This is a genomic window from Streptomyces sp. NPDC026377 (assembly GCF_055567715.1).
Genome location: NZ_JBVHPV010000026.1, coordinates 1 through 54395 on the forward strand (window position 1 = coordinate 1; position 54395 = coordinate 54395).

Sequence of the window (54395 nt, forward strand, 5' to 3'; positions counted from 1 at the left end):
GCGACCGCCACTGGGAGCAACGTCCGAAACCGTAGCATGAGGTCGTTGACCTGCAAAGACGCCTGCTTCGAGGCATCGGTGTCAGTGCCTTGAGGCAGGGTGATCAGCATGGACAGCATCGAAGAGTTCCTGCGGACCAAAGGGGCCCTTCCTCGCGGGCGGGCCCGTCATCGAAGTCGTGCTGCGGAAGCACGCGGAGGCCAACGAGCGGGGTGACACGGCTGCCACGGTGGTCCTGGAGGACCTTATGGCCGACATCGGGCGACGCCTGGGCGATCTGGGCGACCCGGACTGGAAGCAGGAGTGGGAGCAGCGTTAGTTCGTTCATGAGCAACAAGAGTCGGGGCCCCTTGGAGGGCCCCTTCTTTTGTACCTAGCTCTGTATCACGGTTAGTTCGTTCATTCTTGCCTCAATGCAGACACCGCCGCCCTCTCTGGGGGCGGCCGAAGACACCTGCACCTGGCCTGCGAGGCCAGACCTGGTCAGAGCGTTCGGGGTATATAACCCCCTCACTATTAATGTCGGTGTCACCTGAGTCTCTAGGGGACGAAACACCCTCCAAGAGTGACCCGGATCACCTTCAGAGGGGCGCTGGGACCCCTAAAGGGCTTGAAGGAGGGTCCAGGGGATTAGCAGAGGCCGGCAGGTGCCCACGACCGACGCCGCGGGTCAGTTAGTTCATACCCGTACATGATCGAAGGAAGGCACCCCTGGTGGGTCCTTTGAATGAATGCAGAGGTATTACCCCCGTCTATGTATCACGCATTGTATTAGGGATAGTTCATTCATGATGCGCGCATGCATTGACCTAGGTATCCGTAACGGCATTGCGACTAGCGCTGAATACCTTCCCTGAATGTATGAACTAACTGTATTCCGTGCGTAATGGCGAGTATGCATTGCGTGACGCCATGACATCCCATGCCTTCGCCTTTGCGGGTGGTAGTCGCTCGCTTGAAGTTGGGATGTGACATCAGTCTCATCCGGGACTCATGGTTGGTCGAGTGGAGCGCACTAAAGGTGTGACATGGGGCACAGAAGAGGCTTCAAGGGGCGTAGGAATGCGTGACTAGCGCCACATTCTTTATGTCTCATTGGTCTTGCCTCTCGTGAGCGAGTGTGCATCGTTGCGCCAAACCCTAAGTTGAGATGTGACACATGCAATCCTGATGGGTATTGACTGGGCGTGCGCCTTATGTAATCGCGCGCGCCTCCTTTGAAATAAAGGGTTTGCGTCATGTCGGGATGCTGACTTTGACGTGTCCATGTAGTTGCAAAGCAAGTTGGGATGTGACACCTTTAGGTCATCGCAAGGAACGCCCCACAGGGAAGCGCCCCGAGTACCACTCACTAAGTGAGGATGCGGAAAGGGAGATCAGTAACCGGGGATGCGTACAGCGAACGGAAAGGCCCCTCTGGGGGCCAATCCCAAACCAACCTAGGAACTAGTGCTAGGTCTCTGTGTAAGAGCCCCTACAGGGCTTACAGGGATACCAGCTAGGGACATCACATAGGCCACACAGGGCGAAGCGAATAACCCTGGAGTGAGCGCGTACCGGAGCGGGGTGAATCCTGCGATGAGCGGCGCGTTACGTGAGCTGATAGCGGGACATTGACCGGCCCGAGATGGATAGGTCGACACTCAAGCTAGCGGGGAAGCTACCCCCGCAACCATCTGAGATTGACTCTCACACACCCAATCAACACGACGTGTCCAGCACGCAGCTACTAAGCCATGAGCAACGCAGCTAGGCGTGTCTCTAAGCGTCTGAGAGTGGATGTGTGGGGGTGAGTATCAGATAGGTCTGATACCAGAGAGAAAGGCTCCTCATGGAAGCTGATGCGGTTCGCATCAAGGGGTGGAGAAGATGACGCGTGGAACGTGGCTGCGCTTGGTGAACTCCAATGACCACTGGAGATTATGGCAGTGGCAGGCTTGCGAGCACCACGGGTGAACCATCTAAGTGAGCGGTAGCGCGCTTTACTCATGCCCACAAGTTGGGATGTGACACTGACTTGGGGTGTGGGTATGGCGCTCTAGCAATAGGCGAGAGTGACTGGGAAGGGCACATCATGAGGTTGATCGTTGACGTGAAGTTCAACGACTTCGCGCGAAGGTACGCCGACAGTTCGCGATACGGGCCGGATCTTCACGAGATGGCTGAACTTGCCTTCGACTTTGGTTGGCGCGGGTTCGGAATGGTGGATGACGGCACTGGTGAACCCCTGGCTGAGTGGGATACCCACAACTACTACAACTGCGACTGCTCCGAGATTCCGACAAGGGTCAACTATGAAAGCGCGCTCGCAGCGTTCAAGGCCGCAGGTGTGGACACCCGTAGCCACAACGGGTGGATTGTGTGGGACGCGGCCAGCCGTGCCGGGCACGAGATAGCGAGGAAGATCAGCGCAACGCTGGCCGACTATCCCATCTTGGATGATGAGCGACTGTCTGAACTCGCATGGGACAACGCCGTACGGATGATTGAGGACCTGTACCGGCTCCCCGATGACGTGACAGGTGACGACGTAGTCCGGGAAATGCCGGAAGTCCCGTACTGCTCTAACTGCTCATCCTGTGACGTTGAAGAAGCTATGGCCTCGCTGGGATACAGCCAGTGCATGGACTGTTCCGCCTGGCTAAAGACAGGCGAATATCCGAGCGAGCGCGTCTGTTACGACTGCGCGGAGCATGAGCGAGAAGGCGACTGCGAGTGCATTCCGAACTACGTTCACGGCCTCCGGCACATGGGACTGTATCCGACTGCATCTGATCTGCGAGAGATTCAGCGCGGTTGTGAGACCTGCTACCCGGTTCGGTGGCCGCATGGCGGCGCAAAGCTGGGGATCTGATATGGACCACATGGCACATCACGCGATCCGGGACATCATCGTCAACCACAACACATACCGGTCCGGATACGGGTATTCGGATGATGAAGTGAGCCAGATGATCGCAGCGGTTAGGGCCGTGGACAACCCTGACTCCTCGTACGTGATCACGGTGAATACGCGGGACTCTGAAGGGGTCTTCCACGTGCAGGAATACGGGATGACCTACTGGACCTTTGAGGCAGCCAGGAGGGCCGCGCAGTGGCGCGTCAATCGCTCTCCGTGGGCGCTGTGCGGGAATGTGCGGCTCGTGGCACCTAGCGGCGAGTCGTTCAAAGTCGGGACGGTTTGGCCGTCCGAGGAAGAGAGGAACTGACCATGGGGAAGCAGACGAATAGGGGCGGGGTCCAGCATGCGGGGGCGATGCCGGATGGCGGTATCGGCTGCCGAAAGCTGGGCTGCATGAATGTGGCAACACGCTGGATCGATATGGAGCGGTACGGCGACCGCCGTTGGCTCTCCACGTCCTATTGCGACGACCACGGGGATTGGGAGCTGAAGGACCCCCACCACACGATGCGGGTACGTCGAATCGAGCGCTGAGCGGCTTTAGGCAGGTTCACAAGTTGGGATGTGAGCCTGTCTATGGACTCTCAGGACCGAAGAGAGTGAAAACGAAGGGCGAAAGTGATGACGACACGGCACATGACAGACCTTGACCTGACTGGCTTCCCGGTAGGGAAGCGCGTTCGGGTACAGCTCCCTGCCTGCCCCTACACCCGGCGCGAGGCCGGTACCTACCGAGGTTCCATCGAATACATCAAGGGCGACCACGTAGGAATTTGGGTGCCCTCCAAGGGGCATGGCGAGGCCGATGGGTTCCTTACCGGCGCCGCTCGAATCGACCACAACGGCGTGTGGATTGAGGGCCGCTGAACATGAAGACCTATGAGATCTCGGTTTACCAGACGGCTACCTACCGATTTGAGATCCAGGCGGAGAACGAGGAGGAGGCCAGGGATGAAGCTTACGACTTCTGGCAGGTCATCGACCTTGAGGAAGAACACAAGTACCTGAGCAGCGTCGAAGACTCATTGGTGGATGACGTAACTCTGAAGGATGGCAAGTGATGGCAGGCGCTGATTACGGCAAGGTCGTCGGTCCGGAGCCGGTCAACGAATCGGTTGCTTCCAAGGTGCTCCGGGACGCCATCGAGCGGATCAAGTGGCACGAGTGCCAATGGCGCTTCAAGGGCGAAGGCCCGGACCACCAAGAGCTACTGCGGGCACTGCTGGTGGAGTTCCAGGACCAGACTCAGGCCGGCCGTGGGGGTGACCGGCCTTACACGGTCGTCATGGACTGGGAAGGGGACTGGTGCGAGCCCAAGGCCGACGATGTACGTCACTTTGGCCAAGACGAACCAGTGACCTTTTATGTCTGGGCCCCGAATGCTTCAGACGCTAGCGACGTAGCACGGGACAAGGCAGAAGCCGTCTTCAAGGACGCGGCCGATTATCTCAGGCACATTGCCATTCTTCACGGGCACGCGCCCCTCGTTCAGAACGGAGAGTAACCACAATGACGACGGCTCAAGAGATTGCCCGAGTTTCCCCGTCAGGCATAGTGATGCCGGGAGAAACCACAGCGGTATTGACCGGAAGCGTCTACGAACCGGTCTACGTGTGGACCCGTGAGGACGTCTCCAACGCGGTGAATAACGGCGTTGACCTGGTTCTCGATGAACTCGGGAGCGAGCGGGATACAGATCTGATGAACATGGTCGTGAATGCGGTCATGACCCTTCTGGAGAACCCGCACTACACCTTGGATGAAGTGATTGAGGAGTGCTACGACGAAGACCCTGAAGAGGTCCGGTCGTGGTGGTCGGGATGGTAAGCCGAGCAACTCTCCGCATCGGCATGTGGGTTGAGTACAGGACTCGCTATGTACGCCGCTGGTCACGCGGAAAGGTCATCGGGGTCGTCTACGGCGAACCCAAGATGAAGCGCGACAACATCACACACCTAGTCATTCAGGACTGGTACTCGGCTGACAGGGGGCAGCAGCCGCACGAGATCACAGGCCCCGACATCATCCCGATTGCCGACGCTCGAAAGCCCCGGAGCTAACCCCATGCAGATCTATGCCGCGTGCCTCTCGTCCTACAACAACGGCATCCTCCATGGCGAATGGATAGATGCCACGCAGGACCCGGACTCAATCCACCATGAGATTCAGCTCATGCTGGAAGCCTCCCCGATGCCTGACGCGGAAGAGTTCGCGATCCACGATTACGACGACTTCGGCGGTATCCGTCTCGGAGAGCACGAGTCGATTGATGATCTCCACTTGATCGCGCTCGCGCTCGACGACTTCCCGGCTGCGGTGGTCAGTCACTTCCACGGAGAGGTTCCTATCGAGGATCTTTACGAGACCTGTCAGGACCGGTTCATCGGAACTGTCACTGAAGAGCTGAATTCGGAAGAGGGTGCGTACGCAGCGTTCATCCAGCAGCAGGAAGAAGAATACTTCGATGACCTGCCGGAAAAGTACCGAAGCCACATGCTGGCTATCGCCGTCAGCGAGGCTCAAGACCGGCTGCTCAATGGTGAGGTCGCGCTCTACGCGGGTCAGGGGACGTGGCACTTCCTTCACGCGGCCTGCTAACGCCTAGCGGTTGAACATCAGGGGCTCAAGTTGGGATGTGAGCCCCTGGTGTCGAGCTTCTAGGAACCACCTGGGCCCGACTGAAAGGACATGCGAGATGACACACCAAGGCTTGATCCCCTTCAGGCTTGATGACGGATCACGAGAAAGCCTCTACAGCGCGGTTGCAGCCGCACGCCGGAACGCTTCCACACAGGACGCGATCGACGGCCTCTGGTGGGCGTGGAAGGCCCTGGAAGCCGCAGATGCCGAGGGGGGATTCGTTCTCACCGGCCCCGAACTGTATTGGGTCGGCAAGGCGAGCCGGGTCGAGTACTGGCGGGACGCCGAGACGATGCAGGAAGTGATGGCCCAGATACAGCAGCAGTTCAACGAGTGGAGCATGGGGGCCAGCAAGTGAGCCGCATGAAGGACTACATGGAGCTTGAGGACTCTGTATTGGACGCGGCGGAGACCGCCGCCTACCACGACACCGTGAAGACCCGGATGCGGGCGATCTCGCACCTGTTCGACGCGATCGGGGAGCACGTCAGCCGATCACGCTTCCATGACAAGCCGACCGTGGCGGCCGTCCTCGTACGTCGAGCTGCGGAGCGGTACGTCGAAACCAGGCACGAGGTCAACGCGTATGTCGGGGCGGTGGCGTGATGTTCGAGCCGAAGATGTGCGACACCTGTTGCACGCCGCTCGCCCCGTTCATGTCGTTCGCGACAGGCGTCGTCACCTACGACCACCCGGCCTGGGTCGGCAAGGAGTGGGGCCACGATCCCGTGCCGGTACCTCCGGACCCTGGCCGGCTCCGGGGGGTCTGTGACTTCTGCTCCGCGGACCACCCCTCGACCGCCTTCGAGACGGTCAAGGCGATCGTCATGCAGGACGGTCCCTTCACCCGCGTGTTCGCGGAGCCCTGGTCCGCGTGCGAGCGATGCGCTGTGCACATCCGGAACCGCTCGCCGCATCTTCTGATCGACCGGGCGGTCCTGGTGCTGCCTGGCACCCTCAACCGCCCGGAGCGGAAGGCGCGTCGCAAGGAGATCAAGACAGTGCACATGGCGTTCTTCCAGGCCCAGCCCAAGGAGGTGGGGTTGTGAACGCCACCTACGCGAAGGGCGCTTACGTCTTCATCAAGCGGGGCGACGGGTCAGTACTGGCGGCCGGACGCGTCCAACGGCGCCGCCCGGATGGCCGCTACAAGGTGCGCAAGGCCGGATCGAACCAGGTGGTCACCGTGCCCTCTGGCCGCCTGGAGCAGCACCCGCAGAACGAATGGGGACAGGGAGCAGGGGGACAGCAGTGAACGAGGAGATCACGCGGTGGCGTGTCGAGTTTCAACTGAAGGGCGAGGAGCGGGCAGTCACCCGCCCCTGCATCTTGGAAGGCGGTCGGAACCCGTTTGAAGACTTCCCCCGGATGATCGCGGTTGCCTACATGGGCACGGAAAGCCGGGCGGACGAGGTGCAGATCATCGCCATGCGAAGGCAGCACTCAGCCGGTTAACCGTTTGAGTTTCGTTAGTGAGGGCCGGGATGAGTCCCGGCCTTTGTTGTATCCACGGAAGGAACACTGAAGGTGTTTGACCAGTTCTGGAAGATGATCGACATGCAGCTCAAGGAGTTGCGGACCGCCAAGAGCGCGGATGACGTGATCCGAATCCTCGGCCCGAGCGAATCCGGATGTGGTGACGCGTTCTTCGCCGGGTCCGGTGGCGACGAGACCGTCTGTGACTCCCTGCTCGCGGCCGGTTGGTCCTTCCTGTGGGTAGAGGCGGACTACTACTACGCCATGAAGGCGCCGGACGGGTCGGTGATCACCTACGTAGAGGGTGACATCTACCGAGGGAACCACCGCTGAGCGCAGATGCCCTCACCAGCCCGTAGGGCTTTGGTTAGGCCCCGACTTCGGTCGGGGCCTTTTCCATGGCCGATCGGTCGCACCAACCCACCCACTACGAAGGGCAATTAATCATGGCTACCAAGGTTCTCGTTGTTCACGTTGACGACCTCGACGGTACGGAGAGCGCCGAGCCCGGCGTCATCCAGACGATCACGTTCGGCCTCGACGGGGCCACGTACGAGATCGACCTGACCGGAGATAACGAGGCACAGCTTCGCTCGATCCTGGCCCCCTATCTGGCGGCGGGCAGGAAGCCCCAGGGCGAGGCCGGCCGACCTGCCCCGCGGGCCTCGGCCAGGACCAAGAACACCCTGGACACCCAGGCCGTACGAGCCTGGGCCAGGGAGCACGGATTCGAGGTCAACGACCGGGGCCGCATCCCGGCCGCCATCCAGGAGGCGTACCGCTCGGCCGCCGAAGCCGAGCCTCCGGCCGTCACTGCTGCCCCGCCTGCCTCAACTTTGCAGTCTGACGCAATCGAGAGTGAAGAAGAGGCAGCCAAGCACTACCAGCCGCTTCCGGTGCCCCAGGGTCGCGAGAAGAACTGGCACAAGCGCGAGGGGTACGGCTGTGAGCGCACCGCGCGCATCGAGGACATGACCCTTCTGGAGCGGGTCAACGCACTCCAGGACAGCAACCTCAAGATCCTCGGGCAGCTCGTTGGCGACCTCCCGCGAGGCAAGGGCGGGAAGGTGACGGGCTTCGCGGTGTCCGCCAAGCGGCTCCTGAACTTCGAGTTCATCGATGAGAGCGGCGAAATCACTCCGTTCGGTCGCTACGCCTACCAGGTGCACAAGCAGAAGTAGCCAGGCGCGAGGCGCTTTAGTCGGGGGCCGGTGATCCGGCCCCTTGGCTATGGCCTCTCGGAATGGAGGAGAAGGAAATGGCGCGACGAGTTATCGAAGAGATCGTCTGCGACGGATGCCGCGCAAAGGGCAAGGAGCGCAAGGGAGTTACCACTCTGGCCGTGGGCTCGGATAGCTACGACCTGTGCCAAGAGCACGCCGACCGCTTCGCCGCGTACTTCGCGGACCTGTTCACCCCCGCCACTGCTGCCGCCCTCGCGGCCTAGCCTGAAGGAAGGACAACCACCATGAGCACCGAGCAGTTCGAGCAGTTCCGCAAGATGGAGTACGGCCCCCTGGGGAAGGCTGTGGCAGCGGCCATGCCGCACAGCGAGGCGGACCCGATCGGCGTGTACGCAGCCACCCTGTCCCTGTGGTCCTCGGCTGTGGCTGGCAAGGTTTTCCAGCCCAGCGGTCGGCCGACTGTCTTCTGGTCCGCCCTGGTAGGGGTGACGAGGGCCGGGCGCAAGGGGTTCGCCTTGAAGACTGCGCGGGCCATTCTGGAGCCGTCCATCGGCGGCTTCTTGGCCACGCGAATGCGCAAGGGCATCAGTAGCGGCCCGGCGCTGGTGACTGCCCTGTTCGAGGTCGAGCAGGAGTCCCTGACCTCGGAGGGCGGCCGGGACGGTCGCGTCATGATCGCGGAAGGGGAGTGGGCGTCGATCCTCAAGCGTGCCAACCGGGATGCGACGTACCACGATCAGCTCATCAACGCGTGGGATGGTGAGGCCGTGGTGAACACGACCAAGGGCAAGGGTGGCAAGAGGGAGGAACAGCGGGTCGACGTGCCTCTCCTCGGCTATCACGTACACATTCAGCCGGGCCGGTGGGCGCCCCTCGTCAAGCCGGAGTTCGCGTTGGGTGGTGCGTTCAACCGCATCCCGCACTTCCTGGTGAAGCAGTCTCAAAGCCTCCCCGACGACATCAAGAAGCCGCTGGACGCGGTGAAGGAGACCCCGGCCCTCACTCGCGCTTACCGGTGGGCGCGGGAGAAGGTCCGGGAGATGGAGTTGTCTCCGGAGGCGGCAAAGCTGCATGGCGCGTACCGCCGTGAGTTCGATGACCGCATTGCGTCGATGCCCGAAGATGCCGCGTGCTTCATCGTGCGTGGCGACGAGAACCTTCTTCGGATCGCCTGTCTCCTGGTGGCCGCGGAACGGAAGACGGTGATCTCCGTGAAGGCGTGGAAGGCCGCCCACGCGATGATCGAGTACTCGATGAACTGCACTGAACAGCTCATCAACGAGGCCCGACAGGGCTCGGGGCGACAAATGAAGACGGTCGAGCAGATCGTCAGGGAAGCGCTGCACCGCTACGGCGGCGAGGCCACCCGTACTCTGATCCTCCGCTCACTCGGTACCCGAGGCAACGCCGACGCGCTCAACGCGGCCGTCGAGAAGATGCCCGACGTGGTGATGGAGACAGGACAGGGCTCCGCCAAGGGCGGGCCCAAGCCCGTGATCCTGCGCTTTGTCGATGCCAAGCGGGAGGGCGAGGACGAGCACCAGGAGCAGCCCGAGGAGCGCCCGAAGCTCGCCGTCGTCCCCGCACAGACGGAGCGGCCGGCACCCCGCAAGCGGGCGGCCAGCACCGGCCCCAAGCAGCCCGCCGCGAAGAAGGCCCCCGCCAAAAAGACGGTCAGGAAGAAGAGTGGGGGGACGTTGAAGACGGCCTCCACCGGTCAGACTGCGGGCGCACCCAAGAACCCGATGGCTGACCTACTGTGAGCCCGAGCCAGATGCCGCAGAGGCGGCCCAACCGCGTGGTGCAGGGTCGGTACGCAGACCTGGCCCGTCGTTGGTCGGCGGGACACTGGATCTACATGGACAAGGCGGAGCTGGGCGAGACGGAACCCGTCGAGTAGCCCCAGCTCCTACGTGAGGGCCCCTCCTTCGGAGGGGCCCTTTCGTTGTCTCACGGACGGGCCTGCACCGGGTGACGGTACTTTCGCATATGTCGATAGATTGACCATATGCACATAAGAAAGACCGTCCTCGTTGTCACCTTGGCCTTCGGGCTGACGACCGCCCTCTCCGCCTGCGGCAGCACTGGCAACGACGACAAGGCGAGCGAACCGACCGACCCCGCGCCGTCCCTCGTGGCTCAGGCCGTGAAGGACAACGGCGGCTGGATCAGCGAGGGCAAGGTTCGGAGCCTGTCCGCCAAGAAGATGTGCTCCGCCTCCAAGGACGAGGCCACCGCAGTGGCAGAGGTCAGCGCCGACCTGATCACCATCAGCGTCCTAGCCGTCGACAACGGCGTGACCAACGCCAGGGCCGACAAGGCCGCGGAGGACGCCTACCGGGCCGTCTACAAGAAGCACTGCCCGAGCAAGCTCCCGATCCTGGACAAGGCCGTCAAGCAGTACGAGGAGTAGCAGATGCACGAAAGGCCGGGGCCCCACATGGGGCCCCGGCTCTTTTTTTGTACCCATTTTGTACCAACCATTGTGCTGCGGTTAGTTCATTCATTCATGGGCGTTCTCTCATCTACTCTCCCAAGGTCCCACCCTTCGAAGCGTGTTCCATCTCCAGGAGCGCGAGACGGAGGTGGGCCGCGGCTGCGGCCTCGTCAGGGGAGGGCTCGGAGAGGGCGGTACCGGTCTTCTGGTCCTCGACCCGCTGTGCGACCTCAGCACCACCCAAGAGGGCCAAGGAGAATGGGATCAGGGCTTCCCAGGGGATGTCTGGGAACTGTGCGACCAGCCAGGGAGTGAGCGCGGCCAGGGCGCCGAGTAGGCGCACGATGTGCTTACGGAGCATAGGTGACCTCCGGGGTCGGGATGACGAGCTGGGGGACGACGGGAACCTGCGTCGGCTTCGAGACCTCGGGCTGGACCGGCACGACAGGCTTCACCGGCACGGGCTTGCTGACCTGGTCTGGCTTCTGCTCCTGGACCGGCTTCCGGTCGGGCTTCGGGGTCAGCTTGTCGAGCTTTCCGGAGACCTCATCGAGCTTCCCCTTGACCTCTCGCAGCTCCTTTTCGATGCGGGCCAGACGGTCATCCTGGGAGGGCTTCTGAACCACAGGCGCAACAGGCTTCGAGGGACGGGACTGCTCACGGGGCTCCTGCTCCTTCGGGACGGTCGGCGTTGGGGTGGCCGCATGCTTGCCGCCGCGGACCTTCACCTTCTGGCCGACGAAGATCAGGTGGGGATTGGCGGCCAGGCCCGGATTCCAGCTCACGAGCTGGCTCAGGCCCACCCCGAATCGGTTGGCGATAGAGGAGAGCGAGTCCCCCGAGGCGACCGTGTACGTCCCCCCGCTCGTCGGGGGCGTCGTCGGCTTAGGCTTCGGCTTCTCGGTCGGAGGCTTCGGCTTCTCCGGCTTGGCCGGAGGCTTGGGCTTGGCAGGGACGTTGATCTCCTGCCCCGGTTGGACCACGTCCGGGTTCTTGATTCCGGGATTGGCGGCCAGGAGCGCGGCCAGGGAGACGCCGAGCAGGGCCGCGATACCGCCGAGGGTCTGCCCCTTCTTGACCTTGTACTTGCGCGTGCTCGTCGAGCCGCCCGAGCTGCCGGTCGATCCGGATGCCTTCGCCGCGTAGGCGTAGCCGGCCTGGCCCTTCTTGGAGGGGTCCGCGGTGACGATCCCTTCAGCGAAGTTCGGCAGGCCGTAACCGTGCACGTAGGAGTCTCGGCGGCGGCGCTGCCTTCGCATCACGCCGTTGCCGTTGGCGTCGTTGGTGAGGCTCGTGTTGCCTTCAACCGTGTAGATCCAAGTCTCGTCGTAGCCGACACAGAGACCGGTGTGCGTGCTGCCGCTCGCTCCGTAGATCACCTGCGCTCCGATGGCGGGGTACTCGCTCCACCTCGACCGCTGCTTGAACCACTGCATCGCGGTCCACACGCTTGCGGTGCGCGGGTAGAGACTGGCGACCCCAGCCTTCATGGCGACCCACGAGACCCAAGTGGCGCACCACGGCTGGAAGTTGGACCACTCCAGGCCGGGAACCTGCGGGCTGTACTTCTGGTGGCCGGACGGGCGCTCGCCCGGAGCGCGCTCGGCGCGGTAGCCCACCTCACCATTCGCGACGGCCAGAACCTTGGAAACTTGACTCATGTTGCCCCCTTTCGGGCATGACAAAGGGGCCGCCCGCTTGGACGGCCCCTGCGTGAACTAACCGCTAACGGTTAGTTAGTTCATTCACTGGCGGCGGAGCAGTAGCAGCCGCTCGGGATCGATAGTGGTGAGAATCTGAACGAGACGCTTGTTCTCCTCCTCGATCCGCTGAAGTCGGTCCTTGATCTCGGTCAAGTCGTCCTGGAGTCGGTCACCGCGCGCCTTCTGCGCTTCGGCCTCCGCCTTCCATACCTCGGCTGTCTTGGCTTCCTTCGCTGCCCGTACAACCACAAAGCCACCGACGATGGTGGCCACAATGCCCACGAGCCCGAAGATATCGAGTATCAGAGTTGTGTTACTCATAGGCGGCCCTCACAACTGCCCGGCGTCTGGGTAGAGGAGAACCGCAGACAGATACGAAAGTGACGTGGCAGGGTTGCCGGTATCGGCCTTTCGCCAAGCTCCACCGACACCTTGAACGGAGGCCCAGATGCTGTAACCCTGCTTGAGGAACATAAGCCCCGAAGTCGAAGTGCTGTGGTACCCCTTGTTGATTTTCGAACCCACCATGCCCTTGATGTAGTTCACGTAACCGCTCTGCCCGTCAACGCCGTTGTACGCCCAACCTGCGATGAGACCCAGGCCGGCCGTGCTGTACCCGGTCATGGTGGAAGGCGTGTGCATGGTGGCGGTACAGGCAACCCAATAGACACCCTCGACGGGGACAACGAATTCCTTCATGCCTTTGTTGGTGAAGCCGCCGCTTGTGTCCAAGGTGTCCCACTTGAGTACCGTCGAATCGGACACGTCGGTGATCGTGGATATACCGGCAGCCCGCATGTAGGGCGGGTCCACCAAGGTCTTGTAGTTGGCGGTCACGCTATTCAGTTCGGCGGCGCCAACCTTTTGGCGGGGCTCCCACTTCGGGTAGTTAAGTGCCATAGGTCCCCCGTCCCAGGTGAGTGAATGCCATAGTCCACCAGCGGCCGTCGGAGCGTCCGGACTCCCACCTGCTAGTGGAGGTGTATCCGAAGAATCGGATGTTCACCTTGTCGCCCTTGGAGAAGCGCGCGACATCGCTGATGAGCAGCCCAGATTCGTGAGCCTTTCGAGCATTACCGCTCTGCAACAGAATGTACGGCTGGTCGTTGAGGTTCCTGTAAATGCCGACCTGGAAAGCGAACTGAGAGTTCTCCGCGGGCGGCGTCATCATCTTGGCGTTACCGATCACAGACACCAGGTAGATACCGTCATACGGAATCGTGAATCCCGTGTTGGAGCCCCATCCGGGGCCGATGCTGATTTTGTCGAACTGATCGTTGGCGTACATGTACTGCCATGAGATCGCGTTCTTGTCGCTCGGGTTGCCCTGCATGTTGAAGGTGGTGTTGCGACAGGTGATCCGGGGCGGATTCCACTTCGCCTTGAGCTGGCCGACGGTCTGTTCGTTCATCGTCTGCGCGGAGACGTACTGGTCGTCCGCCCACCGGGCCAGAGCCGCGGCCGGCCCTGGTGAGCGTTCGAGCCAGCCCGCAGTGTTCGGGGAGACCATGAAGGCGTAGAAGCCGGTGTCCACGTCGCCGTCAGCCACGCACCAATCTCCGGTCGCTCCACTGTCGAGGTAGACGGTCGGCTGAATCCTCTGGCCCATGGTGAAGAACTCTGTGACGCTCACCTGAACCGTCTGATACCAGCCCGAGCGAACATACTGCTGAGTGACTGCGGCGATATTGCCGTTAGCCCCGTTGCCCGAGATGTTGATGTAAGCATTGATGTTGTCGCCAATGCTGCGGGCGCTCTTGCCCCACACGCTAGCCTGGAAATGAACGTGGTAGATCCCGTCCTCGGGGATGACGAAGCTCTTGTAATTCGAGCTGGTGAAACCGAAAAGGCGTGCCCGGTCGGCATCGAACTGAACCTCCAGGGTTGAGCCAGGAGTCAGACGCTGCCCAGGTCGGCCGCCCGCCATATTCGCGGTCACGCCACGGCACGAGAGATAAGGCATCTTCGCGAAATACTTCTGTGGCCCTGTCACCCGCTCCTCCATGAGGGCCGGTGTGGGGATCTCTCGTACTGACCAATCAGTCAGCGTTGGCTTAGCCATAGGTCACCTCACTGAAGATAGGTCGTGGTTCCGAGAACAGAGGCAGTACGGTCACCAAGAATCCAGACCGGCTTACCGTCGTCCGCACCAGGAATCTTGATCGTGATGACCGCGGCTGCGGGAACGGTCGTGTCGAAGAGAACCTTGCCGAAGGCTTCGGAGCCTGATCCGGGGGTGTCGCCGGCATGGAAGAGGATCTGGTGTTCCCCGAATGCTCCGTCGATCTTCTTACGGGAGATCACGCCTTCAGGGAACTTGATGTTAGTGAGATTCTTGGCCTCGGTCACCACGACGAAAAGCGAAGTGTTACCCGCAGGGGAGTTCAAGGGAACCTCGTAAGCGTCCTTGTATTCCTTGATCTCGTGGAAGGGAGTGATTGGTATGTGCAAGGCATCCGCGCTTCGGTACACGTAGTTCGCTACCGTGGAGTCACCACCCCCAGGAACTTTCCACCTGACGGCATTTCCGTTGCGAAGCCCCCACTCGCCGTCGTACCTCCACATGACGCAAGAGACCCACGAGCCCGAAGCAAGCTGTTTGGCGGCCGTCAAATTCCCGGCAGGGTTCAGGAGTTCCGGCATGGCGCTGCGGGCCGCACAGATGGAAACGACGAAGTCCCCGAGCCGGGTGTCAGCTGGCAGCTTGTACGTGCGGTATTCCTCGGCGAGGGCTCCGCCATTACCGGTTGCGTAGGTCGGGTACATCACCGGGTCGGGGTACTTAGTCATCCATTCCGCGCCGTCCCAGACCCGAAATCGGGGCTTAGCGGTCCACTGCTGCCCATCCCACATCTTCTTCGGCAGCTCAGTCCATCGCGTGCCATTCCATAGGACGACCTTGTTGTAACTAGCTGCCATACTGAACCCAAATGTCGCCAGGCTTAAGGGCCACGCCCTGAGAGGCGGGATCGACGGTCCCGGAGAACACTCGGGCCGTCCCGATGTTTCCAGCGAGGACGGAACCCGAAACGGTCACGTCTCCGCCGACGGTCACGCTGCCCGCGGCCTCGATGTCGCCGCTCTTGAACATGCGGAGGTTGGTAGACCCGCCGTCGCTCACGCTCACGACCGGCGTGGCAGCGGAGAGGGGATCACCAGTGATGGCCAGAGCAGTGGTGTCTGCGAAGGGCCGCAGGTTGAGGGCACCGGACGACTTGAGCTGCGTGCCTGCGCCTCCGTCACGGCTCATGCGGATCACGTCGTTGGTGCCTGCTGGAGCGTCCACAGCAAGCAGGACCTCGGTCGAGGTCTGCATGTCGGAACGGCCCCGCTTGGCCACGTAGTCCTTCACGGCCTCGGCGGTGTACGCCTTGGCGCCGTGGGGGTCGGGCTCCGCGAGATGGGCCGCCAGGCGCGGCCCGATGTCGTTCGGTGTCAGCATGACCCGGCCGCTGTTGAAGTCCACCCACAGCTGCTCGACCCCATCCGGGCCCTGGAAGGCCGGGATCATGCCTCGCTCGTCGGTGAGGAGGCCGTCCCGCAACGGGTTGCCGGACGCATCGAGGAGATCGGTCACCACGTCGGGTGACTCCTCCGAGGCGTAGACCCGACCCTTCAGGTTCGGGAGCCGGCCACCGGATTCATTCTCGGCCGCGTCCGCGGCCGTGCCGCCGAAGAAGTTGCGCGCCATCGTGCCTCCCGATTACTTGAGCCCCTGCGTCTCGTAGACGCCAGAGAAGAGGATGTAAGACTTGCGAGGGAAGACACGGAGGTAATCGAAGCCCTCGTGCAGGTACTTCGGGTTCTGGTGAAGCATCCGCACGTAATCGCCCTTGTGGCCGCCCCAGGTGTAGCCCCTGAGATCAACGAAGTTGGGCATTCCGGCGTCGTAGCCGCCGTTCACCATGAGCCCAGAGAAGACCTGGCCGGTGGTGCCGTTCAGCTTGGCGTCTTCTGGCAGCGTGAACGACATGCAGTTGTCCTTCGTGTCATTCCAGTAGTCGTTGTTGGTCGGGTTGTTGATGTCGATCGAGTACCAGACGAGGTTCGGGGCGATGCGGCGGTACCGGCCGCGCGCGACCAGTCCCGGAGGGTTCGTCACGCGGGTGTAGAGAATCCGCGGTGTGTAGGTCTTGGTCGCCCCGAGGTCTCGGGTGATGGTGAAGCCGTCAGCACCGTTGAAAGCCTCGTACTGGCCCCCAGGAGACAGGCATCGGAGGAAGGTCCCCTCGGGCTGGTGGTAGGCCACCGACTGAGCGGGCGCCACCGAAGCCACGTCGTCCGGGGCCGCGTAGGGGTGGACCGCATCCGGCACGGGCCGACCGGAGTTCTTGGGGACCGTGATGACGTACAGCGGGAGTTCCCACATGCCGCCCGGCTGCCTGGCAGGGCGTGGGACCTGCGGGTTGGAGGTCTCGACCCCACGGGAGACCCCCAACTTGGCGTACCCCTTGGCGAGATCAGCCCGGATCACAAGCAGGTCCTTGCGGTCGTACCGGGCGTTCAGGTTGGTGTCGACCCGGACGCTCGTGGGTGCGTCGAGCTTGTAGTAGAAGCCGCCGACGTAGGCTTCGCCCTTGCCGACCGTGATGGTGTTTACGTCGGTCACGCGGGCGTGGAAAGGCATGGTCTCAGTGACCATGTTGCCCTTGGTGATCACGTGGTTGATTCGGTCGCCGGACCACATGGTTGCCATGTTCTGCCAGTCGTTCTGAGTAACCGCAGTTCGGCCACCGCCGTCTTCCGGCTTGGAGGAGATGTCGGTGTCCTTCTCGAACGGGTAACTGATCTCAGCCATTTACATCCTCGATTCCAGCTTCCGCAGTTTCTCCCGCATTTCGAAGACCTGCTTGTACAAGTTCAATGGCTCGCCAGTTCCCTGGTCGCCAACCTTCGGAGTGACCGTGTTGACTCGGCCCCCGTCTTCTACGGTGATAGTTACTTCCTTCACGGCATCCGTGATCGTCTGACCGTCGGCCGTGACGCTCACGACATCACCCACGTAGTAGTCACGTCCGAACTGGCACTGGGGAGTGTCAATCGGATGGACCTGGAAGTGACCGTTCTTCTCGCCCTCCTTGAGGGCGGTCTTCGCGGCGTCCTGGACGGCCTTCAGGTAGTGCTCGACGGCGATCGGCTTGGCTTCTACGATCGCCCTCTTCACCTCGGACTGGGCCGTAACCAGTGAGACCTTCGCGCTCGCGAGACGGCTGCTAGCGGCCTTCTTCTCGTCATCCGTCTTAGCGTCCGCCACGGCCTTCTCCGCGGCCGACACCTCGAACTCGGCGGCGGTCAGCAGAACCTTCTTCTTGACGATGTCGAACGACCACTCCCCGCCCTGGGGGTTGAGGCCGATGTCCTCGAAGCCGGTGGAGGAGTCGGTCTTGGTGACCAGCTCGGGGTTGCCTTTGACGGTCTTCAGGGGGATGTCGCGGCGGTCTATGAACTGCTCGACAATCACGCCCCATTGCTTCTCGCCGGCCTCGTCGATGGCCTGGTAGATGTAGCGGTCCTTGCCCTCGCCCTGGCAGGCCACGATGGCTCGGGTGACGGTCGGGGCTTTGAGCTGCCACGTGTACTGCTTGATGTTGCCCAGCTCAGGCGCGAATCGGATCAGCTTCCCGAGGTCCCGGCAGGCGTAGACCTTCAGCTCAATCTTCTGCGTTGAGGGGTTGTAGAGGAGCCGGTAACCGAACTGCTTCTCCTTGAGCCATTCCGTGATCTTGGTGCCCAAGTTGTCGTACCGGAGGGTGTCACTGATCTCGGGCCCGATGGCCGGGTTGGGGCCTACGGCGACGCCCGGCATCCTCCGGTCGGGCAAGGCCCGCGCCCCGAAGGCCAGATCGCATTCGACCCAGAGGGCCTGACCGACGGGGCCGCCGACGGGCCTGCGGTCGATGCCTTCCCACTGGTTCGAGATCGGCCTGACCTTCATGGCGTCCGTGCCCTCACCCGTCACGCTGGGGAAAGCGAGGAAGTTGAACGGGAGCTGGTTGTCGCACTTCCCGCCCACGTAGACCGAGCCCTCGCCCGTGTGCTGCTCGACCGTCCAGTACTTCTCGAAAGCATCTATGGGGCCGCTGAAAATTGGGGAGGGGACGCCATCCTGATAGATGACGATCCCTCGGCCTTCCTTTAGAAGACGCTCGTGGGGGGTGCCTACCTTCACAAGCAACTGCCAAGCTCCGGGCGCGTTGAACCGCACCGTGAAGTCGAGCTTGATCCAGGTATCGATCTCGCCCAGGATGGGCATGGTGCCGTCCTGTCCGGGGCGGTCCCGGACAAAAACCCTGTAACCCATGGCGGCTCCTAATAGGTCTCGTACCGTGGAGACAACTTCAGGCGGAGGACCGCGGAAGAGGCGCCCGGATTCATCTGCACGTTGACCTTGGATTCCCCGGCAGGTATGGGGAACATGGACGGATTCACATCCAGCTTGGGCCAGAAGTTCTCGCCGTTGTCCTTCCGGATCGTCTTGTATCCGGGACGTGTGTCGATCGTCAGCGTCTCGCCGGAAGCGAGCAGATCACCAGAAGAGTCCTTCGAGTTGATGCCAAACTTCTGCCCGGCCTCATTGGAGATCGTGAAGGACCGCACAGGGCCCTCGATCTCCCAGATCGGCCAGGCTTCAATGTCGCCAGGGTTGAAGACGGGAACCCCTCGGGAAGAGATAGTCCCCTTACTGACATCGAGAGGAAGGAACGGACTGCCGGCCCCCTTGAGGAACACCTTTCCGACGCCCGTCTTCCACTCGGCTACGACGTCTCGGTCTCCGTAGAACCAGGGATCGAAAGCCACGAGCTGTATGCCGTATCGGCACCAGGTGAACCCGGCGCTATCGGCGCCCTCGTTGCCTTCCATGCCGCCCTTGTAGTAGGCGGTGATGTGGCGGGAGGTGCCGTCGCCCTCGGTGAACTTGAGAAGGCAGTAGCCGTTCTTCGGGTTCAAGGCGCGGGAGAGCTGACGCTTGAGATTGAGGATGGTGCGGCGGTCCACGCCGTACAGGTACAGCGGCAGCATGATGGGGCGCTCGCTCGCGCTGGTGGAACGGAAGAAGCCGCCGTCCAGGTTGGGGCTGGTGTCCGAGAAGACTTCCATCGGGGGCATGTCCAGGCCCGAGGCGCCGTCCTGGAGGAAGATGGCGGGCCAGGCCCGGCCAGAGAAGTCGGTGAGAGGGATCTCCTCACCGCGGCCGTTGCCTCCGGTGATCGTGACCCGCGTATGCCCCCAGTGGTCCGGGGAAGGCGGAATCCCGACGATGGGGGAGTTGTCTTCCCAAGCGGGCAACCTATATCCCGGAACAGGCATAGAACACCTCGTCTGATTCAGGCAGCACAAAGGCCCCGACCGATCCGGTCGGGGCCTTCGCTGCTACCGCTTACATGCCGTACATGGTCTCCACGTACTTGAGGCCGCGAATCACCGCCTGAGTGGTGTCTTCGCTCTTGGCCTCATGGATGTGGATCTCGTAACGGGAACCGAGAAGGTCTCGGGTTTCCCCGTGGTTGTAGACCCGCTCACCGCCACGGAAATTGATCAACTCCGGCCCCTTCTCGCCCACGAGGGCAAGACCAGGCGACGCGAAGTTCGTCCCGGTCCAATAGCCCTTCGGCGGCTTGCTGGGGTCGGCCTGCTGGACATTCGAGATGTCCTTGTAGCGGGACTTGATGTAGTTGATCGCGGCAGCGATGTTCGCAACCGGGTCAAAGATGTTCCACGACGTACCCGACTGGTGATACGCCTTGAACGTCGAAGGGACCACCTGCATCAACCCTGAAGAAGCGTTGCCTGCCTTCGCGTTTGAGTCCCAGTTGTTGACGGCCCTCGCGTTGCCTCCGGACTCGCGGCGAATGATCGTCGCGATGCCATCGGCCCACTTGGAACCGCTCACGCCAGTGAGGCTCATGGCCTTCGCGATGGCCTGAGCGATATCGCTATCTACTCCGCCACCGAGCGTGCCCGAGAACTTCGGAATCGAGCCTGGCCACGCGTTCAGGACAGGACCGTCACCCGAGGTGTTTCCACCAGTCGGCCGGAGAGCCGCGGTTGCATTCCGCCAGTAACCTCGGGCCCGCTTCAGCGAGTTGGACTCGTTGCCGCCGACGGTGTCGTCCGAGCCGGTCTTGATGTTGATGTGACCGTTGCCCCGGTACGTCAGAAGGTCACCGGGCTGTGACTCGGAGACCGGAACGTGACGCATGGCCGCGTTCCAGGTCGCGACAGCCGGCCAGCGGTTCTGCGGTGCCCCCTTCGGGGAGTTCCCGTAGGACGCATTGGCCCCGGCCTTGTCGACGACGTACGAGACGAAGTCAGCGCACCAGCTCTCCCCGTTGCCGAGGTTGTACTTGGCGCCGCCCACCATCGGGGCCTCGGTGCGGAATTCCTCCAGAGCGACCTTGACGACCTGGCCGCCGCCAGAGGTGTGGTCATCAACCCACCTGGTCCACTTCTCGGCCCACGGCTGGGCCTTCTCGAACCCCCGCTGGTCGAGGTCACCGGAGACGCCGAAGGAGCGGGAAACCGTGTCGAGCATCGGCTTGACGACGGCCTTCCACCCCGCCTTGAAAGCGGCGGTGTAGCCCTCGTAGTCGTCGTCCTTGTGCTTGGTGACCCAGTCCCCACCGGTCTGTCCCGGCCAGTTCCTCTGACCGACGACACCGCCGTTGGCGTAGACGTGGCCGCCCTTACGGGCCTGGTCGTTCCAGCGCAGGATCGTTTCTGCACCGAGCGCGCGAACAACTTCCGGACGAAGAACACCTTCGCCCTTAGAGAGCATCGCCGGGACCGTATCGACGCCGGGCTGGTACCCCGGCACGATGCCACCGGTCGCGAAGTGCACCGGAGCCAGTGGGGAGCTGGTACCAGCGAGCTTCGCCATGGCGGACATCATCGAGACGGCGCCCCGGTTGTAGGGGCCGTTCACCGTGCTCCTGGTCGAGCTGTCCACGTAGGACATCGCGGAGCGCCACACTTCCCGAATTCGGCCCGAGGCCGACTCGAAGAACTGCTTGGTGCTGTCCAGGTTCGACCGCAGCCGGGTCAGGGAGCTGGACACGTGGGAGACCGACGAGCCGACCTGGGACTGAACGTCCGACCACACGGCGCGGTTGGTGCCCTGTAGAGCCCGTTCGGCCTGGCCCAGAGGCCCCTGCATGTGCTGAATCCAGCGCTGCTGAGCGGGCTTGATCCCGCTGTCCACGGCCGTGCGGACCTTGGCAGCCACCTGGTCCCAGTCGGCCGTGGCCGACGCGCGGTGAGCCCGTACGGCCTTGCTCAGGGAATCGAGCGCTGCCCGGATCTTCGCTGCCGCCGCCTCGTACGCTTCCGCGTCAGGGACAGGAGTGTCATATCCCAACTTTGGGGCCGCAGAAAGAGAGCCCTTCTTCGCGCCAGAGTTGAGCTGTCGGACCATCGAGTGACCCAGGAACCGGGCCGCCTCCGGACGCAGGACCGCTTCGCCAGGCGACAGCATCGCGTGGACGCGGTCGTTGCCCGGCGAGTAGCCGGGAACGATCCCGCCGTCCGCGAACTGGAAGAGACCCTTGGTGTTGGGCATCAAGTCCCGTACTCGAACGATGAATTGGTCGAAGACCTCTTCGGCGTATTCGGAGGGATTTGACCAGATCGCGTCAAGTAGGCGAACCATCTCGCGGACTTGATCGACTATTCCCGTGAACATCTGCTTCACTGACGAAAGCGCGCCATCGAGGAAGCCTGCCGGATCGGAGATCGCATCTTTCAGGGCACCGACAATTTCGGTGCCAGAATCCCAGAGATTCGATACAAGATCCTTCAGGATCTTGGGAATTGACTTCACCAGGTCGGTCGTGAACTGACCGCCACGCTGAAGTACGTTGCCTTCGCCCTTCCAAACGTCGTCCCAGAAAAGCTGGCCAGCAGTCGGGGCGATACCGCCCGCGGCGATGCCGATGAGGTTACCGACGCCGGTTGGAGCCTTCGTCAGGAACGAGGGGACCCGTTCGAGAATGAAGTCCTTCATCTTGCCGAAGCGGTTGTTGACCAGGCGGCCGGCGCCATCACCGCCCGCCTGAGCGCCCCAACGGCGCACGTTCGAGCCGGTCTTGCCGCCGATCCCCTGACCCGCGCCAGCCATGCCGATGCCGCCCGTGAACGCTCCGATTCCGGGCCCAACGTTCACGATGTCGGTCAGCTCCTCCAGGATGGAGAGAGGCCATGTACCGGACTTGGGCGAACCCTTACCTGCCTTGCCCTTCGCATGTCGAGTGATGTGACCTCGGGCCGCAGCAGCGTTCCAGGAGTTGATGGTGTCGGAACCGAGGGCGTTGGCGACCTCGGGCCTGAGAACCGCCTCTCCCGGAGAGAGAAGCGCGTGGTAGTTGTCCACGCCCGGCGCATAGCCGGGGATGACACCACCAAGGGCGTGCTTGTTCGGCTTCGACTTCCCGTGCTTGCCACCGCCTGATCCACCGAACCCTGTGAGCTGGTTGACCTCGGCCAACTTGCCGCCGAGCCCCCCGGCCTTGCCTTCGGCCTGATCGAGCGCGTCACGCAACGTACGGACCTTGCTCGTCACCGAGCCCAGGCCGCGGCCGTTGATGTCCTTGATCTTGCCGTTCAGGTCCTTCGCCTGCGCATAGGAGCCCTTGATCGCAGGAGTCAGAGAGCCCGAGAACTTGGACTTGATCGAGCCCAGGCTTCGGCCGTTGAGGTCCTTCACCTCACTCGACACGGCATGGACGCCCCGCTTCGCGGTGTCGGCCTTGTCCTTGAGGTACTGCACCTGCTGACGGACCAAGCCCAACTTGCCGTCGTTGAGACGGATCACGGCCTGGCGGACCTGCTTGATGTGCGCCTCGGCGGTCTCGGCCTTGTCCTTGAGAGTGAGGAGCCGCGCGCCCAGCTCGGACACCTTGGCCTGGTTCAGCTCGCGTACCGACGTGCGGGTCTGGTTGATCTCTCGGTCAGCGCTGCTGGCCCGTCCGCGAACCGACGCGCCACCCTCGCCGCCCAGCTCCGCAGCGACTTGCGTCAGCCGCTCCTGGTTCAGGTTGCGGATGCGGTTCTGGATCTCCTGGATCTTCTGATCCACCTGCCGCAAAGCGGCTTCGGCCTCGCTGGTCTGAACGTTGAGCTGCGTCGAGCGGCTGTCCTGCCCACGCATCCGGTCCAGACCCCGTCGAGCCAGGGACCGGTCGTCCCCGTCGTGGTAGTCGGCACGACGCTGCCGGTAGGTCTCACGGAAATTGCCCCGGCCAGCCGCAACACCGGAGAGCAACTGATTGCCGGTCCGGAACGCACCGCGGACTCCCTTGGCGAGCCCACCAGAGAGCTTGATCAGGGGAAGGAAGGACTTTCCGACCTTGCCTATGACCTTGGTGGCCAGGCCGATCGCGATGGCCAGAGGCCCCATGACGGCCACGACCTTGACGGCCCCGACGACGAGGTTCTTCGCCCACGGGTGGTCGTTGAGGAAAGCCTCAGTCTCCTCAACCCCGCCCAGGAGAAGGTTGATCGCTTTGATCAGGTTCCCGGACATGCCCCCGGCGAGTTTCTGAAAGTCCGGGTCCTCAACCAGCTCACCGAGACGTTCAGCGAGCTTGTGAGTGTTCTGGCCCAGCTCGGTCCACTCGAACTTTCCCGTGTCCTCGTTGAATTGCCCGAACAACTTGCCCAGGTTCAACTGGGCCTGCTCCTTGACGGCCGTGAAATGACCGCCGATCGAACCAGTGCCAAGTGCTTCAGCAGACCCCTTGACGCCCGGAGCACTCTGGTACGCCTTGATGAACTTGTCGAAGAACTCGCGGGAGTTCACGCCGCCCTTGGGGTCCTGCACATCCTTAAGGAAGTCGGGGCCGCCCTTGTAACCGGCGATCTTGCCGATCTCATTCATCGGGATTCCGGTGCCGCGAACGAACTGACGGAGGTACCGAGTGGAGAGCTTCCCCTGGTCCATCATCATGTCCGCGGCCAACATGCCGCCCTTGACCTTCTCCGGGTTCGTGACACCAAAGGAAGCTGCGTAGTCCGCAATGCCCTTGATCAGGAGTTCGGACTTCTTCAGAGACTTTGAGGTCGAGTTGCCGTAGCTCTCGAAGTTGCGAGCAACCTGCGAGAACTTGTCGGTCATGTCCTCCAAGCTGAAGGGAGTACTTACGGCGAAGTCCTGAATGGACTGAATGCCCTTGGCGACTTCCTTCTGGTTGAAGCCGGCGCGGTTCAGGCCCTCCGAGGAGTAGAACTGCATATCGGCGCTGGTAGCGCCAATCTTGGTCATGAGACCCGCAGCCGCGGCCAGTGGCATCACGAGGTTCTGGGTGATGCTCCGACCGACCTGTTCCAGGTTCTGACCGTAGGTTTCCGTGGACTGCGAGAGCGACTTCCACTGCTGACCCGCCGAACGGGTCGAGGCGCGGTGCTCGCGGTCCCAGGTGGCTATCTGGCGCCGGTTACTGGCGATCACGTCCGCGTAGGTGGAGCGGGTCTGCTGGAGTCCCCGAAGTTCCTCCTGGAGGAAGCCCTTACGGGCCAGATGGGCGGCGCGCTCCTCGGCCAGCCGCTGGCGTGCAGCAGCAGCCAGGTCCCGTTCTGCGGCCTTCTGCTCGGCAGCAGATTGACGGGCAGCCGCAGCCACCTCCCGCTTCACTTGCAGGACCTCGGCGGCCAGGGCGCGTTCCTCAGTCCTCTCGGCCTGGATGCGACGACGGTTCTCCGCCATGGATTCCCGCCGCAGACGCGCCTTCTCCTGCTCCTGCTGCCGTGCCTCCCGAAGCGTCTCCTGAGTGGCCTGACGATTCGCTTGAACCGTCTCGTTGATGGCCTTCCTCGTCGCCCGGGAGGTCCCCTCCTCCAGCTGCTCGCGCTGCTTGGCCAAGTTCCGGTAGGCGCGGAACTGCTTACCGGCCTCCTCGCCGTGGAAGCGAGTCAGGCTCCGCTCGATCTGGCGAAGTTTGTTGGAGGTATCGACGGCTTCCCGCTCCGTCGCCCGCCCGGCCTTCTTCGCCTCCTTGGCGGTGGCGGAAGCGATGCCCGTCAGCCCCTTGGTGAACTGCCGACCGGCGGCCTCGCCCGCTGCCTTCATCTGGCGGACGAGATCGCTCGTCATCTTCGTCACTGCCGTCTTGGACAGCATGGGGAAGATTTCGAGGTATCCCGAACCGACCTTGACCGGTGCCCTTCCGCGTGTAGCCATACAGCCTCCTAGAGATCGCCGAAGTGGGTGAAGAAATCAGCCACCTCTTCGCCGGAGGCGAGAGCGAGTTGGGGTTTCGGCTCCTCAGCGACCTGGCCCGGCCGGGGAAGTGGCTTCGGAGGTTCAAGGTCGTCCTCCTCCGAGGAGTTGGCCTTGATGAAGAGGTAGTTCGACAGCTCCAAGCCGTCGCTGATCCGGGCAAGAAGATGGTTGGTCTCAGTCCAAGAAGTTGCCTCGTCCAGGTCGAGGAGAAGGAGAGATTCACCAGGCTTCTTGAAGAGACCCTGAATGAGGACGTGAAGGCGCTGGACAGGGAGCGGGAGTACATGTTCCACGACCCCTTCTTGTTCTTCGGGGCGTCATGCCGAGCGGCGGCAGCGATCTCGGAAGCTTTCTGGGACAGGAGCTTCGCGGTCTCCGCTGAAGACATCGCCTGCTCTAGCGCGTGCTCGTTGAGGACGAGCCTGAATCGAGCGGCCATCAGTGCTCCACCCTCCAAGCTCGAATGCGTACATGCCGAAGGGAGAGGTGGCGCCATTCCAGCGGATCACCGTCTACTTCGTAGGTCAGCCCGTGGTACTCGACGCGGTCGGCGGAGTCCACATCCGTTCGGGCCGGCAGGTAGACGAGCAACCGTTCCTGGGCCGTCTCGCGCTCCGGGGAACGGACCTCAAAGGCGCGGTCGGGCTGAACGCAGGCCAGGCCCTCGAAGACCGTCCGGGCGTTCTTCCAGTCGCGCTTCTTGGCGTATGGCCCGTCCTTGATGATGTCGGCCCGGAGGACGCGAACGGGGTCGGTGAAGAGGTGCTTCATCGGCCCCCCACCACGATCCCGTCCCAGGCCGGTGTATCGACCTGGAGGGGGACGGAGGCCAGCTTGCGTCGGTAGCGCTTGAGCGAAGTACGGGCAGCGGGGGAGAGGGACTGCGTGGTGGCCGAGGAGCCAAACTCGACTGCCACGTCGCCAACCTTCTCCGACACGATCCCTGGAGATACGGCTAGCCAGCGGATGACCTCGGCGCAGATGACGGCCCGAATGCCGGGCGAGTCCTCGCGGTAGCCCGATCCGCAGTAGTCCGCCACGAGGGCGGAGGCGTCCGTGATGAACGCCTCCACCCTTGGCTGCTCGTCGTCCTCGATCTTGCGCCCGATCCGGACCTCGATGTCCGCGGCAGTGATACTCATGTGTCACATCCCAACTTCGGGCCAAAAAAGAGAGCGCCCTACTTCGAAGGGGCCGGGGTGCCGCCAGAAGTGACCTTCTCGTTGTGCGCCTTCATCGCGGCCTCGACGCCGGTCGCCACAACCAGCTGCTCGGGGCGGATGACCTTGGCGTCGTAAATGACCCGGCTCTTGATCGCGTCGGTGAAGGACTTCTCGGGCTTGTACGCCTCCATCTGCGCGAACGGGATGACGAGCGAAGTCGCTGCGGTGGAGCCCATGAACATGTCCACGGAGTTGAGCGCGTCGTGGCGTCGGCCCTTCACAAGGGTGTTCTTGACGGGGGCCTTGTTGCCCAGGGTGTTGGAGACACGGACCTGGACGCCCAGGATGGAGCCGATGACACCGGAGGGCATGACCGCGTTGGCGCCCCAGTGGGAGGCGTCAATGAACTTGGCGTCACGCAGCAGCAGCGAACGCAGCCGCGGCGAGATGAACAGATAGCGCGAGTCCGGAGCGTTCTTCAGGTCCAGGTTCTCCAGCATCGCAACCACGTAGTCGTAGACGCCGACCTCGGCGGCCGGGTCGAACTCGGCATCCTCAATCGAGTCCACCTTGCCGTGCAGGGCCGGAAGGCTCGAAGGCGCTGCGTCCATGTCCTCCGACCCGTTGAGGTCCTTGCCCGCCATGGCCGCAAGCAGCGTCTTGGCCAGCATCCGATCGATGGAGACGGCGGCCTGGCGGCCCCGCTGACGGACCAGCTCCGACATCAGATCGATGCCGCCCTTGGTCTGGAGCTGGTGGAGGGCGTCAATCTCGATGTGGAACGAGGAGCCCTTGCCCACGGTCATCGGGATGTACTCAAGGGCCGCATGGTCCTTGTCGCCGATCTCGCCGTACGCCTTGATCAGCCCCCGATCCTCCACCGTGTCGAGGAAGTGCGGAATACGAATGCGGTCGCCCTCACGCCGAAACTCGCCTTCGTAGTTCCGGTTGGTGATCTCCGCAGAACCGAGGATGAGATTGTCCTCAAGGTCCTGAAGAAGCTGAGCGGTCCAAAGCTCCGGAACGAAAACGCCGTGACCCTTGAGAGTCGGGTCGGCGCCCGCAGGGCCGCCAGTCAGAAGACCGGAAGCTGCCTGAGTGGTGAAGTCATTACCAGCCATAAGTTACCTCTTTTGGACATAAAAAAAGGCCCCGAAGGGCCCGTGAGTGGAGAGGCTGGTATCACATCCCAACCTCATGGCAAAAAAAGAGATTAGATCTCTCCCCGCATGAGGGCGTCACACTTGCCCGCTGCACGGGCCTCATTGATCTCCCTCGGAGACATGCGAGCAAGGTCCTCGCGGGTGAGCTGGCCGGCGGCCGGGCTCCCCTGACGACCAAGACCGATGTTCTGCGCGTAAGGCGCACCCGAACCGGACTTAGGGAGAGACGTGACGAATGCCTCGATGCGGGCGGAGTCCGGGTTACCGTCCTCGTCCATGAACGAGCCGAGATTCAGGTACTCGGCACCAGGAAGGGCCACCCCAGCCGCAGAGGAAGCGGCACGCAGCTCGGCATTCACGAGCTTGTTACTCACCTCGGAGAGAGCCGCATTCCGCGCCTCCACCTTGGCGGCCTCAATGGCCTTCTCGGTGTCAGTCATCTGGGACTGTCGGAAGCCTTCAAGCTCCTGAGAAGCAGACTTAAATCGGTCCTCATTCTTGCGGGAGAGGGCCTTCCACTTGTCGACTTCCGCCTGAAGCGCCGCCGCATCCGGCTGCCCATCCCCATCCGTACCGGCCTCGGGGGAAACCTGATCGTTCTTGTTCTCGTCCATGCGGATCATCCATTTCGGATCAAGTTGGAATGTCACATCCCAACCTGTCGGGTAAATAAAAAGCCCCCGTTTCGGGAGCTGCGGAGGAAACGTTTCTGCTACTTCTCGAACCTCTGACGGTTCGCGTTGCCAGAGTTGCCCTGCGGAGGCTTCGCGGCATCCTTCTTGGCCTTTGCGGCGGTCATGGCCGACTGGTCATTGGCGCCTTGCTGGGCGATGGCAAGCTCCTGCTTCTGGGCCTCGGTCTGGTACTTGTCGGCACGCTCCATTTCGGTGCGGGCCTCTTCTTCAAGGAGCTGGTTGAAGCGGGCGATCTGCGACGGCGTGTAGCCAGCGTCCTGCCAGAGCTGCTGCTTCGGCACGTTGAGCTGCTGGAGCTTCAGAAGGGCGTCGATGTGCTGGGCCTCGGTGCGGTTCTCGGGGTCACGCCAGATGACTTCCGCGGCCTCGTATTCCTCCTGGGGACTCCCCTTCTCGACCTCGATGGCGAGACGGATGATGGCCTCCCATGCCTCACCGAAGTGCAGCATCCGTTCCTTGGTCTTGGAGACGAGGCCGGCTTCCGCAGAGGTGATGGCGTCACCGCTCGGGGGCTGGCCACCCTTCAGCATGTAATGGAACGGGACCCTCGCGACCGATGCCATGTGCATGGTCAGCATGTCCACCAAATCCACATAATTGCTGAGGTCGGCGGCGGCAAACTGTCCAAAGCTCGCAGCGGGGTCCTCAGCTTGGAGCAACTTGTCCACCGCAACCTTGAAAGGCTCGATTGGATTGCCGTGCTCATCTTCTTGAATTTCTAGGCCCGTTACGTACCTCTGTGGCCATGCCGCATACTCGCTTGCCACGAGAGAGTCAGCGACCGTCTTGTTGATCGCGTCCTGAATGGGGATGACCGTGGAGAGGTCCGACATGGGCTCGCCCACCAGGCGGGCACGATTCTGAATCGGTACCACGGGAGGCCGGCCCAGCGGGTTAGCCTCCGTGCGGTCGATCGAGTAACCGCCGATCTTCCAATCTCCGGTGTAGACCTTGTCGCCCCACCACAGGGTGCAGAAATTGCGGCCCCAGTCGTCCACGTAATACTTCGCAGCGGCCTCGATCTCGTGCCGTGATCCCGGCCTGTACTGAACGACCATGTGTTCTGCGGACTCGATGGAGATAACGGCCTTGGTGCCGTTCCCCTTGTCCTCGCCCCACACCACTGCGTAGGCAGCGCCCTGGATCATCGCGTCCAGGTGTGCCGAGTTGGACTCTGAGTCGAGCCTGTTCCGCTGCCAGATCTCACGGGCGATCGTGTCCTCGGTCGGCTCCTCCGAGAGGCGGAACCCGTCGATGAACATGCGCTCGTTCACGCTGTCGATGATCAAGCCGCAGAAGTTATCGTTCCACCGCTCAAAGATGTGAGCGAACTCGGTCCTGTACTTGGACTGGGCGAACAGCATCTTCTGGTGCTTGCCATCGTAATACTCGCCAAACCGCTTGTAGGTGCCGGATCGGGAAGCGAGCTTCGACGCAAGGTAGTCCATCCACATCTGCGGAGAACTTGGAGGCGAAAGGACTCCATCGGAACCAGGAGTATCCAGCGCAGCAGTAGGCATATGGGCCCCTTTCGAGCGGGGCTCAGAAACCGACTACTCGCCTCCGTTTGATCTGGAGACGTCCATCCGCAATCGCGTCAGCGCGTGCTTCAAGTGCAAGTACGGCAGCCACCGCGATGTCAATTTTGCGTTTGGATCGAGGAGAGTCTTTTACGATCAGATCGCCTTGCGGAACTTCCCGCACAACTGCGTTAAGGACGTGGCGAGTCATCTCGGGTTCCCCGACATGAGAGAGGTCTCCGACCATCACGGCCGTGCGGAATCGCTCGACGGCCTGAACCATCCTGGTGGGTTTGTTGGTCCAGTACTCGAAGACGTAGTCGTCGCCCCACTCGACCGCCCACCGGCCGATGTTCTCCTGCCACCAGGGAGGGTCGGCGTACATCCACTCAACCCGGTAGGTCTCGAAGGCGCGCTTCACCGCGGCCTCGACGGAAAGTACGTCAACTTCCCAATCATCCTTGGCATGTTCTGATCGGAGCCACTGCCCGAGAGTGAACAACTTGGCGTCGTGCAGGCGGATTCCGACCAAGGCTGTGCCGTCTCCGCGGACACTCCCATCGAAGCCAATGGCTATCTGCTCGCCGGGCTTGATGTCGTTGATGGACTCGCAGGCATCCCACTCGGCCTTGTTCATCCAGCCGTCGCTGGACTCAGCGATTTGGTTGAAAAAGAACCGGCAGTACGTTGAATCCGGCGTCGTACGGTCGTACAGGATGGTCTTGGTCAGGCCGTCGATGTCCGCCCAGTGAGCATCGCCGTACGCCTCGATGAGCGCGGCCCGGACCTTCTCCTCGTCCCGGATGTCCTCGACCTCGATCGAGCCTTCGAGGCAGTCATAGAGCCAGAAGCCCTGTGCAACCATGTCGGACTCGAAGATGATCTGCGCTACGGAATCCTCGTTCGGATTGAACGCGTTGGTGGTGGTAACCCACCTAGAACCAGCCTTGGTTGTCTTCTCAATATTGCGCTTCAAGGTCTGGTAGAAGTCCGGGCCTCCCGTGCTTCCCACCCAGTGATGTACCTCGTCCATCACGCAAAACGATGGCCGGTTGCCCTCATTTGTTCGGCCGGCAGTGGCCTTCGGAGAGATGCTTCCTGGCTTGCCAGACTTGAACTGAACCATGCTCTTGGAGATCTCAAGGCCGTACTCCTTCTCGGCCGGACTCTCCGACAACATGCCTCGGATCATGTCCAAGGTCTGCTGCGTCTGGTCGAGCGCTGTGGCGCCGAGCTGAACCACCGGAAGCGGCACACGCTTCGCCACCGGCATCCCGTTCTCATCCCAATGTGAGAACCGGCAAGGGCCGATGAACTCAACGATCGCCAACGCAGCGAGGAGCGGGGTCTTGCCCTAAGCCCCAGCCCTTAGCACGCCTTAGCGTGCCGGCTGAGTACTTCCACCCCCCGCTCTCGTCAATGGCGTAGAACCAGAGCACGAACTTCAACTGCTCCGGTGTGAACTTGAACGGCTCGCCCGCGGAATCACCGTCGGGCTGGACGATGTACCTCTGCGCCCACCTGATGATCTGGTATCCGAGGGTTTCGTTCGGCGCCGGAACTCCCTTGGGCAGGTTGCCCGTCTGAGCCACGGCACATCACCTCTAACCCTCTGAAAGCAGCTTGAAAAGCTCCTTGTCCATGTCTTCATCTGTGAGCCTCTTGGGCCCTTCCTGGGCCTTCTCGATCTCAACGGACTGGTCGAAGGACATGCGAAGTCGCGCCCTGTCCTCCGTAGTTGCACCCCACTTGCCGACCCGCTGACGGATCTCACCGGCGTACTTCATGTCACCCAGGTAGAAGGCGTCCACGAGCTTGGTGACGATCTCCAGCTCAGCCCAGTCGGTCTCCATCCAGTCCTCGGACTGGGGGGAGGCGGCCCACGTGCGCCAGAAGCGCTTGGCCCCAGCCGTCGAGATCCCCAGGGCCTTCGGCAGCTCCCTGCCCTCCCCGGCCTGGCCCGAGAGCTTCTTCTCACCGAGGGCGTGATCCTTGTTGCGCCGGATTGCGTTCGGGCTCGGTGCCGGCCCGCGTCGCGACGCCATCAGGAACCACCCCTCTGGATACGCCAGGGGGTGATGGAGGCGTTTCGGACGATGGTCATGACGGCCTCGGGGTCGTGTCGGTAGCGAACCAAGTCCGACCAGACCCGCTGAATCTCCTGGTACTGCTGGCCTTCCAAGCGCCTGGTCATCAGATCGCCCCCTTCAGCAGCTCGGGGGAGACCCCGTACAGCTCACCCAGCTCCTCCAGCTCGACCACCGCGGACCTGTGCCACTCGCGCTTGAGCGCGGCCTTCGAGGGGCGACGGCCTCGGAGGGGGACTTGCTCCTGGTCGTACTCGACGGCCCAGAGATCGGGGGCGGTCATCGCATCATCACTCCATGAATGAACTAACCCGGCCTCGACCTCTGAAGAGACCGGGCTTCGGGGTCGGTGAACGAGCCGTCAGACAGGCGGCTGGTCGGTAGGCTGAAGAGGCCGCTCGACGAAGTCCCTGGCTCAAACGGGGACTTCGCAGGCCCTTGGTGTAAGCAAGGACCTGCCGTACGGGTAGAGGCCCCCGGCGGCAACGGGGGCCTCTGCTACGTGCGGTCCTCGTAGTACGTCTTGAGCGCGTGGCACTTGCCGCAGAGCACCCAGAGGTTGTCCAGCTCCCAGGAGCCTCCACGGCTCACCGGAACGATGTGATCGACCTGGAGGTTTTCCCTGGTGCCGCACTTCTGGCAGGTGAACCGATCGCGGGCGAACACCCGGGCTCGGCGAGACGACCAGTCACCAGGACGGGCCTTGTTCCGAGCGGACTTCCGGTCCCAGCCCTTGCGGGCCGGGGGCGCGTGCTCCTCGCACCGCCCAGAGCGGACCGTGACCTTGGTGCAGCCGCTGACGTAGCAGACACTCTTGGCACGAGGCACGAGCCCACCCCCCTCTGAAGTTGGAATCCCGACGAGACCGGACCATCCGGTTCAGATGTCTGTGTGTGATGCGCTGCTGCATCGGGATCGGTGAATCGACAGGGACTCGAACCCTGACCGCCTCCCGGAAGGGGAGGAGTGCGCGCCTACACCGCGATTCCAGCCGGTAGCTACCCGACCTTGGCCAGCCGAAGGGGATCAGCCTTGGCCGGTTGAACGAGGGCCCCGGCTGGTTTCTGATCTGGCAGCCGGGGCCAACACCTTCTTGGACCTCTACCGGAAGATCTCAACGGGAGGTCAGACAAGAAGGAACCTTGAAGAAGAACCTTTAGAAGAGCAGGTCTGGCCTGGCCTAACCTGTTCTTTAAAGAGCTTCTAACTAGCTTCTTCTCTCTTTCTTCTTCTCACTATAAATGTCGGTGTCTTGGAGGCGGCCAGGGGACAGGAGCAAGTGGGGATGTGACATAGATCTCTTGCCGCTAGCCCTACCGGGTGAGTACGGTGTGATGTACGCCGCATTTTGGGATGTGAGCGCAACCGTCTGGTGAAAGATCCACATGATCGAGTGCTATGGTCAAGACCAGTCAAAGAATTGTTGAGCAGACAAGCAAGGAAGCGAGAGTCGGGTGCGCAAGGTTCTTCCGGACCTCAACGAACTGATCCGCCTGAAGGAGCAGGGGTACACGGATGATCAGATCGCTGAGCCGTACGACGTGAAGGGCCAGGCCGTGAACAAGGCCCTTACCATCGGCGGCTACTACACCCAGGCTGTCTCCCGGAAGGCGATCGAGGAGGTCATCCCTTGGACCGTCAAGCGCACCGAGGGGGCTGGCAGCCACCACAACACCTACCTGGGCAAAGGCGTCATGGCCTTTCTGCGGGTCGCCATGGGGGATGAGAAGGCCAAGGACAGCCACCGCATCGCCGCGAAGCGCCTGAATGCGAGGCTGGTCCGGGAGAAGAAGGTCATCGACTACGACCCCACCAGTGCCGAGGGCTTCAAGCTCGTCGACAGGGAGGAGCGGGATGGCAACTTCATCTTCCGGTGGCCTGCGGACAGGGCGCGACCGGAGGGGGAAGTCCTCGAAGCGATCACTCTGTTCGATGCGTGACCGCTCGCGTGGGGGTGAAGTGGTAATCCGGGAACTGTAAAGGCCCTTGGCTGTTAGCCAAGGGCCTTCATGCTTTCAGCCTCTAATGAGGATCGGCTTGGGGGAGACGACTCTGTAGTCCCACATTCATCTATCCCGCGAACGCCATGATGGTTTCTCGCTCGCTCTGCTGGAAGCGGCGAACTCGGTTCGCGATCGAATCGAAGCCGGCCATGAGGGTGCGGGACTCCACGTAGACGTCTTCGCCGTCCTTGATCTTGCAGCGGATGGTGAAGGAGGCACCCCTCACGTCCTCCACCCATGCCTCGATCGTGACCGGCTCCTCGCGGTAGACGAGCGGCCGTAGGTATTTCAACGTCTGCTCTCGCACCACGAAGTTGCACGCTAGCCGTTCGGTTGGGTCGCCGGGAACGAGGTCGGAGAACATCCGAAAGCGGGCGTCCTCAAGGTAGTTGTTGTAGACGGCGTTGTTCATGTGGCCGTTGGCGTCCATGTCGGCCCACCGGAGCGGGCACAAGTAGTTGTAGCGAGGCACTACTGTCCTTCAGTCGTTCCGAGGATTTCAAGGTCGTCCATGCCGTCTCCCCACGTGAGGAAAACGAGTCGCAGGGTAGGGAATTTTGCCGGCGTGCACACCTGGCTAATCACGTCGGTCGGTTTGTTGTCGTGGTACGGGACGCGAACGCGGAAGTGGTGACCATCCCGGTTGCTGACGACGGTCGTCTCTTCCTCCCAGAAGCCGCCAATGAGGGGGTCTTCCAGCGCGGCGAGCAGGATGCGTGCAATGTCGATGTCCGTGCCGCGGCGCGCGATCTCCATACGGATCATGCCGAGGTAGACCCGGCAGTGCTTTTCCCAGCTTTCAAGCTGGACGCGAGCGTCTGGATGGAGCAAGGTCCAGCGCATCAGGTTCGCGTTTGGTTCAGCAACCCACGGAAACCACTTTCCCATCACTGTGTTGAAAGCCACGACGTTCCAGTCCTCATCGGAGACGTAGGCCGGGCGCGTGCCCTGCTGGTCGAGAATCCAGGAGATTGGAAGTAGCTCGGGGTCGTCGCGATTCGATGTGACTCCGTGCGGCGAGGGGACGCCCATCGTCATCAGGAAGAGCGTCATCCGCTCTGCGTGGTCGAGGTCGAGGCAGTCTGCTATGCGCTGAAGCACGACAGGGTCGTGCTTGACGGGTAGGCCGGCCTCGAAGGTTCGGTACCACTTATCTGACATACCGCTGGCCTGCACGACATCCTTCTGCGGCAGGGCCCTCCCTAGCCCCAGCTCGGCCCCTCGTGCCGCTCGCCACGCCTTCAGGTATCGCGTGAGGTTCGAAGCGGCGATCAGGTCGGCCATGCCGTACCCGTGGCCCCCACCAGCACACATCCTGGACCCCTCTCCTCAAGATCGAACATTCGATCGAATCTTAGCTTGATGCCCCTAGGGGTCGGATGGGGGCCTTTGGGCCCTGACGTTCGGGACTAAAGTCCCAAAGGGGCCCTACTCCACTCTAAGCGAGCTGGGACCGGTAACTACTTACCGGTAAGCACTTACCGGCCCCCTTCTGATATCACTGATCATCCTGCGGTCAGGGGGGCGTGTGATCATCACCACGGTTGGGATGTGACACTTTCCAATTGGGGTGCCTTAGAGTGGTTCTACGGTTGCTCCAGTGCGACTCGGCCCGCATGGACCCAACGAGTGAGAGGCCGTCAAAGAGGTGTTCCAGAGCTTCAAGAACCTCAAGATCAGCGAGCGTGCGGGCGAGATCCTGAAAGCGATAGCGAAGGCAGATATCACATGCGATGGCCGTGAATACACCGCGGCTTCGGGGGTGGTGACGATGACGGCTCACGGCATTGGAAACCTCATCTGCGTCACTGTCGGGGACTCCATGGCGGAGGGCGAAAGGAAGGTGATGCGGGGCCTTGAAGGGCGTATCGGCTGTGCCATTGGGGACGCCGAGATCATCCTTCTTGAGGAGTACGACCGGCCGCACCCGCGCATGAAGGACTCCAGCAGTTTCATCCAGTTCGAGATATTCGAGGAGTGCGCATGACCGTCGAGGACAACTACCGGCGCTGGGCTGAGATGCCCCGATCCGTCACTCAGGTCACAGAGTTCGAGGAGTGCCCGTACAAAGCCTGGCTCAAGCGGGTCGAGCGCATAGAGCCCAGGCCGGCTGCTTGGAGCACCCACGGCACCGCCTTCCACAGTGCGGCCGAAGCCTTCGAGAAGTCCGGGCGGGAGCTGACCGCCGACCAGGCCGTCACCGTTTTCCAGGACGAGTACAGCCAGGGCATCAACCGCGACCTGGGCAAGCTCAATGACATCGACCAGTGGATGCGCGCCAACAAGGGCACCGCGGCCGACGACTTGGAGGAGCGCTACGAAGCGGGCTCCCGGCAGACCCGCGAGTACGTGGAGTACGTCCAGGAGCACGCTCCTGTCCTGTGGTACCCGAAGGAGCACAAGCGCGAGGGCGTCTGGCAGCTCGTCAACGGTGCCCCGGCGATCGAGCTGTACTTCATGGCCGAATTCGGCGGAGTCAAGGTCCGAGGCTTCATCGACCAGGTCCTTTTGAACAAGGACGACAGTAAGCGTGTCAGGGACCTCAAGACCGGCTCCACCAAGAGCAAGTTCCAGCTCCACGTCTACGGCCTGGCCGTGAACCAGCTCTACCCCGACGAGGCTCCCGTCACGAATGGCGACTGGTACCTAGCCAAGACAGGCAAAGTGTCCCGGCCGGTCAAGATGGCCGACGCCAACGAAGAGGAGATCACCGAGCGCATCGTCGCCATGGACCAAGGCGTGAAGTCCGGAGACTTCCCGGCGAAGCCGGGGTTCGGCTGCCGGTTCTGTGATGTGTCTCATGGGTGTTCTTTTTTTCGCTCCGCAAGTTGAGATGTGACACTCTGATAGGGAGAGAGATTTTTTGTTCAGCCTCAATCAGTCCATCCTCGTCAGGGGTGCGGCCGGCGAGCCCATCCCGTCCCCCTACCGCGGGCTCCAGAAGCTCGAAGTGGAGTTCCGACGTGGGGACTTCAGCGTCGTATGCGCGGGAGGCGGTACCGGGAAGAGTCTCGTGGCCCTCTTCCTGGCCACCTGGTCCAACGTGCCGACCCTGTACTTCAGCGCGGACTCCACGGCGGCCACGCAGCTTTCCAGGGCCACGGCCATGATCACCGGTGACGGCGCCCGAGAGGTCAAGAAGGCCCTCGTTGCCGACAACGGTGAGTTCGGCAAGTACGAGGAGGCCCTGAGTAAGCGGTGGTGGCTGCGGTTCAACTACAGCGCCAGGCCGACACCCAAGGACATCGAAACGCATCTTGAGTGCTACAGGGAAGTCTTCGGCTGCTACCCCCACCTGGTCATCATCGACAACATCACCAACGTAGACGGGGGAGGCTCCTCGAATGCCGAGGAGTACACCTTCGGACTTGAAGGGCTCTGCGACTACTTCAATGAGATGGCCAGGGAAACCCGAGCCCACGTCATGGCCATGCATCACGTCGTAGGCGAGTACAGCTCTGGCATCAAGCCCATCCCGCTCGACGGCGTGAAGGGCAAGATCGGCCGCGTCCCCTCCGTGGTGCTGACCATCCACGCCGAGGTGGACGGAATGCAGGGCAGGACCCTACACATCTCGCCGGTCAAGAATCGCGAGGGGTTCACCGACCCTTCCGGGGAGACGTACGCGTCTTTCGAGGTGAACACGTCGAACCTTCAGATCACCGATCTGGATGACGAAGTGTTCTGACTCACTCTCTTTTTATTTGCCCAACAAGTTGGGATGTGACACTATGGGATCAGTAAGGAAGCGGGCATGAAAAAGCCCCAGCGCGGATACCGGCCCTGCATGGGGTGTCAGAAGAATCGAGCAGAGCGATTCTTCACCTCCACCAGGGCGAGGATCTGCACCACCTGCCACAAGAAGAGGCGAAGCTCCGCCTCGCATGAGGCCCGAGTCCAAGCCATCTACGGCCTTGAGGCCGGTGATTACGCCAGGCTCCTGGACGCCCAAGGGGGCGTCTGCGCCATCTGTAAGCAGTCCAGGACGAAGCGGCTCGACGTAGACCACGACCACACCACGGGACTCGTGCGCGGGCTCTGCTGTGCCAGGTGCAACCGGCAGCTGCTCGCCCGCGGCCTGCGCGATAACCCCCAGGTCGCCCGCAACGCGGCCGACTACCTCGAAGACCCCCCAGCGATCCGCTTCATCGGCAAGCGGTACCACCGAGAGGACGGCAAGAAGTGATCTCGTACGACGGCGGCCAGCTGCACGTCACCCTGACCCGCAAGGCCGGCCTGACCAAGCTCGCGCGACTCCTGGAGGCGGAGGCCGCCCTTGGAATCCACGAGGAGGCGACGGTCGTCTACAAGTGCCGAAAGGGAGCCCTCCGTCAGGTCATGCCCGTCGAGGCCCTTGCCGAGATGGTCAAGCGGGAGGTCGAGACCATCAAGCAGCTCCGCCTTGAGCGCGCGGTCAAGGTTGGGATGTGACATGTGGAAGCCGGATATCGCTGATGTTTTCCGGCGCTACTACCCCGAAGTGGAACTGAAGGTCCGGGACGGCTGGCAGAAGATCCACTGCCCTGAGCATCCCGAAGAGAACCCGTCAGCGTCGGTTAGTTCATTCAAGAACCGCTGGCACTGCTTCGCCTGTGACATCAGCGAAGACAGCTACGACGTAATCATGAGGAAGGAAGGCATCGGGTTCCGTGCTGCTCAAGAGTTCGCCGCAGGCCACTTCGATGGTGGAGATAGCTCAGAGGTACAGCAAGAGCTACCAGGGAAGCCCGGCCGAGCAGTACAGCAACCGCCGCGGTTTGGGCAGTCTCGCAACGTCTCTGGGGTTCGGGTACGTCGCGGCCCCCGCTACGGGGCATGAAAGGCACTTCGGCCGCCTGGCCATTCCGTACATCAGGCCGGCCGGTGGCGAGCACGCCGTGGCGACCATTCGGTTCCGCTGCATCAACGACACGTGCGTCAAGCACCCGGATGGCTCCTGGCGGGACGAGGAGCTGCACGAGGGGCACGGCAAGTACCAGAGCCTTCCCGGCTCTAAGCCCCTGCTCTACAACACGCGGGCCCTCATCAAGCCGTCCCGGTACATCGGGCTCAGTGAGGGCGAGTTCGACGCCGCAAGCGCCGAGCTGGCCGACATCCCCACCGTAGGCGTTCCCGGCGTCAGCGGATGGAGGGAGCACTTCGACCCGGCCTTCCTCGGATACGAGGCGGTGTTCGCCTTCACCGACGGAGACGAGCCCGGCGAGAAGTTCGTCCACATGCTGGCCGAACGCCTTCCCAACCTCGTTCCCATCCAGTTCGGAAAAGGTGTGGACGTAAACCAGTTCGTGAACAAGAACGGGCCTTTGGCCCTCCGAGAGAAGTGCGGGTTGGAATGACTTCCCGAGACAACGTCAACTCCCCGGACCATTACACGCGGGGGAAATACGAGGTCATCGACATCATCCAGGCATCCATGAGCCACGAGGGCTTCCAGGGATACCTACTCGGCAACATGACCAAGTACCTGATGCGGTGCCAATACAAGCACCAGGACGGTGGCTCCGAAGACCTGAAGAAGCTCATCTGGTACGCCGAGAAGTTCATCGCAAACATCCGAGTGGAGAAGTAATGAAGCGAATCGTAGTCCTTCCGGACGTTCAGGCTCCGCTCGAAGATGGTCGTATGGTCCGTAACTGGGTCAACTTCGTCAAGGACTTCAAGCCCGACGAGATCATAGGTATCGGAGATACCTGCGACTTCACAGCCCCTTCGCGTTGGAACAAGGACACCAAGGGCGAGTTCGAGAACGATGTGTTCGAGCAGGCCGAGTACACGAAGCGGAAGGTGCTGAAGCCCACCCGCGAAGTGTTCGACGGGAAGTTCGGAATCCTCCGCTCGAACCATGGGGACAGGCCGCGGGACTACCTCCGGAAGTATGCGCCGGCCCTGTCCAAGACCGAAATGTTCGATGAGGCAAAGCTCCTTGATTACGAGGGGCTTGAGATTAACGATCTGGGCGACTTCTACGACTTCACCGACGGCTGGACCGCCACGCATGGTCACCTTGGGTTCAGCGCAAGCCGGTATGCGGGCGGAGCCGCGATGGCAGCAGCCCGCCGCATCGGGAAGAGCGTCGTCATGGGGCACGTACACAAGCTCGGGCTCATCAACGAGTCGCGCGGCTACAAGGGCAGCCTCCAGACCCTCACGGGCGTCGAGGTGGGGCACTTCATGGACATCAGCAAGGCGACCTACCTAAAGCACGGCGCAACGAATTGGCAGCCCGGATTCACGGTCCTCTACGTCGGGTCGTACGGCGATGTAACTCCGGTTCTGGTGCCGATGGCCTCCGATGGTTCATTCACCGTTGAGGGTCAGAGGTATGGCGCGCTGAAGCGAGGAGCCAACGGGAAGTTCACGAAGAAGGTGGGGAATTGATGGAAGAGAAGCAGATCGACTGGGCATACCTGTCCGATCTGGCAGGCAAGGTCGCCTACGTCATTGCTGACCGCTGGCACATCGTTGAGGCAGACGACGTCAAGCAGGCCATGTTGGAGCACGCGCTTCGGGAACGGAAGAACATCGCTCCTGTGGCCGACAACGAGCGCATGATGCGCAAGATCTTCTACACGGCCGGCCAGAGGTACGCAGCCAAGGAGCGTGTCTACCGCGACCTCATGGACGGCGAATACTTCTACACCGCGGACGAGGCCAGGAACGCACTCAAGCTCCTGATCTACACCACGGATGAGTTCTCCAACATGATCGGCAAGAAGGACACGTTGAACCACTGCGAGATCACCGACAACCTTCACACCGCGCGTATGGAGGCAGAGGCCGGCCTCAAGAAGCTCAACGACCGCTATCAGCAACTCCTCATGTCGCACTACGTCTTCGGGCTGCCGATCGGTAACGAGGCTGACAAGAAGGCGTGCCAGCGAGGTGTCATAGCCCTCTCGTACGAGATGAACCGTTCGATTCGCAGGAAGGCGGTCCACGCATGATGGAGACCATCCTCAAGTACCAGCGCGGCGACGTAGACATTCAAGTCGTCTACGACGACGGAGCTTTGAGTCCGATCTACCTCGGGATCAATTCCCCGACCGAATCCTTCGAAGTCAACATCGATCGCCAGGACATCGGTGCCGTGCACCGGATGCTCCTCTCCGCCACACGGACCGACCTCAACCTCTAAGGGAGAGCACTTGTTCAAGACTGAAACTGCCGAGACCGTATTCAAGCGCACGTACTCTCGCAAGAAGCCTGACGGTTCCATGGAAACCTGGCCTGAGACCGTACAGCGGGTCGTGGACGGCAACCTCGCCCTAGTGCCTGAGCGCTACATCGAGGAGGGGGAGCGCCAGGCCCTCATCGACCTCATCCAGAACTTCGGCTTCCTGCCCGCAGGCCGACACCTCAAGAGCAGCGGCGTCGCAGACTTCGCCCTCAACAACTGCTGGGCGTCCGGCTGGCTTCCTGCCGATCCGGCCGAGCACTTCCGCTTCACGCTCCTTCGCCTGGCCGAAGGTGGCGGCGTCGGCGCCAACTACTCATCTCGGTACTTCCACCAGTTCCCTGTCGTCGAGAACCGCGTCATCGTGCACATCGTCTGCGACCCGGCGCACCCTGACTTCCTGGATTTGGTCGAGGCCGGGGTCATCAGCACGGAGTACGACTACGAGTGGGCGGGCGCCTACAGCGTGGAGGACGCCCGTGAGGGCTGGGCAGAGGCCCTGGGCGATCTGATCGACACGGCGCACAATCCGGAGACCAAGCACGAGAGCCGCGTCTACGACGTTTCCCGAGTCCGCGGCAAGGGGGCCCCTCTCCGATCCTTCGGCGGTACGGCTTCCGGGCCCGAACCATTCGCACGGATGATGGTCGAAGTCGGCAAGATCCTGACCGACGCGGCAGGGTGGCCGATGAACGGCATGGACGCCATGGCCATCGACCACCAGATAGCAATGGCCATCGTTGCAGGGGGCGTTCGACGATCCGCGCGCATGAGCATCATGGCCTGGGATGACCCGTGCATCTGGGAGTTCCTGAAGTCCAAGGGTGACCAGCTCGCCATGTGGACGACCAACATCAGCGTGGAAGTGGACGACCGCTTCCTGAAGGCCGTCGAGGACGGCCAGGAGCACGCGGTGAAGGTGATGCAGGCCCTGTCCGAGGGTGCCCTGAAGAACGGCGAGCCGGGCTTCTGGAACTCGACGCTGACCGCCGAGGGTGAGGTTGATGGAACCTTCACCACTAACCCCTGTGGCGAAGCCACCCTCAACGCGTGGGAGCCCTGCAACTTGGGTGCGGTGAACCTAGGGGCGTTCGTCCAGCACGGCAAGACGGACACGGCCGGCCTCTACGAGGCACACCGACTCGCGACCCGTTATCTGATTCGGGCCACCTTCGCGAAGGTGGCTGACCCGAAGTCGCGGGAAGCTATTGCCAAGTACCGCAGGATCGGCGTCGGCCACCTCGGGTTCGCGGACTATCTGTTCAAGCAGGGCATCAACTACAGCCGGGCTCCCTACAACCCGCGGGTACGCGCGGACCTGAAGTTCTTCGCACAGACGGTGGACCAGGCCGCAGCCGAGTACGCCAACGAGCTGCGTATCCCCACCCCCGTCAAGAAGCGGGTCGTCGCCCCCACCGGCACCACGAGCAAGCTGGCATCGGTCTCAGGCGAGGGCATCCACGCTCCGTTCGCTGGGTACTTCCTGCGCCGGATTCGCTTCTCGGATCTGGAGCCCTCGGAGAGGGCTCAGGTCGAGGAGTACCGGAAGAAGGGATACAGGGTGGAGCCGTGCGTCTACGGTGCCAATACCTCCGTGGTCGAGATCCCGACCGTTGACCCGCTCCTCGGGGAACACCCCGAGCTGGCCGACGCGTTCGAGCACGCAGGGGAGCTGACCCTTGTGCAGATGCTCGCGGTCCAGGAGCTGTATCAGGAGCTGTGGGCGGACCAGGCAGTTTCCTACACGGCGAGCGTCGATCCCCAGGAGTATGACCAGGACGATGTCGCCCGCATCATGCACGGGTTCATGTCGACCCTTAAGGGGACGACCATCTTCCCCGAGATGAGTCGACCTCAAACGCCCTACGAGCGGATCTCGAAGGAACGGTATCTCGATGAAGTCGCCATTGTTGGCGAGGCTGCATCGGATACGGGTTATGACGAGGTTTGCGCTTCTGGCGCCTGCCCAATCTGAGATCCACTTCACAGCTTCTCAAGTTGAGATGTGACACTCGAATCTGAGAGGATTCACTTATGAGCGAAGACCCCTTCGGAAACTCCCCATGGGACGAACCGAGCGCCGAAACCAACACCTCCGAGACTTCTAAGGAGTCGCCCGTGACCACTGCCACTTCCCACACTCAGGAAGGCGTGACGCTGAGCTTCAAGGGTGGTGAGGGTTACGACTCCTCGCTCCTCGTCCTGCGTGCGGCCACCATCTCCGACATGGACAACATGCTCGACGAGGAGGCCGGCACCCTCGCGTCCCTCATGAAGCGCATGGCTAAGATCCAGTCCTTCAATTCGGAGCTGAACTACAAGGACAAGGGTGCCAAGGTTAAGCCCGCAGGCAAGAACAGCTTCTCCGGCGGCAAGGTCCAGAATTCCGGAAGCGGCGAGCATCAGGGCGTGACCGACTGCGAGCACGGCCGCACTCACGTCGCCAAGAACGGCTGGGAGGCGTACTTCTGTGACGCCGACGAGCGCAAGGGTGAGGATAAGTGCCCGCCCGCCTTCCTCAACAAGAAGTCCGGCAAGTTCGAGCTGAAGAACTAGTCGCTTCGTTAGCTCCACAAGTTGGGATATGACACCCGGGGGCCGGTTTCCCGGCCCCCGGCTCCCTGAAAGGCAATCGTGAAGTTCAAGAGCAGCATGGACGTGGAGCTGGTGCAGCAGCTCGCCACGGACCGGATGATCGGCATGGCGGCTCGGGTCAGCACCATCGGCAGCAAGACCCAGGAGTACAACGAGGCGAAGGACCAGGGCCTCATCAACTTCCTGATGCGCGACCGGCACGGCAGCCCGTTCGAGCACGGGTCACTCACGTTCCGGGTCTCCGCCCCGATCTTCGTCGTCCGCGAGTTCATGAGGCACCGGGCCGGGATGTCGTACAACGAGGAATCCGGGCGTTACAAGGAGCTGGAGCCCGTCTTCTACATCCCGAGCGATGATCGGCCCTTGGTCCAGTATGGCAAGGCCGGGGCCTACAACTTCAAGCTCGGCACCTTCGGGCAGTGGTGGACAGCAGACGAGGCCATGCGTACCGCATACGCCGTCGCCTGGGAGCAGTACCAGCGGATGCTTGCCGACGGCATCGCACGCGAAGTCGCCCGCTCAGTACTACCGGTTGGCACCTTCAGCACCTTCTATGTGACCTGCAACCCGCGGTCGCTGATGCACTTCCTCTCGCTCCGAACCAAGAGCGACGAGGCGAAGTACGCGTCCTTCCCCCAGGTCGAGATCCAAATGGTTGCCGACCAGATGGAGGCGGAGTTCAAGCGCCTCATGCCGGTGACGCACGAGGCGTTCGTCAGGCACGGACGAGTCGCCCCGTAGTGGGCGAGTTGGTCAGCCTGCTGGCCTTCTACGTGTGCCCCTGTGGGGAGTCGTTCGTCATCGACTACCCCGCCGACGAGACCCCCGAAGAACCTGCGGCCTGCCCGGCCTGCGAAACCCCAGGAGTGAACGAATGAGCTACATGTGGACCTCGAATGCCTACGAGGCCGGCAACTCGGAGATGGACCTCAAAAACGTGCCGCTGCACAAGGTGACTGTCGAGGTCAAGGAAGAGAACAAGGCCCTGGTCGAGTCCCTGCGCAAGGAACTCGCTGACGCGACTCGGAAGCTTCGTGAGGTCGAGGACGGCAAGCGTTACTGGCTCAAGCGGTACGAGGCCGAACGTGACTCCGCGCGCCAGCTCGGGGAAGACGTGGCCAAGTTGAAGCGGGAGGCCCAGGGTCAGCAGGCCGGCAGCGGCCACCGGTACGTGCGCCTGGTGAAGCACCTCGCAGACCGGAAGCGTCACCTGGAGCACATCAAGGCCGACGCTGCCCGCGAGATGGCCTGGGAAGAGGGCCTGGGCGCTGAGGAGCGGTTGAACGAGATCGAGGCGGCCCTTGGAGCAGCCGGTGTTCGATAGCTGGGACGAAATCCCCATCTGGATCTATGACCACAACAACATGACCGTCGAGCGGCGCATCGGCCCCGATACCCCCGAGCCCGAGTTCCCCTCGGTCCTGGAAGGAACATACTGATGAGTGATTCCGTGACTATCCGTCTGGTCGTTGAAACCGGGTTCGTCGGTGCAACTTACGAAGACTACGCCGAAGTTCCTCGCGATGAATGGGACGCGATGAGCCCCCTGGAGCGAGAGGACTACATCGATGAGGAGGCCCGCACGCTGATGTGGAACCACATCGAAACTTATGGTGAGGTCGTGGGCTGATGCTCGGCCGGAAGACAGAGCAGATCCGTCTTCTCCGTGCGGAGGTCGAGTTGGCCACTCGGCGAGCAGGTCACTGGCAGAAGGTGAACGGGCGGCTCAACGAGTACATCGATGGCCTAGAAGCCGAACTGGACATCGCGGTCCGGGAGTACACGGAGCTGGAAGGCAAGTTCAATGCCCTCGTTGCAGAGCGCAAGGCTTCCCGAGCCGTAGAGACCTCTTTTTTTGCCCATGAAGTTGGGATGTGACATCCGGAGGAACTGAATGAAGATCATCGACTACGACATCAACGGCTCCGAAGTTCGCATCAACGTCGTTGAGACTGAAGACGATCTTCCCGAGTTTCGCCGCTTTGTAGTTGCCAACCGGCGGGCCCTTGGCTTCGATACCGAGACCGATGGCCTCTCCTGGTGGGAGGACGGATTCCGTATCCGCCTTGCCCAATTCGGCAATGCGCACGAGAGTTTCGTCCTCCCCACCGAGAGGGGCGGCCTCTTCCAGGAAGACGCCATCAAGGCCGTTGGCTGGGTCGAAAAGCTGGCCATGCAGAACGGGACCTACGACATCCTCTGCATGGACCGAGTCTGGGGGGTGCCGGCCGAGTCAGTCTTCCCTCGGCTCATCGACTCCCGCATCGTCGCCCACCTCGTCGACAGTCGAGGCCGGAAGGACGGCGGCATAGGTCACTCGCTCGAAGAACTCACCCGCCACTACGTCTCCGTGACGGTGGCCGATGAGGTGAAGGCGAGCATGACCGTCATCGCCAAGGAACTGGGCGTCAAGAAGGCCGACGTGTGGCCCGTGATCCCGCTGGAGCATGAAGGCTTCAACCTCTACGCCGGGATGGACCCGATCCTCGCCTACCGCCTGGTGAAGCTCCTCAAGCCCAAGATTCCGGCCACGGCCCGCAAGCTCGTCCAGTACGAACACGACCTTGCAGCCGCCTGTGCCTACATGGTGCGCCGCGGCATCAAGGCCGACGTGCCGTACATCGAGGAGCGAGCAGCCGAGCTGGCCTCCACGGAGCACCGCTACAAGGACGTTGCAGCGAAGCTCGGGCTGGAGAACATCAACAGTCCCAAGCAGGTCGGGGCGGCAGTCATCAGCCGGGGCGTCATCCCGACTGAGAGGACCCCGACCGGTCAGCCCAAGGTGGACGATCACCTTCTCAAGGCCCACATGGACGACCCGCTGTGCGAGGCGATCTACCTGGGCAAGAAGGCGGCCAAAGCCAAGTCGACCTGGTTCGACAACGCCCTGAACAACCGCGATGCGGAAGACCGGCTCCACCCCGATATCCGATCGATGGGCGCGCGGACGGCCCGGATGGCGATCTCCGGGGCCATCCCGGCGCAGACATTTCCCTCGGGGGATTCGCTGGTGCGTCGCGGGTTCATCGCCGACGAAGGCATGAGCATCTGCGCCGTTGACTACAAGGCGCAAGAGCTTCGTGTACTGGCAGCCCTGTCGGGAGACAAGGCGATGAAGAAAGCCTTCCGTGAGGGGGCCGACCTTCACCAGATCACCGCTGACTCAGCAGGAGTTGATCGGCCCACGGGAAAGATGGCCGGGTTCCTGACCGTCTACGGCGGAGGCTGGGCCGCACTGGCTTCCCAGGCCGGCGTCAGCGAAGAGACAGCTCGTCGAGCAATTGACGGCTTCTTCGCGGCGTTCCCGAGGGTCAAGGAGTACTCGGAGGAGCTTCAAAAGGAAGCTCGCCGGAACGGTTACATCACCACCATCACCGGCCGACGGCTGCTGGTGGACAAGCGGCGCCCATACGCCGCCTTGAACTATGCGGTGCAAAGCGCTTCTCGGGACGTGACGGGGCGGGCAATCCTCCGACTCCAGAAAGCCGGATACGGGCCCTACTGCCTGCTCCCGGTTCATGACGAGGTGATCTTCCAATTCCCGGAGGAACACGCGCTCAAGGCCACAACGAAGGCCGCGCAGATCATGAAAGAAGTCATGAACGGCGTACTCATCGACACAGACGTTTCGGTTTACGGAAAAAGCTGGGGTTGCGGATACATGGCTGAGGGCCAGTTCTGTGACCTCTGTGGAGTCATTCACAACGAGATGGAGTTGGCAGCATGAGTGAAATGGACGGCTTCGAGCAGTTGATTGGCGACTTCGCCAAGGAGATGGAGACCAAAGCCCTGGAGCAAGTTGCGGAGACGGCCTTGAAGGCTGCTCGTCTCTCTGGCCTGGTCATGAAGGAAGCCAAGGAGTGGGGCGTCTCCAAGGACCTGGCCGAAGGGATGGCCGCGGACGTATGGCAGATCATCATGCTTCCGAGCGGCGTCGATGTCGTGGAGGGCGGCGAGTGAGCTACACCGACTACTACGTGGAGGGCGACGAGTGCGGGTACACCGCCCTCATCCACGACCCCTCTGGCGAAACGGTGGCCGAAGGCGGCTGCACCTGCTGTGGGGGCAACGAGGTCACCCTTCAGATGCTGCTCACGGCCGCTGACCACGACCAGGAGAAGCGCGAGGGCGTGACGAGTGAAGGACCTTGATGCACGCCCCGACTGGGACACGTACTTCCTCGGAATCGCTACGGCTGTCGCTGCACGAGGCGATTGTTGCCGGTGTCGCGTCGGAGCTGTGGTGGTCGGCGCTGACCGGCGAATCGTTTCTACGGGATACAACGGATCGTATCCAGGTGGCCCGTCGTGCAGCGCTGGCCAGTGCCCGCGATGCCTCTCGGAAGCCCCCTCCGGTACCTCATACGAGGACTGTCTTGAAACACATGCCGAGGCGAACGCGCTGCTTTATGCCGACTGGGCGTCATGCCAAGGGTCCACGATCTACATAACGCGGTCAGCCTGTGAGGATTGCCTGAAGCTGATCAGGTCCGCCGGGTTCCGCCGGATCGTCTGCCAGGATCACGGAAAGGTTGTCGAGCTTCACCTTCGGTAGGTAGGCTGCGCAGACTGCACCGCAGTTGGGTTGTGACACTTCACTACGGCCCGCCTTACCGCTTGGAGTACTCGTGGAAATCGTGCAGGTCATCAGGCTGACCGTCGAGGGTGATACCTACCAAGGTGAGGTCGATGATCTCGAAAAGGTGAAGCAGCTCACCAAACTGGAAGAGGCATACAACAAGAGCAGGAAAGCTCTCCTCGATGCCCTCGGGGAGTACGGGATCGGCGTCGCGGCCCCCAAGGGGCCGTCCTTCACAGCAAGGCCGACGTCCGGGAAGAAGAGTGCGGCATCGTCTGGCCCTGACGCTGTGGACGTACGGTCCTGGGCCGCGAGGCTCACCAAGCCGTCTCTGCCTCTCTCGGCGACAGGCCGCATCCCGGGCTGGGTCAACGAGGCGTATGAGCAGAAGCTCACGGGCAACGCTCTCGACAAGCACGTTCGCGAGCATGCCAATCCCGACTTCCTGAAGCGGTACGACGAGGACAACAAGAAGAAGTGATCTCGACAGCGCGAAGGCCCCCTCTCCAGAGGGGGCCTTCGTTGTTGTCCTTGCCTGGCGCAACCGATGAGCTACCCGAGGTGAACGGTCGGCACGCTCCAGGAAACTCCGTCAGGGGAGTGATGCCAGAGCGTGTGTTGCCCATCCCGGCCCACCGTGAGGCCGAACTGATCCCAGGTCGGCTTCGAGTTCGCGACCCACCAGGCCCACATCTGCTCCACGGTTTCCCAGAAGCCTTGGCCATGGTCCTGGTAGGTGCCCTGCCCCTCATCGTCTTCGCGATAGGTGACTTCGCCCCACCGGCCGTCGGGCAGGCTCAAGTGGCGCGTCTGCCGACCATCTTCCATGCCGTACTGGAGGTCCAGCCCCGGCAGCCGGGCAGAGAGTAGGAACTTCAGGTGGTAGTTGTCGAAGTCCTCAATGGGGATGCCAGATACTCCCTCCGAACGCTCGCTGAGATCCAGCTGTCCGGGCTTGGCGTCACGCCTGGCCGGCATGAAGGACCCGCCGTCCTTCGTGAAGCGACCCGTGAGGGTTCCATCGGGTTGAGCTTCCAGAAGAACGAGACCGGCGCTGAGGGGGCCGAACAGGTTCGCGATGAGCTTGCCTCCAGGTGCGAGCGCTCTGCGGATCGAGTTCGTGACGTACGGCAGGCCGAAGGAGAAGATGATTTTGTCGAATTGGCGCTGCCACCGTCGCGAGGTCGCGTCTCCTTCGCTGATCTCGGGCAGATAGCCCAGATCCTCCAGACGTTGGCCAGCGGCCTGCGTGCCGCTGAGGTCGCTTGCAACGAGCCGACCACTCCTATCCACCAACTTCAGGATGAGCGCCGCCTGATACCCGGTCCCCAGCCCTGCGTCAAGGACGCTGTCGGTGGGCTGGATGTGGAGGTCTTCGAGCATTCGAGCAGTCAGGCTCGGGGCGGTGCTGGAGGATGTGGGTACGCCGTGCCAGCCTCCAGCCGTCTCCTGGCGGGACCCCAACTCGGTAACGAGAGTTGCGTTCGAGTAGATCGGGTCCGCCCACATGGCGCCATCTGCTTCAGTGCGTTCCTGCCACAGCGTCGGTGCGCCGCCAGCGTTGTGGAAGTACCTTGGCAGGAAGGCGTGCCGCGGAGTCGCGGCAACGGCCTCGTAGACCCGCTGCGACTTGATGTCGCCGGACTCGCGCAGCATGTCTGCCAGCGAGCGTGCCTTCGGTCCCCAGTTCAGAGATTGCACCATTCCTCCAGTACGGTCGAGATCGCCTTAGCCACTGGTAGATCAGGTGAATTGGCCCATGCCCACTGCCCAGACGGGTTGGCTTCCAGGAACACCCAGTTGCCTGACGGCTGCACGATGAAGTCGGCAGCGAAGTAAGCTAGGTCCATCACAGCGGCGTACCGTTGTAACGCTTGGAGCAAGGGCTTTGGGATCTCCATCGGGGTGAGCTTGATGGAGTCGTAGTCCGAGCGCCAGTCGATTCGAGCTTGGGCACTCGCGCTGTCGATGCGGGCACAGAAGCATTCGTCCCCGATGAAAACCGCCCGAACCTCGTAGTCCTTTTCGATCTGCTCCTGGAACATGTGAGCCGTCGAATCAACGCCCTGAAGCCTCTCAAGGTCGGTCTCTCGGGTGTAGACGGACTCGTACCCCTCCTCGTGGGCGACGACGGGCATACCGAGGGCCTTGGTGATGATCGGGCCATCGATCATGTGAGAGAAGCGTTTTACGGCCTCCGCGTCTGTCGTCACCAGCGTGCGGGGGACCAGAAGGCCGGCTGCGCTCGCCACCTGGAGTTGGCGCGGTTTGAACTCCGCGGCCGATGCCTTGGACGGGTGATTGAGATACGGAACGTCCAGGCTCGTTACGACACCGCCGAAACCGATCCGGGCGGCCCCTCGGGCGTAGTGCTCGTCCGACTCGGACAACCGGGAGAACCTGAAGGTGCCCGGACGATTCCAGTACACGGCCTTGATGGCTGACAGCTCCACGGCCCGCTCGCTGTCGGCAAGGATGCCCTCCCACCGGCCCCCGTTGAACGTCGCGCGGAAGTCGAGTGCGGTAGGAAAATCAGCCATGTCCATGCGGAACAGTGGGACCCCCGCCGAGGCCAGCTCGCTGACGATCAAGTCAGTGCCGGCCTCGAACGGGTTGTCCACGATCAGGACAGTCACTCGGTGAACCCCGGATCGCTGCCCTCGTCGTGAGGCGGAGGGTTCTTCGGGTCGCCGTCTGGGTTGGTCTTCTGGCTCGTGGCCATGGCGATCAGGGGCGTACCATCCGCCATACGCGCCGTCTGCTTCACGCGGTCGTACACACGTGTCTCCTCGCGCGGCGCAGAAAGGTCGGCCGCCCTGAAGCGGGCCCCCTGAAGCGCGTACGGGCGGACGTGCCCCGGTCGTTCAGCGACCGGCGACGGCCTTCCCAGCGGCAGTGCCTCAATGATGTTCAATTTCGTCCTTTCGATCGTCATGAACGGGTGACCGTCCTCGACCCGAGAGCTAGGTCTTCGAGCCGAGGACGGAGCTGATGGGGCGGAAGATCTCACGCGGGGATGTCATGACCCAGGGCCCATATCCCTCCAGGATCAAGACGCGGGCCGAGCCTGCACCCTTACTGCGCATGTCATTCACGCGGTAGAAGGTGTAGTCCAGGAGGACGTAGTCACCCACGTCCATTTCGTTGGGAGCGCGGACCGTCGGGCGCGTGTCGCGCGGTGGGGCCGGGCGGTTCTCGGGGGCGTCGTCCACGAGCGTGCAGCGCTTCTCCAGCACCGTCCACGTGTAGCCAGCTCTATTCTGAAGATGGAGCAGGTCCCCCGAGCGCTTCCACACCCTTCCCTGCGCCGCCCGCGTGTGGTCTCTGACCACGGCTCCTACGGCGAAGGTCATGATGCCCCTCCCTCCGAGACGCCCGCCTCTTCAACGTTGTCCGGGGCTTGCTTAGCGGAGGAGATCTGCTCCAGGACCCCGATCAACCTCTCGGCAGTGGGGATGTTGACGGCACCCAGGGCGATGAGGGGGTTGGTCGGACCGTTCTCGCGCAAGGTCATGGTGCGGAGGTTGATGCCCTGCTCCACGAGCAAGGTGTACAGCTTGGTGTAAGCGGCCTGGGCGCGTTCGAGGGGGATGTGCTCCAGGTGGATGTCACTGCGCTGGGGTGTGCGCTTGGGGAGGGTGCGCTGCGGGGGCATGATCGCTCGCTTCCTTGGGGGGTGAACTTCCCTGTTCTGCACCCAGCTTGGGGGCGTAGTCTTACGATCACCAGGCGTAATAGATTCGGTTTGAGAGAGCGAATTAATGGAGCTGCGCGCATGGGAAGGCCGCCCAAGGAGCTGACGCCCGAGAAGAGCGTGGAAGACCTACTCGGGGCGAAGGTGCGGAAGTTGAGGCTTGCCAAGGGCTGGGAGCCAGCGGAGCTGGCTGACCGGGTCTTCGTGTCGCCTGGCCGCATCATCTCGATCGAGACAGCCAACGACCCGCCCGGGAGGCATCTCACCGAGAAGCTGGACCAGGTACTCGATGCCAAGCGCGCCCTCATCGAACTCTGGCCTCTCATCAGGTCCGAGGCGTTCAAGGACTACGCCAGGCTCTTCCTCAAGGCGCAGTCCACCGCACGCACGATCCACGAGTTCTCGCTTGCCGTCCCTGGGCTGCTCCAGACCGAGGGGTACGCCAGAGCCCTGATGGGGATCGACTACCTAGAGAACTCAGCAGATCTGGAAGACGCCGTCATAAGGCGAGTCGAGCGTCAGATCATCTTCGAGCGGGAGGACCCCCCGTGGCTGTGGGTGGTCCTGTCGGAGTCGGCACTTGATCAGGTGCAGGGGAGCCCCGAAGCGATGGCGAAGCAGATCGATCACCTGCTGGCGATGACCGAGCGGCCTAGCGTCAACATCCAGATTCTGCCCTTGAGCAAGCCTTCGGTCCCTGGTTCGATCAGTCTCCTGACCGCTCCAGACGGCGAACGCTCAGCGTATGCAGAAGGTTTCAAAACGGGCACGTACTACCAGGAGCCCGAGGATGTCGATAGGTTGCAGAGGATCTACGATCAGCTCCAGGCTGGCGCGTTGGACATCGAGGCGTCGGCGCAGGTCATGAGGGACGCACGAAGGAAGCACCAACAATGACGCAGAAGTCCACTTGGCACATCAGCTCTTACAGCGGAAGCAACGACAACTGTGTCGAGGTGAAGGTCGCTGACCAGAACCTTCCCGGTGTTGTTCGGGTCCGCGACAGCAAGGACCGTGCCATCGCGGAGCTTCAGGCTCCGAGCGCTGCGTGGTCCGCGTTCATCGACTGGGCGGCGCAGTCGTAGTGCGCCTCCGAGGAGCCCCCCGGCACCGCCGGGGGGCTCCCTTGTGTCGGCTTCAAGGTGACTAGCGCCGGAACGGGTGGTCCTTGCGTGACCTGGTGTCCGCCCGCCCTCGGCAGGGGTTACTTCATGTCCGCAAGTCGGGATGTGACCTGCGACTTCTCGGACTCGGGGTGCTTGAGGATGCCCGACTTGTAGAGTGAGTCCGGGATCTCGATCGAACCGAACTGGGCCTTGAGGACCTCCGCCATTTCCGGGTCATCGAGCAGCGAGGGCTTGGTCCAGTGCGGCGGGACGTTGTGCGAGACGGTCACCCAGTCATCCGTGTCCGCACCGGAGACGCCAGCCGATTTCGCCAGTTCTTGTAGGTCTCCGAAGTGGATCACGACCCCCATGTCCTCCATACCGGTCAGGTCAGGGTGGAAGACAAGGATCTTCACGTTGTTGTCCAAGAGGTACTGGCGCTGCTCGCTCTGAGGCATAGCGTTCCAGACGTCGAGCCAGCCGCGGCCCGTCTCCCTGATTTCTACCGTGGCCGGGGTGGAGGGGAGCTGTCCGAGATCCTTCTTGCGGGCCTTGAGCGTCTTCAGGCGGTCGCGGTACTGGTCCTCTTCGTCGTCGAAGTCTCCGGCCTCGAACTGGCGACGGAGGCGCTTGATGCGCTTCTCTATGTCAGCTATCTCCGCTGCGTGATCCTCGCCAGCGATGGTGACCTTCTCGAACTCGCGATGATCTGCGAACCTGTCCTTGATCGTGTCCAGGAAGAACTCCTCGAAGAACTCAGTCTCGATCTTCGACTTGTGCTCACACTTCTTGCCGTAGTACTGCGCCTTGCCTCGGCACCTGTAGTGGTCGTACCGGTAGACCTTGCCCCGGCTGTGCACCGTGTCCTTGTTCCGGTACTGGGGCCCGAGACAGTTCCCGCAGCCAGAGACGGTGGACAGCAACGCGGCGCCACTCCTTTCGCGAGTCTCCTTCCTCTCCTTGCCCTTCAAGACTTCCAGGACGGCCGACCACTCTCCGTATGACAGGTGGGCTTCCTCCGTGAACAGCTTGTACTCGCCCGTCTCGTGATCTTCGATGGGC

Annotated in this window: 69 protein-coding genes and 3 pseudogenes (1 of these 72 running past the window's edge); 44 read left to right on the plus strand and 28 right to left on the minus strand. The window is 62.3% G+C overall.

All coding sequences use genetic code 11. From position 1 onward, the window contains the following. Positions 1–178: 178 nt before the first annotated feature. The 18 genes and pseudogenes from ACZ4MU_RS32815 to ACZ4MU_RS32900 all read left to right on the plus strand — a co-directional run bounded on the left by ACZ4MU_RS32815 (position 179) and on the right by ACZ4MU_RS32900 (position 10615). A complete protein-coding gene (locus ACZ4MU_RS32815; RefSeq protein ID WP_467883187.1) occupies positions 179–319 on the plus strand; it encodes a hypothetical protein in 141 nt (46 codons plus the stop codon). A gap of 1755 nt (positions 320–2074) precedes the next feature. Beyond that, positions 2075–2854 (plus strand): hypothetical protein, encoded by a 780-nt coding sequence (locus ACZ4MU_RS32820; protein ID WP_467883188.1) that lies wholly within the window; start codon positions 2075–2077, stop codon positions 2852–2854. A 1-nt stretch (position 2855) separates the two neighbouring features. Next, on the plus strand, positions 2856–3209 hold the full coding sequence (locus ACZ4MU_RS32825; RefSeq protein WP_467883189.1) for a hypothetical protein: 354 nt from the start codon (positions 2856–2858) through the stop codon (positions 3207–3209). A 2-nt stretch (positions 3210–3211) separates the two neighbouring features. Next, a complete protein-coding gene (locus ACZ4MU_RS32830) occupies positions 3212–3436 on the plus strand; it encodes a hypothetical protein (protein ID WP_467883190.1) in 225 nt (74 codons plus the stop codon). A gap of 335 nt (positions 3437–3771) precedes the next feature. Then, positions 3772–3963, plus strand: coding sequence for a hypothetical protein (locus tag ACZ4MU_RS32835; RefSeq protein ID WP_467883191.1), 192 nt, complete (start codon positions 3772–3774; stop codon positions 3961–3963). Continuing rightward, positions 3963–4406 (plus strand): hypothetical protein, encoded by a 444-nt coding sequence (locus ACZ4MU_RS32840; RefSeq protein ID WP_467883192.1) that lies wholly within the window; start codon positions 3963–3965, stop codon positions 4404–4406. The genes ACZ4MU_RS32835 and ACZ4MU_RS32840 overlap by 1 nt, the downstream gene beginning before the upstream one ends. 5 nt (positions 4407–4411) lie before the next feature. Further along, positions 4412–4729: a hypothetical protein gene (locus ACZ4MU_RS32845; RefSeq protein WP_467883193.1), complete on the plus strand. Its 318-nt coding sequence runs from the start codon at positions 4412–4414 to the stop codon at positions 4727–4729. A 237-nt stretch (positions 4730–4966) separates the two neighbouring features. Then, the gene (locus ACZ4MU_RS32850; protein WP_467883194.1) at positions 4967–5500 is read left to right on the plus strand and encodes an antirestriction protein ArdA; all 534 of its coding nucleotides are present in this window, start codon (positions 4967–4969) and stop codon (positions 5498–5500) included. Positions 5501–5597: 97 nt separating this feature from the next. Further along, the gene (locus ACZ4MU_RS32855; RefSeq protein WP_467883195.1) at positions 5598–5900 is read left to right on the plus strand and encodes a hypothetical protein; all 303 of its coding nucleotides are present in this window, start codon (positions 5598–5600) and stop codon (positions 5898–5900) included. Next, positions 5897–6148, plus strand: a complete 252-nt coding sequence (locus ACZ4MU_RS32860; protein ID WP_467883196.1) for a hypothetical protein — start codon at positions 5897–5899, stop codon at positions 6146–6148. The genes ACZ4MU_RS32855 and ACZ4MU_RS32860 overlap by 4 nt, the downstream gene beginning before the upstream one ends. After that, complete coding sequence (locus tag ACZ4MU_RS32865) at positions 6148–6591, plus strand: hypothetical protein (RefSeq protein WP_467883197.1); 444 nt, start codon at positions 6148–6150, stop codon at positions 6589–6591. The genes ACZ4MU_RS32860 and ACZ4MU_RS32865 overlap by 1 nt, the downstream gene beginning before the upstream one ends. After that, a complete protein-coding gene (locus ACZ4MU_RS32870) occupies positions 6588–6797 on the plus strand; it encodes a hypothetical protein (RefSeq protein WP_467883198.1) in 210 nt (69 codons plus the stop codon). Before ACZ4MU_RS32865 ends, ACZ4MU_RS32870 begins: the two co-directional genes overlap by 4 nt. Continuing rightward, positions 6794–6997 (plus strand): hypothetical protein, encoded by a 204-nt coding sequence (locus ACZ4MU_RS32875; RefSeq protein ID WP_467883199.1) that lies wholly within the window; start codon positions 6794–6796, stop codon positions 6995–6997. Before ACZ4MU_RS32870 ends, ACZ4MU_RS32875 begins: the two co-directional genes overlap by 4 nt. 72 nt (positions 6998–7069) lie before the next feature. Continuing rightward, complete coding sequence (locus tag ACZ4MU_RS32880) at positions 7070–7351, plus strand: hypothetical protein (RefSeq protein WP_467883200.1); 282 nt, start codon at positions 7070–7072, stop codon at positions 7349–7351. A 113-nt stretch (positions 7352–7464) separates the two neighbouring features. Beyond that, a pseudogene (locus tag ACZ4MU_RS32885) lies at positions 7465–7806 on the plus strand (histone-like nucleoid-structuring protein Lsr2); the annotation flags it as partial. Positions 7807–8276: 470 nt separating this feature from the next. Next, positions 8277–8465, plus strand: a complete 189-nt coding sequence (locus tag ACZ4MU_RS32890) for a hypothetical protein (RefSeq protein ID WP_467883201.1) — start codon at positions 8277–8279, stop codon at positions 8463–8465. A gap of 21 nt (positions 8466–8486) precedes the next feature. Next, positions 8487–9965, plus strand: coding sequence for a DUF3987 domain-containing protein (locus ACZ4MU_RS32895; RefSeq protein WP_467883202.1), 1479 nt, complete (start codon positions 8487–8489; stop codon positions 9963–9965). 245 nt (positions 9966–10210) lie between these two features. After that, positions 10211–10615: a hypothetical protein gene (locus ACZ4MU_RS32900; RefSeq protein ID WP_467883203.1), complete on the plus strand. Its 405-nt coding sequence runs from the start codon at positions 10211–10213 to the stop codon at positions 10613–10615. A 374-nt stretch (positions 10616–10989) separates the two neighbouring features. On the opposite strand, the gene ACZ4MU_RS32905 is transcribed toward ACZ4MU_RS32900, so the two are convergent. The 20 genes from ACZ4MU_RS32905 to ACZ4MU_RS33000 form a co-directional block, all read right to left on the minus strand. Further along, a complete protein-coding gene (locus ACZ4MU_RS32905; RefSeq protein ID WP_467883204.1) occupies positions 10990–12300 on the minus strand; it encodes a LysM peptidoglycan-binding domain-containing protein in 1311 nt (436 codons plus the stop codon). An 84-nt stretch (positions 12301–12384) separates the two neighbouring features. After that, positions 12385–12624, minus strand: a complete 240-nt coding sequence (locus ACZ4MU_RS32910; RefSeq protein ID WP_467883205.1) for a hypothetical protein — start codon at positions 12622–12624, stop codon at positions 12385–12387. A gap of 48 nt (positions 12625–12672) precedes the next feature. Continuing rightward, positions 12673–13242 carry a hypothetical protein gene (locus ACZ4MU_RS32915; protein WP_467883206.1) on the minus strand — a complete coding sequence of 190 codons (570 nt, stop codon included), beginning with the start codon at positions 13240–13242 and terminating at the stop codon, positions 12673–12675. After that, complete coding sequence (locus ACZ4MU_RS32920; protein ID WP_467883207.1) at positions 13232–14347, minus strand: hypothetical protein; 1116 nt, start codon at positions 14345–14347, stop codon at positions 13232–13234. Before ACZ4MU_RS32920 ends, ACZ4MU_RS32915 begins: the two co-directional genes overlap by 11 nt. Positions 14348–14412: 65 nt before the next feature. Then, complete coding sequence (locus ACZ4MU_RS32925; protein ID WP_467883208.1) at positions 14413–15132, minus strand: hypothetical protein; 720 nt, start codon at positions 15130–15132, stop codon at positions 14413–14415. 118 nt (positions 15133–15250) lie between these two features. After that, on the minus strand, positions 15251–16033 hold the full coding sequence (locus ACZ4MU_RS32930; protein ID WP_467883209.1) for a hypothetical protein: 783 nt from the start codon (positions 16031–16033) through the stop codon (positions 15251–15253). A gap of 12 nt (positions 16034–16045) precedes the next feature. Further along, positions 16046–17140, minus strand: coding sequence for a hypothetical protein (locus ACZ4MU_RS32935; RefSeq protein WP_467883210.1), 1095 nt, complete (start codon positions 17138–17140; stop codon positions 16046–16048). Then, positions 17141–18643 carry a siphovirus ReqiPepy6 Gp37-like family protein gene (locus tag ACZ4MU_RS32940; RefSeq protein ID WP_467883211.1) on the minus strand — a complete coding sequence of 501 codons (1503 nt, stop codon included), beginning with the start codon at positions 18641–18643 and terminating at the stop codon, positions 17141–17143. Positions 18644–18651: 8 nt separating this feature from the next. After that, the gene (locus ACZ4MU_RS32945) at positions 18652–19629 is read right to left on the minus strand and encodes a phage tail family protein (RefSeq protein WP_467883212.1); all 978 of its coding nucleotides are present in this window, start codon (positions 19627–19629) and stop codon (positions 18652–18654) included. A gap of 91 nt (positions 19630–19720) precedes the next feature. After that, complete coding sequence (locus ACZ4MU_RS32950) at positions 19721–25513, minus strand: transglycosylase SLT domain-containing protein (protein WP_467883213.1); 5793 nt, start codon at positions 25511–25513, stop codon at positions 19721–19723. A gap of 8 nt (positions 25514–25521) precedes the next feature. Next, the gene (locus ACZ4MU_RS32955; RefSeq protein WP_467883214.1) at positions 25522–25848 is read right to left on the minus strand and encodes a hypothetical protein; all 327 of its coding nucleotides are present in this window, start codon (positions 25846–25848) and stop codon (positions 25522–25524) included. A 145-nt stretch (positions 25849–25993) separates the two neighbouring features. Then, positions 25994–26326, minus strand: a complete 333-nt coding sequence (locus ACZ4MU_RS32960) for a hypothetical protein (protein WP_467883215.1) — start codon at positions 26324–26326, stop codon at positions 25994–25996. Then, a complete protein-coding gene (locus ACZ4MU_RS32965; RefSeq protein WP_467883216.1) occupies positions 26323–26697 on the minus strand; it encodes a hypothetical protein in 375 nt (124 codons plus the stop codon). The genes ACZ4MU_RS32960 and ACZ4MU_RS32965 overlap by 4 nt, the downstream gene beginning before the upstream one ends. Before the next feature lie 38 nt (positions 26698–26735). Beyond that, positions 26736–27599 (minus strand): phage major capsid protein, encoded by an 864-nt coding sequence (locus ACZ4MU_RS32970; RefSeq protein WP_467883217.1) that lies wholly within the window; start codon positions 27597–27599, stop codon positions 26736–26738. A gap of 332 nt (positions 27600–27931) precedes the next feature. Then, a complete protein-coding gene (locus tag ACZ4MU_RS32975) occupies positions 27932–28495 on the minus strand; it encodes a hypothetical protein (RefSeq protein WP_467883218.1) in 564 nt (187 codons plus the stop codon). Between the two features lie 98 nt (positions 28496–28593). Continuing rightward, the gene (locus tag ACZ4MU_RS32980; protein WP_467883219.1) at positions 28594–30024 is read right to left on the minus strand and encodes a phage portal protein; all 1431 of its coding nucleotides are present in this window, start codon (positions 30022–30024) and stop codon (positions 28594–28596) included. A gap of 94 nt (positions 30025–30118) precedes the next feature. Further along, complete coding sequence (locus ACZ4MU_RS32985; protein WP_467883220.1) at positions 30119–31426, minus strand: hypothetical protein; 1308 nt, start codon at positions 31424–31426, stop codon at positions 30119–30121. A 274-nt stretch (positions 31427–31700) separates the two neighbouring features. Next, positions 31701–32141 (minus strand): phage terminase small subunit, encoded by a 441-nt coding sequence (locus tag ACZ4MU_RS32990; protein WP_467883221.1) that lies wholly within the window; start codon positions 32139–32141, stop codon positions 31701–31703. A 148-nt stretch (positions 32142–32289) separates the two neighbouring features. Further along, positions 32290–32466, minus strand: a complete 177-nt coding sequence (locus ACZ4MU_RS32995; protein WP_467883222.1) for a hypothetical protein — start codon at positions 32464–32466, stop codon at positions 32290–32292. 215 nt (positions 32467–32681) lie between these two features. Further along, entirely contained in the window at positions 32682–33011 is a 330-nt protein-coding gene (locus ACZ4MU_RS33000; protein ID WP_467883223.1) for an HNH endonuclease, read from the minus strand. Between the two features lie 626 nt (positions 33012–33637). Between ACZ4MU_RS33000 and ACZ4MU_RS33005 the strand changes: the two genes are divergently transcribed. Further along, the gene (locus tag ACZ4MU_RS33005; protein WP_467883224.1) at positions 33638–34123 is read left to right on the plus strand and encodes a hypothetical protein; all 486 of its coding nucleotides are present in this window, start codon (positions 33638–33640) and stop codon (positions 34121–34123) included. Between the two features lie 130 nt (positions 34124–34253). Here ACZ4MU_RS33005 and ACZ4MU_RS33010 read toward each other — a convergent pair whose 3' ends face one another. Together ACZ4MU_RS33010 and ACZ4MU_RS33015 are read right to left on the minus strand one after the other, a co-directional pair. Continuing rightward, a complete protein-coding gene (locus tag ACZ4MU_RS33010; protein ID WP_467883225.1) occupies positions 34254–34658 on the minus strand; it encodes an acyl-CoA thioesterase in 405 nt (134 codons plus the stop codon). Next, complete coding sequence (locus ACZ4MU_RS33015; RefSeq protein WP_467883226.1) at positions 34658–35470, minus strand: helix-turn-helix transcriptional regulator; 813 nt, start codon at positions 35468–35470, stop codon at positions 34658–34660. The genes ACZ4MU_RS33010 and ACZ4MU_RS33015 overlap by 1 nt, the downstream gene beginning before the upstream one ends. A gap of 364 nt (positions 35471–35834) precedes the next feature. Between ACZ4MU_RS33015 and ACZ4MU_RS33020 the strand changes: the two genes are divergently transcribed. The 23 genes and pseudogenes from ACZ4MU_RS33020 to ACZ4MU_RS33130 all read left to right on the plus strand — a co-directional run bounded on the left by ACZ4MU_RS33020 (position 35835) and on the right by ACZ4MU_RS33130 (position 49014). Beyond that, on the plus strand, positions 35835–36173 hold the full coding sequence (locus tag ACZ4MU_RS33020; RefSeq protein ID WP_467883227.1) for a hypothetical protein: 339 nt from the start codon (positions 35835–35837) through the stop codon (positions 36171–36173). Next, positions 36170–37018: a RecB family exonuclease gene (locus ACZ4MU_RS33025; RefSeq protein WP_467883228.1), complete on the plus strand. Its 849-nt coding sequence runs from the start codon at positions 36170–36172 to the stop codon at positions 37016–37018. Before ACZ4MU_RS33020 ends, ACZ4MU_RS33025 begins: the two co-directional genes overlap by 4 nt. A gap of 31 nt (positions 37019–37049) precedes the next feature. Continuing rightward, complete coding sequence (locus ACZ4MU_RS33030) at positions 37050–37874, plus strand: AAA family ATPase (protein ID WP_467883229.1); 825 nt, start codon at positions 37050–37052, stop codon at positions 37872–37874. A 66-nt stretch (positions 37875–37940) separates the two neighbouring features. Further along, positions 37941–38372 carry an endonuclease VII domain-containing protein gene (locus tag ACZ4MU_RS33035; RefSeq protein ID WP_467883230.1) on the plus strand — a complete coding sequence of 144 codons (432 nt, stop codon included), beginning with the start codon at positions 37941–37943 and terminating at the stop codon, positions 38370–38372. Further along, the gene (locus ACZ4MU_RS33040; RefSeq protein WP_467883231.1) at positions 38369–38617 is read left to right on the plus strand and encodes a hypothetical protein; all 249 of its coding nucleotides are present in this window, start codon (positions 38369–38371) and stop codon (positions 38615–38617) included. The genes ACZ4MU_RS33035 and ACZ4MU_RS33040 overlap by 4 nt, the downstream gene beginning before the upstream one ends. A gap of 1 nt (position 38618) precedes the next feature. Further along, positions 38619–38798 (plus strand): annotated as a pseudogene (locus ACZ4MU_RS33045) (CHC2 zinc finger domain-containing protein); the annotation flags it as partial. Between the two features lie 37 nt (positions 38799–38835). Further along, the gene (locus ACZ4MU_RS33050; RefSeq protein ID WP_467883254.1) at positions 38836–39522 is read left to right on the plus strand and encodes a toprim domain-containing protein; all 687 of its coding nucleotides are present in this window, start codon (positions 38836–38838) and stop codon (positions 39520–39522) included. After that, a complete protein-coding gene (locus tag ACZ4MU_RS33055) occupies positions 39519–39755 on the plus strand; it encodes a DUF3310 domain-containing protein (protein ID WP_467883232.1) in 237 nt (78 codons plus the stop codon). Before ACZ4MU_RS33050 ends, ACZ4MU_RS33055 begins: the two co-directional genes overlap by 4 nt. After that, positions 39755–40564 carry a hypothetical protein gene (locus ACZ4MU_RS33060; RefSeq protein ID WP_467883233.1) on the plus strand — a complete coding sequence of 270 codons (810 nt, stop codon included), beginning with the start codon at positions 39755–39757 and terminating at the stop codon, positions 40562–40564. The genes ACZ4MU_RS33055 and ACZ4MU_RS33060 overlap by 1 nt, the downstream gene beginning before the upstream one ends. Continuing rightward, positions 40564–41130 carry a hypothetical protein gene (locus ACZ4MU_RS33065; protein WP_467883234.1) on the plus strand — a complete coding sequence of 189 codons (567 nt, stop codon included), beginning with the start codon at positions 40564–40566 and terminating at the stop codon, positions 41128–41130. The genes ACZ4MU_RS33060 and ACZ4MU_RS33065 overlap by 1 nt, the downstream gene beginning before the upstream one ends. Continuing rightward, positions 41127–41321 carry a hypothetical protein gene (locus ACZ4MU_RS33070; RefSeq protein WP_467883235.1) on the plus strand — a complete coding sequence of 65 codons (195 nt, stop codon included), beginning with the start codon at positions 41127–41129 and terminating at the stop codon, positions 41319–41321. Before ACZ4MU_RS33065 ends, ACZ4MU_RS33070 begins: the two co-directional genes overlap by 4 nt. 10 nt (positions 41322–41331) lie before the next feature. Beyond that, complete coding sequence (gene nrdJ, locus ACZ4MU_RS33075) at positions 41332–43335, plus strand: ribonucleoside-triphosphate reductase, adenosylcobalamin-dependent (protein WP_467883236.1); 2004 nt, start codon at positions 41332–41334, stop codon at positions 43333–43335. 59 nt (positions 43336–43394) lie between these two features. Beyond that, complete coding sequence (locus tag ACZ4MU_RS33080; RefSeq protein ID WP_467883237.1) at positions 43395–43916, plus strand: hypothetical protein; 522 nt, start codon at positions 43395–43397, stop codon at positions 43914–43916. 96 nt (positions 43917–44012) lie between these two features. Next, the gene (gene thyX / locus ACZ4MU_RS33085; RefSeq protein ID WP_467883253.1) at positions 44013–44696 is read left to right on the plus strand and encodes an FAD-dependent thymidylate synthase; all 684 of its coding nucleotides are present in this window, start codon (positions 44013–44015) and stop codon (positions 44694–44696) included. Between the two features lie 133 nt (positions 44697–44829). Next, a complete protein-coding gene (locus ACZ4MU_RS33090; RefSeq protein WP_467883238.1) occupies positions 44830–45279 on the plus strand; it encodes a hypothetical protein in 450 nt (149 codons plus the stop codon). Continuing rightward, positions 45269–45394: a hypothetical protein gene (locus tag ACZ4MU_RS33095; protein WP_467883239.1), complete on the plus strand. Its 126-nt coding sequence runs from the start codon at positions 45269–45271 to the stop codon at positions 45392–45394. Before ACZ4MU_RS33090 ends, ACZ4MU_RS33095 begins: the two co-directional genes overlap by 11 nt. Further along, on the plus strand, positions 45394–45585 hold the full coding sequence (locus ACZ4MU_RS33100; RefSeq protein ID WP_467883240.1) for a DUF7167 family protein: 192 nt from the start codon (positions 45394–45396) through the stop codon (positions 45583–45585). The genes ACZ4MU_RS33095 and ACZ4MU_RS33100 overlap by 1 nt, the downstream gene beginning before the upstream one ends. After that, complete coding sequence (locus ACZ4MU_RS33105; protein WP_467883241.1) at positions 45585–45833, plus strand: hypothetical protein; 249 nt, start codon at positions 45585–45587, stop codon at positions 45831–45833. The genes ACZ4MU_RS33100 and ACZ4MU_RS33105 overlap by 1 nt, the downstream gene beginning before the upstream one ends. A 16-nt stretch (positions 45834–45849) precedes the next feature. After that, positions 45850–47682 (plus strand): DNA polymerase, encoded by a 1833-nt coding sequence (locus tag ACZ4MU_RS33110; protein ID WP_467883242.1) that lies wholly within the window; start codon positions 45850–45852, stop codon positions 47680–47682. Further along, a complete protein-coding gene (locus tag ACZ4MU_RS33115) occupies positions 47679–47915 on the plus strand; it encodes a hypothetical protein (RefSeq protein WP_467883243.1) in 237 nt (78 codons plus the stop codon). Before ACZ4MU_RS33110 ends, ACZ4MU_RS33115 begins: the two co-directional genes overlap by 4 nt. Then, complete coding sequence (locus ACZ4MU_RS33120) at positions 47912–48106, plus strand: hypothetical protein (protein WP_466648262.1); 195 nt, start codon at positions 47912–47914, stop codon at positions 48104–48106. The genes ACZ4MU_RS33115 and ACZ4MU_RS33120 overlap by 4 nt, the downstream gene beginning before the upstream one ends. Next, a pseudogene (locus tag ACZ4MU_RS33125) lies at positions 48093–48410 on the plus strand (deoxycytidylate deaminase); the annotation flags it as partial. The gene ACZ4MU_RS33120 and the pseudogene ACZ4MU_RS33125, both read left to right, overlap by 14 nt. Positions 48411–48582: 172 nt before the next feature. Beyond that, positions 48583–49014, plus strand: coding sequence for a hypothetical protein (locus ACZ4MU_RS33130; protein ID WP_467883244.1), 432 nt, complete (start codon positions 48583–48585; stop codon positions 49012–49014). Between the two features lie 71 nt (positions 49015–49085). Here ACZ4MU_RS33130 and ACZ4MU_RS33135 read toward each other — a convergent pair whose 3' ends face one another. The 5 genes from ACZ4MU_RS33135 to ACZ4MU_RS33155 are packed head-to-tail and all read right to left on the minus strand — an operon-like array spanning position 49086 to position 52188. Beyond that, positions 49086–50189 carry a methyltransferase domain-containing protein gene (locus tag ACZ4MU_RS33135; RefSeq protein WP_467883245.1) on the minus strand — a complete coding sequence of 368 codons (1104 nt, stop codon included), beginning with the start codon at positions 50187–50189 and terminating at the stop codon, positions 49086–49088. 32 nt (positions 50190–50221) lie between these two features. Further along, positions 50222–51169 (minus strand): MvdC/MvdD family ATP grasp protein, encoded by a 948-nt coding sequence (locus ACZ4MU_RS33140; RefSeq protein ID WP_467883246.1) that lies wholly within the window; start codon positions 51167–51169, stop codon positions 50222–50224. Then, entirely contained in the window at positions 51166–51468 is a 303-nt protein-coding gene (gene tgmA / locus ACZ4MU_RS33145; protein WP_467883247.1) for a putative ATP-grasp-modified RiPP, read from the minus strand. The genes ACZ4MU_RS33140 and tgmA overlap by 4 nt, the downstream gene beginning before the upstream one ends. Positions 51469–51496: 28 nt before the next feature. After that, on the minus strand, positions 51497–51886 hold the full coding sequence (locus tag ACZ4MU_RS33150) for a hypothetical protein (protein WP_467883248.1): 390 nt from the start codon (positions 51884–51886) through the stop codon (positions 51497–51499). Beyond that, positions 51883–52188, minus strand: coding sequence for a hypothetical protein (locus tag ACZ4MU_RS33155; protein WP_467883249.1), 306 nt, complete (start codon positions 52186–52188; stop codon positions 51883–51885). The genes ACZ4MU_RS33150 and ACZ4MU_RS33155 overlap by 4 nt, the downstream gene beginning before the upstream one ends. A gap of 120 nt (positions 52189–52308) precedes the next feature. On the opposite strand from ACZ4MU_RS33155, the gene ACZ4MU_RS33160 reads away from it, so the two are divergent. After that, complete coding sequence (locus ACZ4MU_RS33160) at positions 52309–53124, plus strand: helix-turn-helix domain-containing protein (RefSeq protein WP_467883250.1); 816 nt, start codon at positions 52309–52311, stop codon at positions 53122–53124. Continuing rightward, a complete protein-coding gene (locus ACZ4MU_RS33165; protein ID WP_467883251.1) occupies positions 53121–53312 on the plus strand; it encodes a DUF397 domain-containing protein in 192 nt (63 codons plus the stop codon). Before ACZ4MU_RS33160 ends, ACZ4MU_RS33165 begins: the two co-directional genes overlap by 4 nt. Before the next feature lie 119 nt (positions 53313–53431). Here the strand turns inward: ACZ4MU_RS33165 and ACZ4MU_RS33170 are convergent, their stop codons facing one another. After that, positions 53432–54395, minus strand: the 3' portion of a protein-coding gene (locus ACZ4MU_RS33170) for a recombinase family protein (RefSeq protein ID WP_467883252.1). Its footprint extends 803 nt past the window's final position; the window shows 964 of its 1767 coding nt (coding positions 804–1767); its start codon lies off the right edge, out of view — the gene reads right to left on this strand; its stop codon occupies positions 53432–53434.

Coding starts and splice junctions, on each gene's coding strand:
- ACZ4MU_RS32820 (WP_467883188.1), top strand. CDS start 2,075: ATGAGGTTGATCGTTGACGTGAAGTTCAACGACTTCGCGCGAAGGTAC.
- ACZ4MU_RS32825 (WP_467883189.1), top strand. CDS start 2,856: ATGGACCACATGGCACATCACGCGATCCGGGACATCATCGTCAACCAC.
- ACZ4MU_RS32830 (WP_467883190.1), top strand. CDS start 3,212: ATGGGGAAGCAGACGAATAGGGGCGGGGTCCAGCATGCGGGGGCGATG.
- ACZ4MU_RS32835 (WP_467883191.1), top strand. CDS start 3,772: ATGAAGACCTATGAGATCTCGGTTTACCAGACGGCTACCTACCGATTT.
- ACZ4MU_RS32840 (WP_467883192.1), top strand. CDS start 3,963: ATGGCAGGCGCTGATTACGGCAAGGTCGTCGGTCCGGAGCCGGTCAAC.
- ACZ4MU_RS32845 (WP_467883193.1), top strand. CDS start 4,412: ATGACGACGGCTCAAGAGATTGCCCGAGTTTCCCCGTCAGGCATAGTG.
- ACZ4MU_RS32850 (WP_467883194.1), top strand. CDS start 4,967: ATGCAGATCTATGCCGCGTGCCTCTCGTCCTACAACAACGGCATCCTC.
- ACZ4MU_RS32855 (WP_467883195.1), top strand. CDS start 5,598: ATGACACACCAAGGCTTGATCCCCTTCAGGCTTGATGACGGATCACGA.
- ACZ4MU_RS32865 (WP_467883197.1), top strand. CDS start 6,148: ATGTTCGAGCCGAAGATGTGCGACACCTGTTGCACGCCGCTCGCCCCG.
- ACZ4MU_RS32890 (WP_467883201.1), top strand. CDS start 8,277: ATGGCGCGACGAGTTATCGAAGAGATCGTCTGCGACGGATGCCGCGCA.
- ACZ4MU_RS32895 (WP_467883202.1), top strand. CDS start 8,487: ATGAGCACCGAGCAGTTCGAGCAGTTCCGCAAGATGGAGTACGGCCCC.
- ACZ4MU_RS32900 (WP_467883203.1), top strand. CDS start 10,211: ATGCACATAAGAAAGACCGTCCTCGTTGTCACCTTGGCCTTCGGGCTG.
- ACZ4MU_RS32905 (WP_467883204.1), bottom strand. CDS start 12,300: ATGAGTCAAGTTTCCAAGGTTCTGGCCGTCGCGAATGGTGAGGTGGGC.
- ACZ4MU_RS32915 (WP_467883206.1), bottom strand. CDS start 13,242: ATGGCACTTAACTACCCGAAGTGGGAGCCCCGCCAAAAGGTTGGCGCC.
- ACZ4MU_RS32920 (WP_467883207.1), bottom strand. CDS start 14,347: ATGGAGGAGCGGGTGACAGGGCCACAGAAGTATTTCGCGAAGATGCCT.
- ACZ4MU_RS32925 (WP_467883208.1), bottom strand. CDS start 15,132: ATGACTAAGTACCCCGACCCGGTGATGTACCCGACCTACGCAACCGGT.
- ACZ4MU_RS32930 (WP_467883209.1), bottom strand. CDS start 16,033: ATGGCGCGCAACTTCTTCGGCGGCACGGCCGCGGACGCGGCCGAGAAT.
- ACZ4MU_RS32935 (WP_467883210.1), bottom strand. CDS start 17,140: ATGGCTGAGATCAGTTACCCGTTCGAGAAGGACACCGACATCTCCTCC.
- ACZ4MU_RS32940 (WP_467883211.1), bottom strand. CDS start 18,643: ATGGGTTACAGGGTTTTTGTCCGGGACCGCCCCGGACAGGACGGCACC.
- ACZ4MU_RS32950 (WP_467883213.1), bottom strand. CDS start 25,513: ATGGCTACACGCGGAAGGGCACCGGTCAAGGTCGGTTCGGGATACCTC.
- ACZ4MU_RS32960 (WP_467883215.1), bottom strand. CDS start 26,326: ATGAAGCACCTCTTCACCGACCCCGTTCGCGTCCTCCGGGCCGACATC.
- ACZ4MU_RS32965 (WP_467883216.1), bottom strand. CDS start 26,697: ATGAGTATCACTGCCGCGGACATCGAGGTCCGGATCGGGCGCAAGATC.
- ACZ4MU_RS32975 (WP_467883218.1), bottom strand. CDS start 28,495: ATGGACGAGAACAAGAACGATCAGGTTTCCCCCGAGGCCGGTACGGAT.
- ACZ4MU_RS32980 (WP_467883219.1), bottom strand. CDS start 30,024: ATGGACTACCTTGCGTCGAAGCTCGCTTCCCGATCCGGCACCTACAAG.
- ACZ4MU_RS32990 (WP_467883221.1), bottom strand. CDS start 32,141: ATGGCGTCGCGACGCGGGCCGGCACCGAGCCCGAACGCAATCCGGCGC.
- ACZ4MU_RS32995 (WP_467883222.1), bottom strand. CDS start 32,466: ATGACCGCCCCCGATCTCTGGGCCGTCGAGTACGACCAGGAGCAAGTC.
- ACZ4MU_RS33015 (WP_467883226.1), bottom strand. CDS start 35,470: ATGGCCGACCTGATCGCCGCTTCGAACCTCACGCGATACCTGAAGGCG.
- ACZ4MU_RS33025 (WP_467883228.1), top strand. CDS start 36,170: ATGACCGTCGAGGACAACTACCGGCGCTGGGCTGAGATGCCCCGATCC.
- ACZ4MU_RS33035 (WP_467883230.1), top strand. CDS start 37,941: ATGAAAAAGCCCCAGCGCGGATACCGGCCCTGCATGGGGTGTCAGAAG.
- ACZ4MU_RS33055 (WP_467883232.1), top strand. CDS start 39,519: ATGACTTCCCGAGACAACGTCAACTCCCCGGACCATTACACGCGGGGG.
- ACZ4MU_RS33060 (WP_467883233.1), top strand. CDS start 39,755: ATGAAGCGAATCGTAGTCCTTCCGGACGTTCAGGCTCCGCTCGAAGAT.
- ACZ4MU_RS33065 (WP_467883234.1), top strand. CDS start 40,564: ATGGAAGAGAAGCAGATCGACTGGGCATACCTGTCCGATCTGGCAGGC.
- ACZ4MU_RS33070 (WP_467883235.1), top strand. CDS start 41,127: ATGATGGAGACCATCCTCAAGTACCAGCGCGGCGACGTAGACATTCAA.
- ACZ4MU_RS33080 (WP_467883237.1), top strand. CDS start 43,395: ATGAGCGAAGACCCCTTCGGAAACTCCCCATGGGACGAACCGAGCGCC.
- thyX (WP_467883253.1), top strand. CDS start 44,013: ATGGACGTGGAGCTGGTGCAGCAGCTCGCCACGGACCGGATGATCGGC.
- ACZ4MU_RS33090 (WP_467883238.1), top strand. CDS start 44,830: ATGAGCTACATGTGGACCTCGAATGCCTACGAGGCCGGCAACTCGGAG.
- ACZ4MU_RS33100 (WP_467883240.1), top strand. CDS start 45,394: ATGAGTGATTCCGTGACTATCCGTCTGGTCGTTGAAACCGGGTTCGTC.
- ACZ4MU_RS33105 (WP_467883241.1), top strand. CDS start 45,585: ATGCTCGGCCGGAAGACAGAGCAGATCCGTCTTCTCCGTGCGGAGGTC.
- ACZ4MU_RS33110 (WP_467883242.1), top strand. CDS start 45,850: ATGAAGATCATCGACTACGACATCAACGGCTCCGAAGTTCGCATCAAC.
- ACZ4MU_RS33115 (WP_467883243.1), top strand. CDS start 47,679: ATGAGTGAAATGGACGGCTTCGAGCAGTTGATTGGCGACTTCGCCAAG.
- ACZ4MU_RS33135 (WP_467883245.1), bottom strand. CDS start 50,189: ATGCTGCGCGAGTCCGGCGACATCAAGTCGCAGCGGGTCTACGAGGCC.
- tgmA (WP_467883247.1), bottom strand. CDS start 51,468: ATGACGATCGAAAGGACGAAATTGAACATCATTGAGGCACTGCCGCTG.
- ACZ4MU_RS33150 (WP_467883248.1), bottom strand. CDS start 51,886: ATGACCTTCGCCGTAGGAGCCGTGGTCAGAGACCACACGCGGGCGGCG.
- ACZ4MU_RS33155 (WP_467883249.1), bottom strand. CDS start 52,188: ATGCCCCCGCAGCGCACCCTCCCCAAGCGCACACCCCAGCGCAGTGAC.
- ACZ4MU_RS33160 (WP_467883250.1), top strand. CDS start 52,309: ATGGGAAGGCCGCCCAAGGAGCTGACGCCCGAGAAGAGCGTGGAAGAC.
- ACZ4MU_RS33165 (WP_467883251.1), top strand. CDS start 53,121: ATGACGCAGAAGTCCACTTGGCACATCAGCTCTTACAGCGGAAGCAAC.